48 protein-coding genes (2 of these 48 running past the window's edge) are annotated in these 57671 nt (G+C 68.7%); 19 read left to right on the plus strand and 29 right to left on the minus strand.

Annotated features, from left to right (window positions below; genetic code table 11):
• Positions 1-710, minus strand: partial view of a 4-hydroxy-tetrahydrodipicolinate reductase gene (gene dapB, locus E3O65_RS01045; RefSeq protein ID WP_134361903.1) — the 5' portion only. The gene continues 130 nt to the left of window position 1, outside the view; the window shows 710 of its 840 coding nt (coding positions 1-710); it begins with the start codon at positions 708-710; the stop codon falls past the left edge of the window.
• Between the two features lie 64 nt (positions 711-774).
• Here dapB and E3O65_RS01050 point away from each other — a divergent pair, with 64 nt between their 5' ends.
• The gene (locus E3O65_RS01050) at positions 775-1281 is read left to right on the plus strand and encodes a GNAT family N-acetyltransferase (protein ID WP_134361904.1); all 507 of its coding nucleotides are present in this window, start codon (positions 775-777) and stop codon (positions 1279-1281) included.
• 40 nt (positions 1282-1321) lie between these two features.
• On the opposite strand, the gene E3O65_RS01055 is transcribed toward E3O65_RS01050, so the two are convergent.
• From E3O65_RS01055 to E3O65_RS01065, 3 genes are all read right to left on the minus strand, one after another.
• Positions 1322-1924 (minus strand): histidine phosphatase family protein, encoded by a 603-nt coding sequence (locus E3O65_RS01055; protein WP_134361905.1) that lies wholly within the window; start codon positions 1922-1924, stop codon positions 1322-1324.
• A gap of 66 nt (positions 1925-1990) precedes the next feature.
• On the minus strand, positions 1991-3346 hold the full coding sequence (locus E3O65_RS01060; protein WP_134361906.1) for a M16 family metallopeptidase: 1356 nt from the start codon (positions 3344-3346) through the stop codon (positions 1991-1993).
• 82 nt (positions 3347-3428) lie between these two features.
• Positions 3429-4511, minus strand: a complete 1083-nt coding sequence (locus tag E3O65_RS01065) for an aldo/keto reductase (protein WP_134361907.1) — start codon at positions 4509-4511, stop codon at positions 3429-3431.
• Positions 4512-4969: 458 nt separating this feature from the next.
• Here E3O65_RS01065 and E3O65_RS01070 point away from each other — a divergent pair, with 458 nt between their 5' ends.
• A complete protein-coding gene (locus E3O65_RS01070; RefSeq protein ID WP_134361908.1) occupies positions 4970-6589 on the plus strand; it encodes a peptide chain release factor 3 in 1620 nt (539 codons plus the stop codon).
• Between the two features lie 166 nt (positions 6590-6755).
• On the opposite strand, the gene E3O65_RS01075 is transcribed toward E3O65_RS01070, so the two are convergent.
• Together E3O65_RS01075 and E3O65_RS01080 are read right to left on the minus strand one after the other, a co-directional pair.
• Positions 6756-8855: a transglycosylase domain-containing protein gene (locus E3O65_RS01075; protein WP_134361909.1), complete on the minus strand. Its 2100-nt coding sequence runs from the start codon at positions 8853-8855 to the stop codon at positions 6756-6758.
• An 82-nt stretch (positions 8856-8937) separates the two neighbouring features.
• A complete protein-coding gene (locus tag E3O65_RS01080; RefSeq protein ID WP_198411632.1) occupies positions 8938-10626 on the minus strand; it encodes a ribonuclease J in 1689 nt (562 codons plus the stop codon).
• A gap of 332 nt (positions 10627-10958) precedes the next feature.
• Between E3O65_RS01080 and E3O65_RS01085 the strand changes: the two genes are divergently transcribed.
• Positions 10959-11462, plus strand: a complete 504-nt coding sequence (locus tag E3O65_RS01085) for a glutathione peroxidase (protein ID WP_134361910.1) — start codon at positions 10959-10961, stop codon at positions 11460-11462.
• A 417-nt stretch (positions 11463-11879) separates the two neighbouring features.
• On the opposite strand, the gene E3O65_RS01090 is transcribed toward E3O65_RS01085, so the two are convergent.
• Genes E3O65_RS01090 through E3O65_RS01110 form a run of 5 tightly spaced genes read right to left on the minus strand, consistent with a single transcriptional unit; the run spans position 11880 to position 18094 of the window.
• Positions 11880-12743, minus strand: a complete 864-nt coding sequence (locus E3O65_RS01090) for an HpcH/HpaI aldolase/citrate lyase family protein (protein ID WP_134361911.1) — start codon at positions 12741-12743, stop codon at positions 11880-11882.
• On the minus strand, positions 12740-13225 hold the full coding sequence (locus tag E3O65_RS01095) for a MaoC family dehydratase (protein WP_134361912.1): 486 nt from the start codon (positions 13223-13225) through the stop codon (positions 12740-12742). Before E3O65_RS01095 ends, E3O65_RS01090 begins: the two co-directional genes overlap by 4 nt.
• Positions 13226-13236: 11 nt before the next feature.
• Complete coding sequence (locus E3O65_RS01100; protein WP_422386392.1) at positions 13237-14403, minus strand: acyl-CoA dehydrogenase family protein; 1167 nt, start codon at positions 14401-14403, stop codon at positions 13237-13239.
• Complete coding sequence (locus E3O65_RS01105) at positions 14400-16478, minus strand: acetyl/propionyl/methylcrotonyl-CoA carboxylase subunit alpha (RefSeq protein ID WP_134361914.1); 2079 nt, start codon at positions 16476-16478, stop codon at positions 14400-14402. The genes E3O65_RS01100 and E3O65_RS01105 overlap by 4 nt, the downstream gene beginning before the upstream one ends.
• 8 nt (positions 16479-16486) lie before the next feature.
• Positions 16487-18094, minus strand: a complete 1608-nt coding sequence (locus tag E3O65_RS01110) for a carboxyl transferase domain-containing protein (protein WP_134361915.1) — start codon at positions 18092-18094, stop codon at positions 16487-16489.
• A 120-nt stretch (positions 18095-18214) separates the two neighbouring features.
• Here E3O65_RS01110 and E3O65_RS01115 point away from each other — a divergent pair, with 120 nt between their 5' ends.
• Positions 18215-18874: an SACE_7040 family transcriptional regulator gene (locus tag E3O65_RS01115; protein WP_134361916.1), complete on the plus strand. Its 660-nt coding sequence runs from the start codon at positions 18215-18217 to the stop codon at positions 18872-18874.
• Between the two features lie 187 nt (positions 18875-19061).
• Here E3O65_RS01115 and E3O65_RS01120 read toward each other — a convergent pair whose 3' ends face one another.
• The 4 genes from E3O65_RS01120 to pdhA all read right to left on the minus strand — a co-directional run bounded on the left by E3O65_RS01120 (position 19062) and on the right by pdhA (position 23408).
• Complete coding sequence (locus tag E3O65_RS01120) at positions 19062-19724, minus strand: VOC family protein (RefSeq protein ID WP_134361917.1); 663 nt, start codon at positions 19722-19724, stop codon at positions 19062-19064.
• Positions 19725-19867: 143 nt separating this feature from the next.
• Positions 19868-21253, minus strand: a complete 1386-nt coding sequence (locus E3O65_RS01125; protein ID WP_134361918.1) for a dihydrolipoamide acetyltransferase family protein — start codon at positions 21251-21253, stop codon at positions 19868-19870.
• Positions 21250-22299 (minus strand): alpha-ketoacid dehydrogenase subunit beta, encoded by a 1050-nt coding sequence (locus E3O65_RS01130; protein ID WP_134361919.1) that lies wholly within the window; start codon positions 22297-22299, stop codon positions 21250-21252. The genes E3O65_RS01125 and E3O65_RS01130 overlap by 4 nt, the downstream gene beginning before the upstream one ends.
• Complete coding sequence (pdhA, locus tag E3O65_RS01135) at positions 22299-23408, minus strand: pyruvate dehydrogenase (acetyl-transferring) E1 component subunit alpha (protein WP_241985568.1); 1110 nt, start codon at positions 23406-23408, stop codon at positions 22299-22301. The genes E3O65_RS01130 and pdhA overlap by 1 nt, the downstream gene beginning before the upstream one ends.
• 131 nt (positions 23409-23539) lie before the next feature.
• Between pdhA and E3O65_RS01140 the strand changes: the two genes are divergently transcribed.
• The 8 genes from E3O65_RS01140 (at position 23540) to E3O65_RS01175 (ending at position 31930) form a co-directional block, all read left to right on the plus strand.
• Positions 23540-24007 (plus strand): Lrp/AsnC family transcriptional regulator, encoded by a 468-nt coding sequence (locus E3O65_RS01140; protein ID WP_134361920.1) that lies wholly within the window; start codon positions 23540-23542, stop codon positions 24005-24007.
• Complete coding sequence (locus E3O65_RS01145) at positions 24004-24636, plus strand: LON peptidase substrate-binding domain-containing protein (protein WP_134361921.1); 633 nt, start codon at positions 24004-24006, stop codon at positions 24634-24636. The genes E3O65_RS01140 and E3O65_RS01145 overlap by 4 nt, the downstream gene beginning before the upstream one ends.
• A 75-nt stretch (positions 24637-24711) precedes the next feature.
• Complete coding sequence (locus E3O65_RS01150) at positions 24712-25197, plus strand: NADH-quinone oxidoreductase subunit B family protein (RefSeq protein WP_134361922.1); 486 nt, start codon at positions 24712-24714, stop codon at positions 25195-25197.
• Positions 25194-27212, plus strand: a complete 2019-nt coding sequence (locus E3O65_RS01155) for a proton-conducting transporter transmembrane domain-containing protein (RefSeq protein WP_134361923.1) — start codon at positions 25194-25196, stop codon at positions 27210-27212. Before E3O65_RS01150 ends, E3O65_RS01155 begins: the two co-directional genes overlap by 4 nt.
• On the plus strand, positions 27209-28159 hold the full coding sequence (locus tag E3O65_RS01160) for a respiratory chain complex I subunit 1 family protein (RefSeq protein WP_134361924.1): 951 nt from the start codon (positions 27209-27211) through the stop codon (positions 28157-28159). The genes E3O65_RS01155 and E3O65_RS01160 overlap by 4 nt, the downstream gene beginning before the upstream one ends.
• Positions 28160-28167: 8 nt before the next feature.
• Positions 28168-28824, plus strand: coding sequence for a hypothetical protein (locus tag E3O65_RS01165; RefSeq protein ID WP_134361925.1), 657 nt, complete (start codon positions 28168-28170; stop codon positions 28822-28824).
• Entirely contained in the window at positions 28824-30404 is a 1581-nt protein-coding gene (locus tag E3O65_RS01170) for a proton-conducting transporter transmembrane domain-containing protein (RefSeq protein ID WP_198411633.1), read from the plus strand. Before E3O65_RS01165 ends, E3O65_RS01170 begins: the two co-directional genes overlap by 1 nt.
• A complete protein-coding gene (locus E3O65_RS01175) occupies positions 30401-31930 on the plus strand; it encodes a hydrogenase large subunit (protein WP_134361926.1) in 1530 nt (509 codons plus the stop codon). Before E3O65_RS01170 ends, E3O65_RS01175 begins: the two co-directional genes overlap by 4 nt.
• Positions 31931-31971: 41 nt before the next feature.
• Here the strand turns inward: E3O65_RS01175 and E3O65_RS01180 are convergent, their stop codons facing one another.
• From E3O65_RS01180 to E3O65_RS01200, 5 genes are all read right to left on the minus strand, one after another.
• The gene (locus E3O65_RS01180) at positions 31972-32307 is read right to left on the minus strand and encodes an ArsR/SmtB family transcription factor (RefSeq protein ID WP_134361927.1); all 336 of its coding nucleotides are present in this window, start codon (positions 32305-32307) and stop codon (positions 31972-31974) included.
• Between the two features lie 271 nt (positions 32308-32578).
• Entirely contained in the window at positions 32579-34852 is a 2274-nt protein-coding gene (locus E3O65_RS01185; RefSeq protein ID WP_134361928.1) for a polyribonucleotide nucleotidyltransferase, read from the minus strand.
• Between the two features lie 256 nt (positions 34853-35108).
• A complete protein-coding gene (locus tag E3O65_RS01190; RefSeq protein WP_198411634.1) occupies positions 35109-36140 on the minus strand; it encodes an iron-sulfur cluster-binding protein in 1032 nt (343 codons plus the stop codon).
• Positions 36140-37111 carry a dihydroorotate dehydrogenase gene (locus E3O65_RS01195; RefSeq protein ID WP_134361929.1) on the minus strand — a complete coding sequence of 324 codons (972 nt, stop codon included), beginning with the start codon at positions 37109-37111 and terminating at the stop codon, positions 36140-36142. Before E3O65_RS01195 ends, E3O65_RS01190 begins: the two co-directional genes overlap by 1 nt.
• 23 nt (positions 37112-37134) lie before the next feature.
• Positions 37135-38241 (minus strand): LLM class flavin-dependent oxidoreductase, encoded by a 1107-nt coding sequence (locus E3O65_RS01200; RefSeq protein ID WP_134361930.1) that lies wholly within the window; start codon positions 38239-38241, stop codon positions 37135-37137.
• A 77-nt stretch (positions 38242-38318) separates the two neighbouring features.
• Here E3O65_RS01200 and E3O65_RS01205 point away from each other — a divergent pair, with 77 nt between their 5' ends.
• Positions 38319-40037, plus strand: coding sequence for a glycoside hydrolase family 13 protein (locus E3O65_RS01205; RefSeq protein WP_134361931.1), 1719 nt, complete (start codon positions 38319-38321; stop codon positions 40035-40037).
• Here E3O65_RS01205 and E3O65_RS01210 read toward each other — a convergent pair.
• Positions 40025-40483, minus strand: a complete 459-nt coding sequence (locus E3O65_RS01210) for a VanZ family protein (protein ID WP_134361932.1) — start codon at positions 40481-40483, stop codon at positions 40025-40027. The genes E3O65_RS01205 and E3O65_RS01210 overlap by 13 nt on opposite strands.
• Entirely contained in the window at positions 40484-42019 is a 1536-nt protein-coding gene (locus E3O65_RS01215; RefSeq protein WP_134361933.1) for an amino acid permease, read from the minus strand. It lies immediately after the preceding gene.
• A 130-nt stretch (positions 42020-42149) separates the two neighbouring features.
• On the opposite strand from E3O65_RS01215, the gene E3O65_RS01220 reads away from it, so the two are divergent.
• The 3 genes from E3O65_RS01220 (at position 42150) to E3O65_RS01230 (ending at position 43545) form a co-directional block, all read left to right on the plus strand.
• A complete protein-coding gene (locus E3O65_RS01220) occupies positions 42150-42911 on the plus strand; it encodes an AzlC family ABC transporter permease (protein WP_134361934.1) in 762 nt (253 codons plus the stop codon).
• The gene (locus E3O65_RS01225; protein WP_134361935.1) at positions 42908-43219 is read left to right on the plus strand and encodes an AzlD domain-containing protein; all 312 of its coding nucleotides are present in this window, start codon (positions 42908-42910) and stop codon (positions 43217-43219) included. The genes E3O65_RS01220 and E3O65_RS01225 overlap by 4 nt, the downstream gene beginning before the upstream one ends.
• Positions 43220-43356: 137 nt before the next feature.
• A complete protein-coding gene (locus tag E3O65_RS01230; RefSeq protein ID WP_134361936.1) occupies positions 43357-43545 on the plus strand; it encodes a YegP family protein in 189 nt (62 codons plus the stop codon).
• A 149-nt stretch (positions 43546-43694) separates the two neighbouring features.
• Here E3O65_RS01230 and E3O65_RS01235 read toward each other — a convergent pair whose 3' ends face one another.
• From E3O65_RS01235 to nirD, 6 genes are all read right to left on the minus strand, one after another.
• Positions 43695-44783, minus strand: a complete 1089-nt coding sequence (locus tag E3O65_RS01235; protein ID WP_134361937.1) for an LLM class flavin-dependent oxidoreductase — start codon at positions 44781-44783, stop codon at positions 43695-43697.
• A gap of 125 nt (positions 44784-44908) precedes the next feature.
• A complete protein-coding gene (rpsO, locus tag E3O65_RS01240) occupies positions 44909-45178 on the minus strand; it encodes a 30S ribosomal protein S15 (protein ID WP_134361938.1) in 270 nt (89 codons plus the stop codon).
• Between the two features lie 336 nt (positions 45179-45514).
• A complete protein-coding gene (locus E3O65_RS01245; RefSeq protein ID WP_134361939.1) occupies positions 45515-47155 on the minus strand; it encodes an FAD-dependent oxidoreductase in 1641 nt (546 codons plus the stop codon).
• The gene (locus E3O65_RS01250; RefSeq protein WP_134361940.1) at positions 47148-49271 is read right to left on the minus strand and encodes a molybdopterin oxidoreductase family protein; all 2124 of its coding nucleotides are present in this window, start codon (positions 49269-49271) and stop codon (positions 47148-47150) included. The genes E3O65_RS01245 and E3O65_RS01250 overlap by 8 nt, the downstream gene beginning before the upstream one ends.
• A gap of 2 nt (positions 49272-49273) precedes the next feature.
• Complete coding sequence (locus E3O65_RS01255; protein WP_134361941.1) at positions 49274-50686, minus strand: MFS transporter; 1413 nt, start codon at positions 50684-50686, stop codon at positions 49274-49276.
• Between the two features lie 67 nt (positions 50687-50753).
• A complete protein-coding gene (gene nirD, locus E3O65_RS01260; RefSeq protein ID WP_134361942.1) occupies positions 50754-51128 on the minus strand; it encodes a nitrite reductase small subunit NirD in 375 nt (124 codons plus the stop codon).
• A 206-nt stretch (positions 51129-51334) separates the two neighbouring features.
• Between nirD and nirB the strand changes: the two genes are divergently transcribed.
• From nirB to E3O65_RS01275, 3 genes are all read left to right on the plus strand, one after another.
• Positions 51335-54004 (plus strand): nitrite reductase large subunit NirB, encoded by a 2670-nt coding sequence (nirB, locus tag E3O65_RS01265; RefSeq protein WP_134361943.1) that lies wholly within the window; start codon positions 51335-51337, stop codon positions 54002-54004.
• Positions 54005-54007: 3 nt separating this feature from the next.
• Positions 54008-55126, plus strand: coding sequence for a uroporphyrinogen-III C-methyltransferase (cobA, locus tag E3O65_RS01270; RefSeq protein ID WP_134361944.1), 1119 nt, complete (start codon positions 54008-54010; stop codon positions 55124-55126).
• 70 nt (positions 55127-55196) lie between these two features.
• The gene (locus tag E3O65_RS01275) at positions 55197-56330 is read left to right on the plus strand and encodes a uroporphyrinogen-III synthase (protein WP_241985784.1); all 1134 of its coding nucleotides are present in this window, start codon (positions 55197-55199) and stop codon (positions 56328-56330) included.
• Between the two features lie 3 nt (positions 56331-56333).
• On the opposite strand, the gene E3O65_RS01280 is transcribed toward E3O65_RS01275, so the two are convergent.
• A protein-coding gene (locus E3O65_RS01280; protein ID WP_134361946.1) for a BCCT family transporter crosses the window boundary here: on the minus strand, positions 56334-57671 show its 3' portion. Its footprint extends 540 nt past the window's final position; the window shows 1338 of its 1878 coding nt (coding positions 541-1878); the start codon falls outside the window, past its right edge — the gene reads right to left on this strand; its stop codon occupies positions 56334-56336.

A 57671-nucleotide genomic window follows, 5' to 3' on the forward strand; every position in this document is an offset into this window, starting at 1 on the left:
TCCAGTCCGACCGTCACGCCGACCGCCGTGCGCGCGGCGGCCAGCGCGAGCAGGATTCCCCGCTCGTAGGACGCTGCCGACAAGGTGTTGTGGCTGATGGTGAGGGTCTCCCCCGCTCCGCCGAAGATCACGTCCTGGCGCGCCAGCATGCCGTCCAGGCGCAGGCTGTGCACGGGGATGCTCGATACCTGCTGGCCGCGGGCACGCTGGTCGATGTGCGGCGCGGACACCGGCCCGATCTCGGCCCTGGCCCGCCCGATCAGCTCGGCGGTGCGCACGGCGGTACCCGACGGGGAGTCGACCTTGCCGGCCTGATGCGCCTCGATGATCTCGATGGAGTCGAAGACGAGCGCCACCTGCACTGCGAGGCCGGTCGCGATGACGGACCCGATCGAAAAGTTGGGAATGATGACGACGCCGAGGTCGTCCCGGCCCACAACGCGGGTCGCGAGGGCATCGATGCGACTCTGTGACCAGCCGGAGGTGCCCACCAGCACCCGCAGTCCGTGATCGACTGCGAAGTCGACAACGCTCTGGCTGACTCCGGGCAGGGTCAGGTCGATGACGACCTCCGCTCCGAGCATCTCTGACAGATCACTCCGCGAGTTCAAGCCGGCGACGAGTTCGTAGTCGTCGGACTCCTCGACCAGCCGCGAGACCAGACGGCCCATCGTTCCCGTAACGCCGACGATGGCCACCCTTGTTTTCATGACTCCAATCTACCAATCACGGCCGGGCCTCTGCAGCGGCGATGCATCGAGTTAGCCTTGGGCCATGTCTGACTCTCCGACTCTGGCCTTCTGCGACGTTTCGGTGACGGATGCCGGCTCCATTGTGCTACTCACGCAGTACTTCAGCGACCGGGAATCGAGCTTCCCCGCCGCCCAGGGTCAGTACCGCACCACCTTTCCGACGCCGGAACACTTTCTCCCGCCGCGCGGTGTTTTTCTCCTGGTCAGCGATCACAAGGGGCCGGCCGAGCGTGCCTTCGTGGGGTGCGGGGGCATCCGTCGGCTAGCGGATTCCACGGCCGGTGATGTTCGATTCGAGATCAAGCACCTCTGGCTCCAGCCGCAGGTGCGCGGGCGGGGCTGGGGACGCGCCCTGCTGGGCGAGCTCGAGCGACGCGCCCGGGCGTTCGGCGCGGGCGAGGTTGTGCTCGACACCAACGCGAGCCTCACCGCCGCCGGCGCGCTCTATGCGCAATCGGGCTACGAGCCGTGCGCGCCGTACAACGACAACCCGAACGCCACGAACTGGTACCGCAAGCGCCTCCCCTAGAAGCTGTGCCTGGAGCCTGGAGCGGGGGTGCACGACGCAGCTAGAACAGAAGCGGGTCAGGCAATCCGGTGCGCAGCTCGACCGGGAGGTGGCCCGTGTCATTGTGGGTGAGCAGGGTCCACGGGCGTCCCGGCTTCTGGTGCAGCACGGTCAGGCCGCAGTTGGCCTGGTTGATGCTGATCCAACGCCAGTCGGGGGCGCCGAGCACCTCGCGCACGAACCAGGCGATGACGAAGTTGTGGGTGATCAGGAGGTCGTGGCGCTCGCCGCGGCGCGGCTGCAGGAACTCGGCGACGGCGTCTCCCATCTGGGCGCTGCCGGCCTCGATGTCGGCCTCGGAGACCCCACCGAAGAACGGCGCGTACGCGGACGGCGTCTCCGGCGCCTTGCCGGACGGGATGCAGTCGAAGAGCAGCGGGCTGGGGATCGGGGTCAACGCCGGCAGGCGCTGTGCGATGATCTTCGCCGTTTCGGCGGCTCGCTGCAGCGGCGAGTGCCACGCGTCCGTGAACGGCACACCGCCGAGGCGTTCGGCGATCAGTTGCGCCTGCCGGGTGCCGCGAGCGGACAGGGGGCCGTCGGGCAGACCGTGTTCGGCATCCTGCTGCTCACCGTGGCGAACGAGGTAAATGTAGTGGTGCAACGTTTGTCTCTCTCACTCGGGCTCTGCACACCATCGTGCGGCCCGGGCTTGTCTCGGTGGAAAAGGTCAGGAGGGGACAGTGGCAGGCAGGATCGCGTCGAAAACGTCGTCGTCGAGTGCGCCGACCGCAGAGATGGACAGCGGCCCGGCGGCCAGCTCGGCGGCGAGGTTCTGCACGTCGTCGGCGGTGACCTGCGCGAGCCGGCCGAGGGCCTCGTCGAGGTCGATGAACTCGCCCAGGGTGATTTCGGAGCGGCCGAGCCGAGACATCCGAGTGTCGGAATCTTCGAGGGCCAGAGCGGATGCGCCGGACAGCTGCCCCGCGGCACGCGTCATCTCGGCGGCCGTAACCCCGTGTTCGGCGAGGCGGTGCAGCTCGCCGAGCATCAGCTCGGCCACCTGGCCGGCCTTCGCGGGTGTGCAGCCCGCATACATGCCGAACAGGCCCGCATCGGAGTAGCCGGGCGCGAACGAGTAGACCGAGTACGCCAGGCCGCGCTTCTCGCGCACCTCCTGGAACAGGCGCGAAGACATTCCGCCGCCGAAGACCGAGTTGAGCACGCTCATGGTCACACGACGGTCGTCGGTGGCCAGCAGACCGGGGAAGCCCATCAGGATGTTCGCCTGCTCGAGCGGGCGACGCACGATGCTGACCGGGGAGCCCTGCGCGAGAGTGGCCGGCACACCGGAACGACGGCTGACCGGCGGGGCGGAGACGTTGAGGTCCCAGCCCGAGAGGGCCATCGCTCGGGTGACGGCGGCGACCAGCACGTCGTGGTCGACCGCGCCGGCCACCGTGACGACGAGGTCCTGTGGGCGGTAGTTCGCTCGATAGTGCTCGTGCACGGCCGCGTGGGTGGCCGCCCGGATGGTCTCGGCGCTGCCGCCGATCGGGCGCCCCAGCGGGTGGTGGCCCATGACCGCTTCGAAGAACCGCTCATTGGCCACGTCCGACGGGTCGTCGTCAGCCATCGCAAGCTCTTCGAGGATGACGCCGCGCTCGTTCTCGAATTCGATCGGGTCGAGCAGGGAGGACGTGAGCATGTCGGTGAGAACTTCGACCGCCATCGGCAGGTCTCTGTCCTGCACCTTGGCGTAGTAGCAGGTGTATTCCTTGGCCGTCATCGCGTTGTGCTCGCCGCCGACTGAGTCGAAGGCGATCGCGATGTCGAGGGCGGTGCGCGTGGCTGTGCCCTTGAACAAGAGGTGTTCCAGAAAGTGGGTGGAGCCGAAGTGGCCGGGCTCTTCGTCGCGGGATCCGACGGCGACCCAATAGCCGATGGTCAGGCTGCGACTGCCGGGAACATGCTCCGACACAATGCGAAGGCCGCTGGGCAGCACGCTGCGGCGCACGAGGGAGTCACCCGCCGCTCGGAACGAGAGCTCGGGCAGATCCAGGGGAAATTCGACAGCACCGTTCATGAGACTCCACCTTACGTCACCGGTCGACGAGGGCCAGGTGGCCGCGGGCCGGGTCGCGACCGGTTCGCGCGCGGCCGATTCGTCAGGTCGACACGCGGTCGAGGTCGACCATGTCGCCGCGGGTCAGACGGATGCCGGCGGCCGCGACGAGGGCATCCACCTGGTCGGGGTGGCTGGCGCTGGCCACGGGAGCCACGACCGGGCCACGGGCGAGCAACCAGGCGATCGCGATCGCTGCCGGAGCGGCATCGTGCTCCTCGGCGATCCGGTCCAGGACGCTGAGCACGCGGAACCCGTTGCGATTGAGGTATTTGGCACCGCGCGAGCTGCGGGTGGTCTTCTCCAGATCGGCCTTGGACCGGTACCGGCCGGCCAGGAAGCCGTGCGCGAGCGCGAAGTACGGCAGCACCCCCATGCCCTGAGCCCGCGTGACGAGGTCCAGGGACGATTCGAAGGCGGTGCGATGCAGGAGGTTGTACTGCGTTTGCAGGGCTACGAAGCGGGGCAGGCCGTTGGCCGCGAGCACCCGGGCCTCCATCAGCCGTTCAGCGGAGAAGTTGGACGCGGCGAGATAGCGCACCAGCCCGCCGCGGATGAGCACGTCGACGGCGCCGAGGCTCTCTTCCAACGACACGGTCGGGTCATCGAAGTGGAAGTGCAGCAGGTCGATGTAATCCGTTCCCAGCCGCTCGAGCGAGGCATGCACGGCACCGATGATGCTCCGGGAGGAGAGCCCCGGGTTGTCGAGGTTCTTGCCGATCTTGGTGGCGATGACGGTGCTGTCGCGGGTTCGGCGCGAGCGCAGCCAGGACCCGATGATCACCTCGCTGCGTCCGGAGGTGTAGCTGTCCGCCGTGTCGAGGAAGTTGCCGGCGAGGTCGCGGTGGCGATCGAGGATGCGATGGCTCGTTGCACCGTCGGCGGTCCACCCGAACACGCTCGTGCCCAGGGCCAGTGGATGCACCGTGAGGTCGGTGTCCGCGATGGTGCGGCGGAGGGCGAGCGGGGCGGACAGATGCGGGAGCGCGAGCGGGGCCGGGTTGTCCGGGAGTACCGTCGGCGGGACCGTCGGGATGGACTGGGACAGCGACGAGGGGCCCCGTTCGGTTGGCGGGGTGGTCGGCGGGGTGGTGGTGCGGGTGGTCGCGCAATGGGAACCGTGCATGCCCGGATTCGGCATCCGTTGTCTCCCTCCGATTGTGCTGAGAGTATCCCCGGGGCCGGGCGTTGCACAGGACACGCCTGGACCGTTACCAAACCGTGCGCGTGGGCGCGCTGAACTCCCCGTGGCAGCCTGGCGCCAGGCCCGTTGCGAGCCTCCTGACCCGCGGGGGGAACCTCGCTGGCTCCGCCGACCGCCCGCCACCAGGACGGGCTGGTGGCCGCCGGCCGCGACGGTGAGCTCTAGAACCTCTGGCGTACTGCGGTCCCCGCCCGAGGAGATGCGGGCCGAGATCGATCGGATTCGGCAGTGGCTCTTGCTCGAGCAGGGTCTGCGACGACGGATGGGCGCGAACTGTGCTCCCAGCGTGGGAAGTTACAATTGGGGTGTAACGATTCTTGTGTAGCGGTCGCCCAGGCTTTCCCCCGCGCCTGCCCGAATCATCCGCGAAAGAAGGATCCATGACGCAGCTCGCTGGCATGTCCACGCCCGAGGTACTGACCGAAGCACGCCGGCGACGGACGTTCGCCGTGATTTCGCACCCCGACGCGGGCAAGTCGACCCTCACCGAGGCCCTGCTCCTGCACGCTCGCGCGATCACCACGGCCGGCGCGACGCACGGCAAGGCCGGCCGACGCGGCACCGTGTCCGACTGGATGGCGATGGAGCAGGCGCGCGGAATCTCTGTGACCAGCGCGGCCATTCAGTTCGAGTACCGCGACGCCGTGATCAATCTGGTGGACACCCCCGGGCACGCGGACTTCTCCGAGGACACCTTCCGCGTGCTCTCCGCCGTCGACGCCGCGGTGATGCTCGTGGACGCCAGCAAGGGTCTCGAAGTGCAGACCATGAAGCTGTTCGAGGTTTGCAAGCAGCGTGGCCTCCCCGTGATCACCGTCATCAACAAGTGGGACCGTCCGGGTGCCGAGGCACTGGACCTGATGGATGAGATCCGAGAGCGCACCGGGCTCTTGCCCACTCCCCTGACCTGGCCCGTCGGAATCGCCGGCGACTTCCGTGGCGTGATCGACCGCGCTTCCCACGAATTCATCCGCTTCCACCGCACCGCCGGCGGAGCGAAGACCGCGGAGCCCGAACGCCTCAGCGAGGCCGTCGCGGCTGCCGAAGAGGGCGCCGCCTGGATCACCGCCACCGAGGAATCCGAGCTACTCGCCGAGGAGGGCCAGGACCACGACGAGGCCCGCTTCCTCGCGAACGAGACTACCCCGGTGCTCTTCGCCGCGGCCGTGCTCAACTTCGGCGTTCAGCACATTCTGGACACCCTCGTGGACTTCGCGCCGGCCGCGGAAGCCCGAGAGGACGCATCCGGTGGTCACCGCCCCGTGAACAGCGCCTTCTCCGGCTTCGTGTTCAAGGTGCAGTCCGGGATGAACGCCTCGCATCGCGACCACGTCGCCTTCGTGCGGGTCTGTTCGGGTCAGTTCAAGCGCGGGATGATCGTGACCCACGCGGCCAGCGGCCGCCCGTTTGCCACCAAGTACGCCCAGCACCTGTTCGGGCGCGAGCGCGAGGTGGCCGACGAGGCCTGGCCCGGCGACATCGTCGGCCTGGTCAACGCCTCCGCCCTGCGCGTGGGCGACACGATCTTCGAGACCGAAGCTGTTGAGTACCCGCCGCTGCCGATGTTCGCCCCGGAGCATTTCCGGGTGGTGCGGTCGGCGGACTCCAGCAAGCACAAGCAGTTCCGCCGTGGGATCGACCAGCTCGACCACGAAGGCGTCATCCAGGTGCTCCGCTCGGAGCTGCGCGGCGACCAGGCGCCCGTGCTCGGCGCCGTCGGGCCGATGCAGTTCGAGGTCGTTGAAGAACGGATGACGCACGACTTCGGCGCGGCCATCCGCACCGAGGCTCTGCCCTACCAACTGGCCCGCCGCACCGACCGGGCGAGCGCCGAGATCCTCGGGCACGACCGTCAGGTCGAGGTGCTGATGCGTTCCGACGGCACCATGCTCGCCCTGTTCAGCACCCCGTGGCGGCTGCGGAACACCGTGCGCGACCACCCCGAGCTGATGCTGGAAGACCTGGCCACGGGCAGCAACGCGGTTCCCGCCGCTTACTAGGCGCGATTCTGTTGATTCGCCGGCCCACAGCCCGAACGAATTCGACGGAGATTATGCCGGAATCGGCCCCAAACGGGGCGAGAAACCGCTCTCACATCACATTCTCCGTCGAATTGGTCAGACGCCTCCGCGGCTGAGGGGCGGGCGGATGCCGCAGGGCGCAAGGTCAGCGGGTCATGCTGCGCGGCGGCTCCATGAACTCGTCCCCGCCGTACTTCTCGTTGGCGATGCTCATCACGTCGGGCCACATCTGGTGCCGGGCCCTGGCCGCCTGCCCGCTCTCGAACCAGGTCTCCCGCTGGTCTTCACCGACCCCGGACACGTTCACAACGCCTACGATCGTGGCGACCTTCGTGCTCGCGCCGGCCATCCAGGTGTCCTTGTTCTCGTCGGTGGTGCCGGTCTTGCCGATCATCGGTACCTGCGGGTCGGTCTCGTAGTACGACGGGCCGCCCGAGCCTCTGGTCATCACCCGCTCCATCGCGTAGCTCATGCCGGCGGCGACTTCGGGGGTGACGGACTGCGTGCAGTTCGACTGCGGAGCGGGGATCTCGGCGCCGTCTGGTCCGGTGATCCGGTCGATCACGATCGGGGTACAGGTGACCCCGTTGTTGGCGATCCCCGCGTAGGCGGCGGCCATCGTCAGTGGTGCGATCTCGTTGGTGCCGAGGACGGCAGACGCGCCCTGCTCCAGGGCGCCGCCGTCGGCCCGGTGCACGCCGAAGGCTTCGGCCGTCTTCCGGATGCCGCAGAGGTCGAGTTCCTTGGCCATCCCGATGAAGCCGGTATTGATCGAGTCGATGGTCGATTCCAGCGGCGAATAGTAGGAATCGTTATCCGAGGAGGAGTCGTTGCCCGGCGCGAACGCCTCGCCGTATTCCTGAGGCCCGTTGCAGCTGTCCACAAAGGTTCCCCAGTCGTCCCGTTCCCGGGAATTGACCGAATCGTCGAGCGAATTACCCTGGGTGAGCCATTCGGCGAGGGTGAAGACCTTGTAGGTCGACCCGGTCTGGAATCCGTTGGAGCCACCCTGGGCCATGTCGGTGTTGTAGTTGATGGCGGTGAAGTTGGCCCCGGTGTCGGCCGGGTCCTGGCTGTAGTTCTTGTTCTGGGTCATGGCCAGCACCCGGCCCGTGCCGACGCCCACGCTCGAGATGATGCCGCCGACATCCCAGTCCTCGAATGTCTGGGGAACGTTCTCGGCCATGGTCGCCTCGGCCGCCCCCTGGAGGTCCAGGTCCAGGGTCGTGTACACGTTGTAGCCGCCGAGCCGGAAGTTGGCCAGGCGCGCGTCGGCATCCGCGCCGAAGGCCGGGTCGTTGCGGAGGGTCTGTAGGACCAGGTCGCAGAAATAGGCGCTGCCGGCCGCGGTGCGGCAGCCTGTGCTCGGCTCGGTGATCGTCGGTTCGATCGGAGCGCTGACCGCGGCGTCTCGCTCGGCAGCGGTGATCTTCTCGTTCGCCAGCATCTCGTCGAGGATGTAGTCGCGGCGTTCCTTGTTGGCCGCGTAGCCGTTGGCGGCGCCGTTGGTCGCGCTCTCGGGGTCGTCCAGCTGGAACTTGACCGGGTTGTTCACGATCGCCACGAGACTCGCGGCCTGCGAAAGCGTGAGCGTGGCCGCAGTGCTGTTGTAGTAGTAGTTGGCGGCCGCCTCGATGCCGTAGACGGATCCGCCGAAGCCGGTGATGTTCAGGTATTGGCGCAGGATGTCGTCTTTGGAGGACTTCTTCTCCAGCCCCACCGCGAGGCTCATCTCTTTGAGCTTGCGCCACGGGCTCGTCTCGGTGGCCGCGTCGTAGCAGGTGCTGCGCTCGTCGGCGTCGGAGAGCGCCTCGCACTGTTGAACGAAGACGTTCTTCACGTACTGCTGGGTGATCGAAGAACCGCCGCGGACCTCGCCGGTGAACAGCGTCGTGGCCGCGCCGGTGAGGCTGCCCCAGATGTTCACGCCACCGTGCTCGTAGAAGCCCGGGTCCTCGCCGGAGGTCGCGGCATCCTTCACATACTGGCTGATCGCATCCGAGCTCACTTCGACCCGGTTCTGGTCGTAGAACGAGGCGAGCAAGGTGGGTGTGCCGTCAGCGGCCGTGGCGTAGACGTTGCTCTTCTGCGACAGGCGGCCGATCGTGAGGTCGTCGGGCAGGCTGACCACGACGACGACCACAGCCGTCGCCAGCAGGGCAACGATGATTCCGAGCGCGATCAGCACACGTGACCGACGGCGGGAGCGCCGGGCGGTCTTTCTACCGGACAATTCAGAGGTCATGGGCGCGCCGAGTCGTTTCTGGTTGCGGGGAATGCGGGAGGGCCGCCGGGCTGCAATGGCCCGGCGGCCCGGCGGCGTCCGATCAGGCGTCGACGACGACCGAGGTGATCACCGGGATGCGACGGTACTTGCGCTGCATCCAACGGGTCAGGCTCTGGGTGAAAATGTCTTCGAGCTCAGCGCCGTTGACGATCTTGACCTTGTTCGCGGCGCGCAGTGCATCGTCGATGGACTTGGTCGCGCCCTGGATCCACTCGTTGTCCTGCACGAATCCACGGGCGATGAACTCGACCGGCTCGGTGAGGAGACCGGTGCGGGTGTCGAGGATGCCCAGGATGGTGACGGCACCGTCGTTGGAAAGCTGCACGCGGTCGGCGAGGGCCTCCTCGGAGCCGCCGCCGCCCACGGTCATGCCGTGCACGAAGACGAGCTCGGCGGGAACGCGGCCGGTGATCTTCGCAACGCCGTCGACGAGGTCGATCACGACGCCGTCTTCGGCGATGAGAACCTGGTCCTCGGCGACGCCGGTGCGGATGGCGAGATCGGCGTTGGCCTTGAGGTGGCGCCATTCACCGTGATACGGCAGCACGTTTTTGGGCTTGACGATGTTGTAGCAGTAGACGAGCTCGCCGGCCGACGCGTGCCCGGAGACGTGCACTTTGGCGTTGCCCTTGTGCACGACGTTGGCACCCCAGCGGGTGAGGCCGTTGATGACCCGGTAGATCGAGTTCTCGTTCCCGGGGATCAGCGAGCTGGCCAGCAGTACGGTGTCGCCTTCGCCGATCTTGATGGTGTGCTCGCGGTTGGCCATACGGGCCAGCGCGGCCATGGGCTCACCCTGCGAGCCGGTGCAGATGAGCACGACCTTGTCATCCTTCATCCGGTCGAAGGCCTTGACGTCGACCAGGAGACCCTTGGGCACCTGGAGGAAGCCGAGCTTCTCGGCAATGCCCATATTGCGCACCATCGAGCGGCCGACGAAGGCCACCTTGCGGTTGTGGCGGGCGGCGGCGTCGATGACCTGCTGGATGCGGTGCACGTGACTCGCGAAGCTGGAGACGATGATGCGGCGCGGCGCGGTGCGGAAGACGGCGTCGATGGCCGGGCGGATATCCTCCTCGGTCACCGTGAACCCGGGAACCTCGGCGTTGGTGGAGTCGGTCAGGAAAAGGTCGACACCCTCTTCGCCAAGCCGGGCGAAGCCGGGGAGGTCGGTGAGGCGGTTGTCGAGCGGGAACTGGTCCATCTTGAAGTCGCCGGTCACGAGCACCAGGCCGGCCTCGGTGCGGATCGCCACGGCGAGTCCGTCGGGGATGGAGTGGTTCACGGCGAGGAACTCGAGGTCGAACGGGCCGGCCTTGCGGCGCTGGCCTTCCTTGACCTCGATCAGGCGCGGCGTGATGCGGTGCTCTTCAAGCTTGGCCGTGACGAACGCCAGGGTGAGCTGCGACCCGATGACGGGGATGTCCTTGCGCTCGCGGAGCAGGTACGGCACCCCGCCGATGTGGTCTTCGTGGCCATGGGTGAGCACGATGGCCTCGATGTCCTGGAGCCGGTCGCGCAGCGACGAGAAGTCAGGAAGGATGACGTTGATGCCGGGCTGGGTCTCTTCGGGGAAGAGAACACCACAGTCCACGATCAGGAGCTTGCCCTTGTGCTCGAAGACGGTCATGTTGCGACCGATCTCACCGAGGCCGCCGAGCGGGGTGACGCGGAGGCCGCGGCGGGGCAGCTGCGGCGGCGTGGACAGGTCGAGCTGGTGCTTGGTCAAAGAAACTCATTTCTCAGTGTGAAACCGCGCGCGTCGCGGGCGTGTCTCGCGTAGTGGACCGTTGTCTGGTCCTGGTGAACGGATGTCTGGTGAACAGATCGTGCAAAGTTTGGATTCGGGCTTCCTCGCCCGCAGCGAACACTGCTGTTCGATCGGGTCGGAGTCGAGGCTGAGTCCGAAGGCAGTGGCGTCAGGCCCGTGGAGTCTTCGACACGGCGGTCGAGAGGGCACGAATGATGCTCATGACTGCTCATTCTACCGCAGGCCGGTGGACCGCTCCGCCGCATCCCCCTGCCAGCCTTCTCGAAGCCGGTCACGCTACTGTCGAGCCCATGTCAGCCTCAGTGCTCCACTCGACCCCGCTCACCCTTATCGACGGCACGGAAACGACCTTCGATCAGTTCGCCGGCAAGGCGGTCCTGGTCGTGAACGTCGCCTCCAAATGCGGGTTCACCCCGCAGTACGCCGGCCTCGAAGCCCTCTATGCGAGGTACAAGAGCGAGGGCCTCGTCGTGCTCGGCCTCCCGTGCAACCAGTTCATGGGACAGGAGCCGGGCGCCGAGGCGGACATCGAGTCGTTCTGCCAGATGAACTACGGCGTCACCTTCCCGCTGACCGAAAAGGTCGACGTGCGCGGCAAGCGCCAGCACCCGCTCTACGCGCAGCTGACCAAGTTCAAGAGCGGCCTGCTGCCTGGCCTGGTGAAGTGGAACTTCGAGAAGTTTCTGGTGAACCCGCAAGGCGAGATCGTCGACCGGTTCGCGTCGACCGTCGAACCGGAGTCAGACGAGATCGTGCGCGCGATCGAGGAGACCCTCGCAGCCAACGCCGCCTAGCAGTCCACCTCGTCAACTGGAGACCGGCTCGCCGTGTCGCCCAACGGCCTCCGGTGGCTCCCGCGGCCGGGCGGCTCCTGCGGCTCTTGCGCGGATCAAGCTCCTGTGAGCGGCCTGGGGGCCGTTCCCCGGTCGAGCCCGCTCGCGTGTGGCCAACTCAGGACATCCGTCGCCGGGTTGCCTGCATGCCACGGACCAGTGCGGAACTGGTGCGGATGCCCGGCGTCGCGCCGGCGGATCTCCTGAGTTCGCCACAACATCAGCCGGATATGCCGCAGCGTTTGCCGGAGGCCCCGGACGCGCAGCTCCCCTGGTTGGACCGCGCGCACGCCCGGCAACCGATCTGATCATCCGGGAACCACATGGCCGGGCAACCCATCGGAAGCCTGACACCCCGGCGAGTCGGGACTCAGCCAGCTAGTTGTCCACCACGTCGGCCGCAGCGGAGCCGGACGGAGCCCCTGATTCCGGCCGAATCGCCTCCGCCCGGCGCAGCACCGCCTCGGCGTGGCGGAGCAGGGGCGCGTCGATCATGCGCCCCTGATAGGCGAACACACCCTCCTCCCCCGCTGCCGCCTCGAGGATCTGCCACGCGGCCGCGACCTCGGCAGGCGTGGGCCGGAAGGCGGCTCGGATGACGGGAACCTGGCTGGGGTGGATGCAGGCCGTGGCACGGAATCCGCTCGCGACGGCATCCGCCACCTCGGCGTTCAGTCCCTCGAGGTCGGGAATCGCCAGAAAGACACCGTCCACGGCCGCCTTGCCGTGGGCGCCGGCCGCCAGCAGCACCGTCGAGCGGGCGTGGCGGGCGACTGCCCGGTAGCTGCCGTCGGGGAACCGGCTCGAACTGCCGCCGAGCGAGGCCACCAGGTCATCGGCACCCCACATCAGCGCCGTCACATTGGGTTCCGCAGCGATCTGCGGGGCCGCGAGCACCCCCGCGGCGGTCTCGCAGAGCGCGATCACCTCGAACCGGCCCAGGGCCGCGAGGTGCGCGGCGTTCGAGGCCTTCGGCAGCATCACGTGGCGGTACAGGGTGTCGTCCAACGCGGCGAGGTCGAGCTCGAAGTCGGGCGTACCGACCGGGTTGACCCGCACGATGGTGCGTTCAGGGTCGAGCGGATGGCTGACCAGCATTCCTCGGGCCCTCGCCCGGTTGCCGGGCAGCAGCGCGTCCTCCAGGTCGAGGATCACGGCATCCGCCCGCTCCGCCGCCTTGTGGTAGCGGTCGGATCGGTCGGCCGGGCAGAACAGCAGCGCGGGTCCGAGGTCGAAGGTCATCGCACGGCCTCCCGGCACCAGACCAGCACCGTTCGCTCGGCCGTGGCCACCACGACGCCATGCTGGTTCTGGCCCGTGTGCCGCAGCGTGACCAGGCCCTGCCCCGGCCGGGACCCCGACAGCCGGCGAGCGGTGACGACCGTGTCGGAGTAGAGCGTGTCACCGTGGAAGAGCGGATGCGGGAACGTCACCTCCCCGAAGCCGAGGTTCGCCACGATGGTGCCCTGGGTCAGCTGCGCCACCGAGCTGCCCACGAGGGTTGACAGGGTGAACATCGAATTGACCAGGCGCTGACCGAACGGCTGTGTCGCCGCCCATGCCGCGTCGAGGTGCAGGGCCTGCGAATTCATGGTCAGCGTGCTGAAGAGCACGTTATCGGTCTCGGTCACGGTGCGGCCGGGGCTGTGCCGGTAACGGGCCTCGAGGTCGAACTCCTCGTAGTACAGTCCGCGCTGCTCGATGGTGCGTCGTTCGTCGTTCATACTCCTCCTGCCTAACCGGTGAACCCGAGCGCTCGGGAGATGACCATCAGCTGCACCTCGGTGGTGCCCTCCCCGAGCTCGAGCACCTTCGAGTCGCGGTAGTGCCTGGCCACTGGGTTCTCATTCAAGAAGCCGTAACCACCGAAGATCTGAGTCGCGTCGCGGGCATTGTCCATGGCGGCTTCACTCCCCACCATTTTGGCAATGGAGGCCTCCATTTTGAAGGGGTGGCCGTGCACCATTTTCTGGGCCGCGTCGTAGTAGGCGAGACGGGCCGTGTACACGCGCGCCTGCATCCGTGCGATCTTGAACGCGATGTGCTGGTTGGAGCCGATCGAGCGGCCGAACACATTACGGCTGTTGGCGTAGCGGATGGCTTCCTCGAGGCAGCCCTGCGCCGCGCCCGTGCAGAGGGCGGCGAAGGCGATGCGCCCTTCGTCGAGGGTCTGCACGAAGTTCGCGAAGCCGCGACCGCGGTCGCCGAGCAGGTTGGCCTCCGGCACGCGCACATTCTCGAAGAGCAGCGGATGCGTGTCAGAGGTGTGCCAGCCCACCTTGTCGTAGGCCGGCAGTGCCGTGAATCCCGGGGTAGGGGTGGGCACGAGGATGGCCGTGAGCTCCTTCTTCACCGACCCGTCGGGTCGGCGGGACTCTCCCGTGACCGCGGTGACCGTGACCAGCCGGGTGATCTCGGAGCCGGAGTTGGTGATGAACTGCTTGGTGCCGTTGATCACCCACTCACCGCCGGAGAGCTCGGCCGTGGTCTTCGTGCCCGCCGCGTCGGAGCCGGCATCCGCCTCGGTCAGCCCGAATGCGGCGAGCGCCCGCCCGCTGGCCAGCAGCGGCACCCACTCCTTCTTTTGCGCCTCGGTGCCGCGCCGGTAGACGGGCATGATGCCGAGGCCAACGCCGGCCTCGAGGGTGACGGCGATGGACTGGTCGACGCGGGCGAGCTGTTCCACGGCCAGGCAGAGCGCGAAATAGTCCTGGCCCTGGCCGCCGTATTCCGTGGGGAAGGGCAGTCCGAACAGGCCCAGCTCCCCCATCTGCGCGATGATCTCGTAGGGCAGGCTGCGCTTGGTGTCGTACTCGTAAGCGGCCGGCGCCACGACCGTGTCGGCGAAGTCGCGCACGGTGTCACTGAGGTGGCGCTGGTAGTCGGTCAGTTCCTGGTTCACGTTGGGTCTCCCTTGACTGGCGTGGCTGGTGGGCATGGCGTGGTGGCTTCGGTAGCTTCGGTGGCGACGGTGGCGACGATCTGGTCGAGGCGCACGAGGTCGCCCGGACGCACGCTGACGGTGAGTCGGCCGGCCGTTTCGGCCAGCAGGTGGTGCTCCATCTTCATGGCTTCCACGGTGAGGATGCGCTGGCCGGCGACAATCAGGTCGCCCGTGGCGAGGTGCACGGCCACTACGGTGCCGGGCATCGGCGAGCGCACCTCGGGCCGTGCGCCCGCGCCCTCGCCCTCGGTGCGGCCGGAGCCGGCAAGACGGTCGGCCAGCTGCCCGGCCCGGGAACGGCGCACCAGATCGAGCGTGAAACCGTTCTGGCCGAGCCAGAGGCGCGGACCGTCGACCACGAGCTGCAGCACCTCGAGACGGCCGCCCAGTTCGCAGGCGAAGGTGTGGGCACGATTGGTGACGGGCGCGAGTCGGGCGGGAACGGGCATCCGGTCGTCGATGGCGACGCTCAGGCCGGTCGGCCCGGTCAGCACGGTGACGTCGACCGTTTCGGTGGCACTGACCCGCAGGCTGTAGCGCGTGGGGCGGTCCAGGCCGAGTCGCCAGCCGCTCGAACTCGCCCAGAGGCCTAGCTCGGCGGCCCGGGCGTGGAGGAACAGGGCAGCGGCGGCAGGCAAATAGTCAGGCAGCGGCTGCCCGGGCGTGCCGCGCAGGCCGAGGCCCGGCAGGCTGCGCTCGATCAGGCCGGTGTCGAGACGGCCGGCGACGACGTCGGGGTTCCGCAGTAGCAGCCGGAGGAACTCCACGTTGGTGTGCACACCGAGCACCACGGTGTCGGTGAGGGCCTGGTCGAGGCGGGCGAGGGCCTCGGCGCGGTCGGCACCCCACGCGATCACCTTGGCGAGCATCGGGTCGTAGACCCCCGAGATCGGCAGCCCCGGCCGCAGTGAACTGTCCACTCGGATGCCAGCGCCCACCGGTTCGGACAGGCTCAGCACGGTGCCCTGGCCGGGCAGAAAACCGCGGGCCGGATTTTCGGCGTAGACGCGCGCCTCGATCGCGTGCCCGGTGAGCACCACCTCGGACTGGGTCAACGGCAGCGGCTCCCCCGCTGCGATCCGCAGCTGCCACTCGACCAGGTCGAGGCCGGTGACCAGCTCGGTCACCGGGTGTTCCACCTGCAGCCGGGTGTTCATCTCCATGAAGAAGAACTCGTCCGGAGCCGCGTCGGAGACCAGGAACTCCACCGTGCCGGCGCCCGTGTAGCCGACGCTCCGGGCTGCCTGGCAGGCTGCCTCGCCAATGCGCGCGCGGGTGGCCGGGTCGAGCAGCGGCGAGGGAGCCTCTTCGATCACCTTCTGATGGCGGCGCTGCAGGGAGCATTCGCGCTCGCCGAGGTGGATGACGGTGCCCCCGGCGTCGGCGAGCACCTGCACCTCGATGTGCCGGGGCCGTTCGATGAAACGCTCGAGAAGCAGGGTGTCGTCACCGAAAGCACCCTGCGCCACGCGCCGGGCCGTGACGAGCGCATCGGGGAGTTCGCCCGGGGCGTCGACCCGCAGCATCCCCTTGCCGCCGCCGCCCGCGGACGGCTTGATCAGCAACGGGTAGCCCACCGTCGCCGCCGCGGCCACGAGCTGCTCGTCGCTCTGGCCGGGCACGGAGAAACCGGGGATGACGGGTACACCGCTTTCGGCGACATGGTTCTTGCCGCGGATCTTGTCGCCCATCACGGCGAGGGCGGTGAGGCCCGGCCCGACGAAGACCAGGCCGGCGGCGGCGCAGGCGCGCGCGAAGGCTTCGTTCTCGCTCAGAAACCCGTATCCGGGGTGCACGGCGTCGGCGCCCGTGGTGGCCGCGGCGGCCACGATCGCGTCGATGTTCAGGTAGCTCTCCCGGGGTGTGGCCGGGCCGAGACGCACTGCGGCATCCGCGAGACTCACATGCAGAGCGTCCCGGTCGGCGTCGCTGTACACCGCCACCGAACGGATGCCCATCGCGCGCAGGGTGCGGATGATGCGGCAGGCGATCTCGCCGCGGTTGGCGACCAGCACGGTCTCGAAGGGTTTCATGGTCTCCCTCACATCCGGAAGAGGCCGAAGGCGGTCTCGGGCAGGGGCGGCAGGGCGACGACGTCGAGGGCCAGGCCCAGCACGGTTCGGGTGTCGGCCGGGTCGATCACCCCGTCGTCCCAGAGCCGGCCGGTCGAATAGTAAGGGCTGCCCTGCCGCTCGTATTGGGCGGTGACGGTGGCGGTGACCTCGTCAACGGCATCCGTCGACCAGGGCAGGCCGGCCTTCTCCTGTTGCTCACGTTTGACGGTGGCGAGCACGGCTGCGGCCTGCGGTCCACCCATCACGGAGATGCGGCTGTTCGGCCACATCCAGAGGAAGCGGGGCGAGTAGGCGCGGCCGCACATGGAGTAGTTGCCGGCGCCGAAGGAACCGCCGATCACGACCGTGAGCTTGGGCACGCGCGCGGTGGCGACGGCGGTGACCATTTTGGCGCCGTGCTTGGCGATGCCGCCGGCCTCGGAGTCGCGGCCGACCATGAAACCGGAGATGTTCTGCAGGAAGATCAACGGGATGCCGCGCTGGTCGCACAGCTCGATGAAGTGCGCGCCCTTGAGGGCGGATTCGGAGAACAAAACGCCGTTGTTGGCGATGATGCCCACGGGGTGGCCGTGCAGGTGCGCGAAGCCCGTGACCAAAGTTGTGCCGTACTCCTTCTTGAACTCGTGCAGCTCGCTCGCGTCAACCAGCCGCGCGATCACCTCCCGCACGTCGTAGCGGCCCTGCGGGTCGATGGGTACCGCGCCATAGAGCTCGGCCGGGTCGACGACCGGGTCGACGGCCGGCAGTCGTGGCCAGGCCGGCGGCGGAGGCGCTGGCAGGTAGCGCACGATGTCGCGCACGATTTGGAGGGCGTGCTCGTCGTCCTCGGCGAGATGGTCGGTCACCCCGGAGGTACGGGCGTGCAGCTCGCCGCCGCCGAGCTCCTCGGCCGTGACGATTTCGCCGATCGCGGCCTTCACGAGCGGCGGACCGCCGAGGAAGATGGTGCCCTGGCCACGCACGATCACGGTCTCGTCGCTCATCGCCGGAACGTAGGCACCGCCGGCGGTGCAGGAGCCGAGCACTGCGGCGATCTGGGGGATCTTGGCTGCCGACATCCTGGCCTGGTTGTAGAAGATGCGGCCGAAGTGGTCCTTGTCGGGAAAGACCTCGTCCTGCAGCGGCAGGAAGGCTCCGCCTGAGTCGACCAGGTAGACGCATGGAAGGCAATTCTCGAAGGCGATCTCCTGGGCCCGAAGATGCTTCTTGACCGTCATCGGGTAATAGGTGCCGCCCTTGACGGTGGCGTCGTTGGAGATCACGAGCACGTGCCGGCCGTGGATCAGGCCGATCCCGGCGATCAGGCCGGCGCCGGGGCTGTCGTCGCCGTAGAGCCCGGTTGCGGCCAGGGGCGCGATCTCGAGGAAGGGGCTGCCGGCATCTAGCAGCCGGTCGATGCGTTCGCGCGGCAGCAGCTTGCCCCGGGCGAGGTGGCGTGTGCGGGAGGCCTCGGGGCCGCCGAGCGCGGCGACGGCGAGGCGGCTGTGAAGGTCGGCGACGAGCTCGCGGTGCGCGGCGGCGTTCGCGGCGAAGGCCGCATTGGTCGAGTCGATCAGACTCGCGAGTGTCTCCATCGACAACGTCCCGCTTTCCCGCTTGAGTGCTCAGCCGGTACAGTTAGTGTCTACTAACCGAAGTTCAGGTTAGCGGTTCATAACTGAGTTGTCCAGAGCTTCGGGTGGGAGGGGATGTCAATGGGTGCAGTGCCTTCCCCACCGGGTGCGCCTGCCGCGCCGACGGCTCGGAGCCAGGCCAAGGCCGACCGGCGGCAGGCGTTGCTGGAGGCCGCCGCGACGCTGTTCGCCCGGTCAGGCTACAACGGGGTCTCGATCGAGGACCTCGGGGCGGCCGTCGGCGTGAGTGGGCCGGCGGTCTACCGGCACTTCAGTGGCAAGCCGGCCGTTCTGGCCGCGCTGTTGGTGGAGGTCAGTGCGACGCTCGTGGCGGGCGGGCAGGCCGTGGTCGAGGGGGCTCCGGATGCTGCGGGCGCCCTCCGCGCGTTGGTCCGCTTCCACACGGACTTCGCCCTGTCGCATCCAAACGTCATCCGCGTGCAGGACCGGGACCTGGACAGCCTCGCCCCCACAGACCGGCACCGGGTGCGCGCCCTGCAACGCACCTACGTGGAGCTGTGGGTGCGCGTGCTCGGGCAGGTGCACCCCGCGGTGGATGCGCAGCTGCTGCGCATCCGCTCCCAGGCCACATTCGGACTACTGAACTCGACCCCGCACACGCTGCCGGTGTCGCCGAACGGCGCGGTGCGCCCGCTGCTCGAGGAGATGGCGCTCGCGGCGCTCGGGGTCGCGGGGCGCGCGGGCGAGGCTCATGGGACCGGGGGCATCGCGCCGGTGTGAACCCGGCATCCGTCGACGTCGAGAGTTGCTGTCGAGATCGGCACGAACACCCGACGACTTCGACCGGAAGTGTCGAACTCGGCGGGGACAGAGTGCTCAGCGGGGACAGAGTGCTCAGCGGGAAGCCGAGGGTTCAGACGGGACGGGACCATTACGGGACGACTCACGAGACGACTCCGGAGTCGAGTCAGTACGCGGTCGTGCAGACGCAGAGTTCGTTGCCCTCGGCGTCGGCCAGCACCCACCAGTCGGGGGCGTGCTCGTCGGTGAGGAGTTCCCCGCCGGCGGAGATGATGTCCTGCACCCGGGATTCCGCGTCGCCAGCGGGCACATACACATCGAGGTGGATGCGGTTGCGCTCGGTACGGGCGATGTCCATGGTCTGGAACCACAGCCGCGGACCCTCCCCGAGCGGATGGACGAGTTCGACCTCACCCTCGCTGTCGACCTCCACATAGCCGAGGCCCACCCGCCAGAACGGGCGGATCGCCGCGGCATTGGTGCAGTCGATGGCAACGTCGTAGCGGGTCGGCCGCTCAGGAGCGCGGTCGGCGCCCTGCGTATCCGCCAGGTCCTGTATGCGCAGGGCAAGCCGCAGGTCCCGGTCGGTCACGCCGCCGGCGTCATGGGACGAGAGGCGGAAGCCGACCCGGCCGTAGCCGAGACGCACATCGGGGTGGTGATTCATCGCATCCGCCGCCTCGGTCACCCGGTCGAGCAGGCGCACGGCCGAGGCGAAGTCAGTGGTCCTGAAGGCGCCGTGCAGGGCGCCGTCGAGGTGCACGAAGGCTCCGCCGGAGAGCACGGTCTCGGTGTCGATCGCAGTGAGGAGGGTGCCCGGTTGTTTCATACCCTCACTCTGCTGCGTGGCCCGAACGCCGTCAAGGCGCGGGCCGTCCAACGAATTCGACGGAGATTTTGATCATCAAACGGGCAAACGGATGCTCCGGTCCCGGAATCCAAAAAATCTCCGTCGAATTCGTTGAAGCCGGATCACAGCAAGGCGAGGGCGTGCGCCGGGTTGGCGAGGAGGCCGGCGACGTCGGTGAGGAAGCGGGCGGCCTGCTCGCCGTCGACCAGACGGTGGTCGAAGGCGACGCTGAGGGTGACCAGCTGCCGCAGCGCGATCCCACCGTGGTATTCCCAGGGTCGCGGCGAAATGGCGCCCACGGCCAGGATGACCGCCTCGCCGGGAGGCAGGATCGGCGTGCCGGCGTCAATGCCGAAGGAGCCGATGTTGGTGATCGAGATCGTCCCGCCGCGCAGTGCCGCGGGGCTGGTCGCACCCGCCCGGGCGGCGCTGGTGAGCTCGGCGAGCGCCGCGGCGAGGTCGACCAGGCTGAGCCGATCGGCATCCGCGATGTTGGGCACGATGAGTCCCCGCGAGGTGGCGGCGGCGATGCCGAGGTTCACGTAGTGGAACTGCACGATCTCGCCGGCCGCCTCGTCCCAGTGGGTGTTCACCTCGGGCGTGCGGGCGACCGCGAGACAAAGCGCCTTCGCGACGACGGCGAGGATGCCGATGCGCGCGTCTGCGAGGACCCGGTCACGTTTGAGCGCGGCGATCAGCTCGATCGTCGGCGTCACATCCACGGTCAAGAACTCCGTGGCGTGCGGCGCGGTGAACGCGCTCTGCACCATCGCCGCCGCGGTGTGCTTGCGCACGCTCCGGATCGGGCTGCGGGTCTCCCGCGCACCGACCGCGGATGCCGTCGGCAGCGCCGTCGGTTCGCCCTGCCCACGTTGGGCGCCCGATCGGGTCGGGGCTCGGTGGGCTTCGAGGGCGGAGGGAGCGGCGTGGGCATCCACGTCTCCCCTGGTGATGAGGCCGGTCGGTCCGGTCCCGGTCACCTCGGCCAAATCGATTCCCAGGGTGCGGGCCAGCGCGCGCACCGGCGGCGTGGATCGCGGCCGCTCGGTCGTGACCTGCGGCTCCTCTCCCACAACCGGACCCCCCGCATCCGTCACCCGGGTGCGAGCCCGTCGCTGCGGCCGCCCGCCACGCTCGACGGCGGCGCCGTATCCCACCAGCACGGCCTCACGTTCGGGTTCGCGAGAGCGCGCAATCTGCCCGTCCGGCATCGCTGAAGGGGCGGATTGTGCGCTCTCTTGGCCAGAGGCAGGCTCGCGGGGCTCGGCGCCTGCGACCTCGAAGGACACGATCGGGTCGCCCACGTGCACGATGGTGCCGGGCCCGTGGTGGAGTTCGGCGACCACGCCGGCGAAGGGCGACGGCAGTTCCACGACGGCCTTGGCCGTCTCGACCTCGGCGATGAGCTGGTTGAGCGTCACCGTGTCGCCCGGCGCGACTCGCCAGGCCACGATCTCCGATTCGGTCAGTCCCTCGCCCAGGTCGGGCAGCCTGAAAACCTTGATCATCGTCGTCTCCCCAGTACGCGGTCGACGCCGTCGAGCATGCGATCGAGGTCAGGCAGGTGGTGGCTCTCCAGCTTCGCCGGCGGGTACGGGATGTCGAAGCCGGTGACTCGCACCGGCGCGGCTTCGAGGTAGTCGAAGCACCGCTCGGTGATCTCGGCGATGATTTCCCCGCCCAGCCCACCCGAGCGGGCGGCCTCGTGCGTCACCACGAGCCGGCCGGTCTTGCGAACGGATGCCTCGACAACGGCATAGTCGACGGGCGAGAGCGAGCGCAGGTCGATGACCTCGATCGACACGCCCTCGTCGGCGGCGGCGAGGGCGGCATCCGACGCCGTGGTCACCAGGGCACCGTAGGCGAGGAGAGTGACGTCGGTACCGGCGGCCACGACCCGGGCGCTCTCGAGGGGTGCGTCGAGCTGCGGGGACACCGGACCGGCGACGTGGTATCGACGCTTGGGCTCGAAGTAGAGCACCGGGTCGTCGGAGGCAATCGCCTGTCGGATCAAGCCGTAGGCGTCTTGCGGATTGGAGACCGCGACCACCCTCAGGCCCGAGGTGTGCGTGAAATACGCCTCGGGCGATTCGGAGTGGTGCTCGGCGGCGCCGATGCCGCCGCCGAACGGGACCCGGATGGTGATGGGCATGCGAACGGCCCCCTGGGTGCGGTAGTGGAACCGGGCCACCTGGCTGACGATCTGGTCAAAACCGGGGAAGATGAAGCCGTCGAACTGGATCTCGCAGACCGGGCGGTAGCCCCGGTAAGCGAGCCCCACCGCGGTGCCGATGATGGCGGACTCGGCCAACGGGGTATCGATCACCCGATTCGGCCCGAATTCGGCGAGCAGATCGCTGGTCACTCGGAACACGCCGCCCAGGGCGCCGATGTCCTCGCCGAGCAGCACCACCTTCGGGTCGTCGAGCATGGCGCGCCGCAGCCCGGCGTTGATCGCCTTGGCCAGGGTGAGTGTCGTCGTCTCGGTGAGCGGCACCGGCGGGGCTCCATTCACGGCGGGCGCCGGGGAACTCCTCAAGGATTCGATGGTCATCAGGGCTTCCCTCCGGTTGGCTCGAAGCTCGCCAAATAGGCCGCGTATTCCGCCCGCTGGCGGTCGACCCCGGCGTGTGGGGTGGCGTAGACGTTGGCCAGCACGGTCAGCGGCTCCGGGTCGGGCAGTCCGATGCATCCCGCGCGCAGTTCGGCCGCCGTGGCGTCGGCCAGGGCCTGGGACTCAGCCACCAGCTCGGGAGTGAACCGACCGAGGGAGTCGAGCAGCCGGCGCAATCGCAGGATGGGGTCTCTCTTCGCCCACTCCTCGAGTTCCGCCGCGGGCCGGTAGCGGGTGGGGTCATCCGCCGTGGTGTGCGGGCCCATGCGGTAGGTGACGGCCTCGATGAAGGTGGGCCCTCCCCCTGTGCGGGCCCTGTGCAGGGCCAGCCGGGTTGCCGCCAGCACGGCCAAGACATCGTTGCCGTCAATCCGGAGGCTGGGGATGCCGAACCCGGGTGCGCGACCGGCGATGCCCGCCGGGGCCTGCAGGCCCACCGGCTCTGAGATGGCCCAGTGGTTGTTTTGGCAGAAGAAGACCACAGGGGCCTGGAAACTGGCCGCGAACACCAGCGCCTCGCTGACGTCGCCCTCGCTGGTCGCCCCGTCGCCGAAGTAGGCCACGGCCACTGAGTCGGCCCCGTCGAACCGGGCGCCCATCGCCCAGCCCGTGGCGTGCAAGGTCTGCGCGCCGATGATGATGCTCGGCGTCGCCATGCCGTGGTCGAAGGGATCCCAGCCGGACTGTGCGGTGCCGCGCCAGACCCGGAGGATGTCGGTGGGCGACACGCCCCGGCACCAGGCGACCGCGTTCTCACGGTAGCTGGAGAAGACGAAGTCGTCGGCGCGGAGAGCGCGCGCGGAGCCGATCTGCGCGGCCTCCTGGCCGAGCAACGGCGGCCAGAGACCCAATTCGCCCTGGCGCTGCAGAGCCGTGGCCTCGGCGTCGATGCGGCGCACCACCACCATGTCCCGGTAGAGGGCGGCGAGGTCGTCACCTGTGACGTCGACGACCCAGGGATCAAGTTCGGCGCTTGGCATGCGCACCCCGTCGGGGCTCAGCAGCTGTAAGAAGATGGCCGGGGTCTCCCCCGTGAGGACAGTGTGCACAATGCGCTCCCAGCGTCGTTGCCGAAGTTGTTGAGAGCGTACGATTCCGCGACACTCGGCACAACCATGATGCATAATTTTGAGCATTTTGCCCTATTCAGAGGGCACTCGGCCTGCTAACGTCGGGCACTATGCACAGTCCGGACAAAGTCGACCTGCAGTTGCTTGGCGCCCTCTGTGCCGACCCGCGCAGCACGTTCGTCGCGCTCGCCCAGCAGCTGCACCTCTCGCGCAACACGGTGCAGGCGCGCATGTCGAGGCTCGAGGAATCCAATGCGTTCCTCGCCTTCGACCGCCGCGTCAACCCGGTCGCTCTGGGCTATCCGCTGACGGCCTTCATCGAGGTGCACGTGCAGCAGAAACGGTTGGCTCAGATCGTGGCCGAGCTGGCCCGCATTCCCGAGATCGTCCAGGCGCACGGCATGAGCGGGGCGACCGACATCCTGGTGCGCGTGGTGTGCACGGATGCGGACGACCTGTTCCGCATCGACGGCACCATCCTCGCCTGCGAGGGTGTCGAGCGCACCGAGACGTCGCTGGCCATGGGCGAGTTGATCCCCTACCGGATCACGCCTTTGCTGGAGCGCAGCCACCCATGACCGCACTGCCGGCGACGACCCTCCCCATGTTCCCGCTCGGGTCGGTCCTGTTTCCCTATATGCCGCTGCAACTACGCGTGTTCGAGGACCGCTACCTGGTCATGCTCTCCCGTATCCTCAAGGAGGAACCTGCCGAGTTCGGCGTGGTGCTGATCGAACGCGGCCAGGAGGTCGGCGGTGGCGAGCGGCGATTCCGCTACGGCACCGTGGCCCAGATCACCGAGCTCGAGGCCTCCGAAGGCTACGTGGGCGTGACCGCCCAGGGCGAACGGCGGATCGAGATCGTGGACTGGCTGCCCGAGGACCCGCATCCCCAGGCCACCGTGCGCAAAATCGACGCTCTCGATTGGGACGACGACCTGCTGCCGCTGCGGGAACGGGCCGAGCAGGCCGTGCGCCGGGCCCTCGCCCTGGCGAGCGAATTCGCCGATCAGCTCTGGCCGTCGACGGTGGAGCTGTCCCGCGACCCGATTGCGGCCGCCTGGCAGATCGCCGGAATCGCCCCGCTGGGCGCGCTGGACCAGATCGCCCTGTTGCGGTCGACCTCGATGGAGCAGCTGCTCACCGGCGTGATCGATTACACCCAGGACGCCATGGACTCCCTGAGCGCGCCCTGGCCCGACGAATAAGCCGAATCTATTTGATAAATTTATCATATAGGTATATAAAGAAGTAATGATGTATCGTCCCTTCTGGAGCCTGAGTTGAGCGTCACACGACTCACGAAGCTCATCCGCACCAGTGGGCGCATCGCCGAAACGGCCCCGCCGGCCCCGGCTCTGCACACCGGCGCCGAGGTCTTCGGCGGCAGCGTGCAGGTGCGCTTCATCAACGGCGGTAGCTGCAACGACTGCGCGATGGAGGTGCAGAGCGCATTCGGCCCGGTCTACGACGTGGAGCGCTACGGCATCCGCCTGGTCGCGTCCCCACGTCACGCCGACGTGCTCGTGATCACCGGCGCGGTCACCCGCAACCTGATCGAACCTCTGCTCCGCACGGTCGACGCCACACCGACCCCCCGCTTCGTGATCGCCGTCGGCGACTGTGCGATCACCGGAGGTGTCTTCGCCGAGGGCTACGGGGTGGCCGGGCCCGTCTCCGATTTCGTGCACGTCGACCTGGCCGTGCCGGGCAATCCGCCCGAACCGGCGGTCATCGTCGAAGCGCTGCGACGGATGACCGGACGATGACCGCCCTCGAAGCTGGACTGCTCGGTCAAACCCTGCTCCTCGTGCTCGCCGTGGCGGCGGCCCTGCTCACCCCCACCCGCCGGCGATCCCGGATCAGCGGAACCATATGCACGCTGCTCGCCGCGGCGGGAATCATCACCGGCGCGATCGCCCTCTCCGGCGGAACCGGGTCGCTGAGCATCCCCACCGCCCTGCCGCTGGACCCGCTCGTGCTGTCCCCCGACAGGCTCGGCGGCCTTGTCATGATGGTTGTCTCCTCGGTCGGTGTGCTCGCCTCCCTCTTCGGGATCGGCTCGGCCCGCGTGGCCTCGGCGTCCCGCACCGCGTGGCTGTCGATGGCCGTGTTCCTGTTCGGCATGCAGCTGGTGCCGGCCGCGACCGACGTCGTGTCCTTCCTGCTGTTCTGGGAGATCATGACACTCGGCTCCACGGCGCTGCTGCTGGCCCACCACGCCACCCGCGGCACGGTCGCCTCCGCCCTGGTCTGGTACTCGGCGATGTCGCAGCTGAGCTTCTTCTTCGTGCTGGCCGGCTTCGCCATGCTCGCCGGCCTGGCCGGCGGCACCGGGTTCGACCGGCTCGCCACGGTCGACCCGTACTCCTGGCAGGCGAGCGCGGCGTTCCTGTTGCTGCTGCTCGGCTTCGGCGGCAAGGCGGAGCTCGTACCCCTGCACGTCTGGGTTCCGCGGGTGCTGCCCGAGGCACCCGGCCACGTCGCCGCCGCGATGAGCGGCGCTATGGTCAACATTGGCGTCTACGGCGCCCTTCTGGTCTTCGTGCGGATTCTGCCGAGCGGTCCGGCCTGGTGGGGCGTGCTGATCATGGCGCTCGGCGGGGTCTCCGCGCTCTACGGGATCCTGCAGGCCTCGGTGGCGAGCAACCTCAAGGTGCTGCTGGCCTACTCCACGACCGAGAACATGGGGCTGGTGTTTCTGGGGCTCGGGGCATCCGTTCTGCTTCGCGCCGACAACGCCACGGCCGCGGCAGACGCGGCCCTCGTCGCCGCCCTGCTGCTCATGCTCAGCCACGCCGCGTTCAAGTCCACCCTGTTCCTCGGCGCGGGTGCCGTGGCCCGCGCGGCCGGCGAGATGAACCTCGACCGACTCGGCGGCCTCGGCAGCCGCATGCCCTGGACCGCCGCCGCGTTCGGCGCGGCGGCCATGGGCGCCGCGGCCCTGCCTGTCACCAGCGGGTTCGTCGCCGAGTGGATGCTGCTGCAGGCCCTGATCCACGGATCCCGGGTCGACGGAGAGGTCGTCTCCGTCGCGGCCTCCGTCGCAATGCCGCTCGCTGTGGCCGTGATCGCCCTGACCGCCGGGCTCGCCCTGCTCACCTTCGTCAAGGCCTACGGGATCGCCTTCCTGGCCCGCCCGCGCTCCCAGGAGGCCAAACAGGCCCGTGAGGTGCCCGTCATCATGCGCATCCCGCTCGTGCTCGGCGCCCTGCTCGTGATCGTGCTCGGTCTGCTGCCCGGGCCACTCGCCGTGGCCATCGGCTCAGCCGTGGGCCCCGAACTCACCCCCGACGTGCGCACCATCGGCCTCGCGGGCGTCGACGCACGCGGCATCGACGCCGTGCTGGACCCCACCACCTTCGTGATGCTGGCCGGGCTCCTGCTGGTGCCAGTACTGATCGTCCTGTTCGTCTCCGCCCGGCGCCACCCCACCCGCATCTCGCCGCTTCCCTGGGCCGGCGGCGGCTCCCGGCTGCGGCCGCGGATGCAGTACACCGCCACGTCCTACGCCGAGCCCTTGGTGCGCGTGTTCGACGACGTGCTCCGGCCATCCCGCGACGTGGAGGTCACCCATGTCGGCGAATCCCGCTATCTGGTGGAACGTGTGCACGTGGAACAGAGCGTGTCCGACGTGGTTGAAACCCGGCTCTACCGCCCGGTGCTGAACCTCATGCAACAATTCGGCATTCTGGCCCGTCGTGCGCAAAACGGGAGTATCCATCGCTACCTGTCCTATTCCTTCGTCGCCCTCCTGGTCGTGCTGATCGTGGTGTCCCTGTGACCGGCGTCGCAGCGATCGCGATCGCCCTCGTGCAGCTGGTGCTGTTCGTGTTCCTGGCCCCCCTGCTGATCGGGGTGATCCGCCAAGTGCGGGCCCGCCTCGAAGGCCGGGCCGGTTCCGGCATCTGGCAGCCCTGGCGCGATGTGCGCAAGCTCCTGGTGAAGAACCCGGTGCGCGCCGTCGACAGCAGCTGGATGCTCGCGGCAGGCCCGGTCACCCTCCTGGTCTCCAGCCTGCTGCTCTGCGCCCTGCTGCCGCTGGTAGGCACGCTGCCGCTGCCCCTCATTCCCAGTGACCTGTTCGTGATCGTCTCCGTCATGCTGATCGGCGTGGTGGCCCTGGCCCTGGTCGGACTCGACGCCGGCACCGCGTTCGGCGGGATGGGGTCTAGTCGGCACATGACCGTCGCGGCCCTCGTCGAGCCGACCCTGCTGCTCGCGGTCTACGCGCTCTCCATCCCGGCCGGCACCTCCACGCTCTCGCTGATCGTGGAGACCCGGCTGGAGAATCCGGCCGTGATCATCTCCCCGGTCAGCCTGCTGGCCATGGTCGCACTGGCCATCGCGATCATGGCCGAGACCAGCCGCCTGCCCGTGGACAACCCCTCGACCCACCTCGAACTGACGATGCTGCACGAGGCCATGGTGCTGGAGGCCTCCGGCCGTGACCTGGCCTGGCTCGAACTCGGCTCCTGGCTCAAGCTGGCGGCCCTGCTCGGCCTGCTCAGCAACCTGATCGTGCCATGGGGCGTGATGACCGACTGGTCGGCGCTCGGCGTCGTGATCGGCATGGGAACCGTCACCGTGAAGATCCTGCTACTGGGCGTCGTGCTCAGCGTGGGTGAGGTCTTCCTGGCCAAGGCGCGGCTGTTCCGCGTGCCCGAGCTGTTGGCGGGGTCGTTCGCCCTGGCCCTGCTGGCCGTCACCGCTTCCTACCTGGTCGCTTAGGAGCATCCGTGTTCACCACCATCTACCCGCAGCTGATCGGCCTCTGCACCGGCACGCTGCTACTCACCAGCGCCCTGATGGTCTGGCGGCACTCGCTGCTGGCGTCGATCCGGCTGCTCAGCGTGCAGGGCTTCGCGCTGGCCGCGCTGGTCGCCGTGATCGGCCTGGAGGAGGGCGAGATCGAGGTGATCCTTGTCTCCGTGCTCGTGCTCCTGGTCAAGGGCGTGGCCCTGCCCTGGGTGCTCGCCCGAGAGACGCACGCCACCACGAGAACGGATGAGGCGCCGCGCCTCAACCCGACGGCGGCCCTGCTCACCGTGGCGCTGCTGACCATCCTCAGCTACGTCGTGGCCAGCCGCTTGCTCGCCGGCGAGACCAGCATCTCCGCCCATGCGGCCCCGATCGGCCTCGCCATGGTGTTGATCGGATTCCTCCTCCTGGTAACCCGCCGGCAGGCCGGATCACAGCTGATCGGCTTCCTGGTGCTCGACAACGGCATCGCCACGGTCGCGTTCCTGACCTCGGGCGGCGTGCCGCTCTTCCTCGAACTCGGCATCTCCCTCGACGTACTGCTGGTCGTCGTCATCCTCTACGTCTTCGCCGGCCGTATGCGCAACAAGTTCGGCAACACCGAGATCGATCAGCTCAGAAAGTTACACGACTGATGTCATTCGCCCTCTGGACACCCCTGGCCCTCCCGGCCCTCCTCGCCGTGCTCAGCCTCGTCGCGCCCTCCCCCGCGGTGCGCCGGCTCAGCCCTGTCGCCGCCAGCGTCGTCGTGCTCGTCTCGGGCCTGCTGCTGGTGAGCGTCGTGCTCGCCGACCAGGTGCCCACGCTCGGCGACGGTCTGCTCCGCGCCGACGCGCTGAGCGCCTACATGCTCACGGTCGTCGGCGCCGTCGGCCTCGTCTCCACCTGGGGTGGGTTCGGCCATGCCACCGCCGTGCCCGGCCGGTTCACCGGCTCCTACGACGCCCTGATCTCGATCTTCCTGGCCGCCATGAGCCTCGCGGTGCTCGCCGACAACATCGGCCTGATGTGGGCCGCAGTCGAAGCCACCACCATCGCCACGGCCTTCCTGGTGGGCCACCACCGCACGCCCCGCTCGCTGGAGGCCGCCTGGAAATATGTCATCCTCGGCTCCGTCGGCGTGGCGATCGCTCTGCTCGGCATCGTGCTCATCTACGCCGCCTCCCGCGGCACGGGCGAGGCCACCCTGTCCTGGCTGGTGCTCAGCCGGGCCGGCCTACCGCTCGACCCCGCGCTGATGCGTGCCGGTGGCGCCCTCGCGGTGCTCGGCTTCGCCACCAAGGCCGGACTCGCCCCCATGCACAGCTGGCTGCCCGACGCGCACAGCCAGGCCCCCGCCCCCGTCTCCGGGCTCATGTCGGGGGTGTTGCTCGCGGTCGCCCTCTATGCCATTCTGCGCATCCAGACCATCACCGATGCCGTGATCGGCCCGGACTTCCTGCGCATCATGCTCAGCGTGGGTGGACTCCTCTCGCTCTTCGTTGCGGCGGCGCTGCTGATCCGCCAGCGGGACTTCAAACGGATGCTGGCCTACTCCAGCATCGAGCACATGGGCATGATGGCCGTGGGCGCGGCCATCGGCGCGGCAGCCCTGCCGGCCGTGCTGCTGTACGTGCTCGGCCACGGGCTGACCAAGGCCACGCTGTTCGTGATCTCCGGGCGCATCCTCGAGGTCGAGGGCACGCCGAAAATCGACGACGTGCGCGCACTGCTCGTGCGCCGACCGGGATTGGCCGTGCCGTGGCTGATCGCGATGGCCGCACTGATCGGGTTCCCCCCATTCAGCATTTTCTTCTCCGAGGTCAGCATCATCGTGGCCGGCTATTCGACCGGCATGGGTCTGGTCGCCGGCATCGCGCTGGTGCTGCTGCTCGTCATCTTCGCCAGCCTGACCCGGTTGACGGTGGCCATGACGATCGGTGCTCCTGCGGGGACGGTTGCGGCGGCGGCTTCCGCGGCTGCTGCCGCGGCGGTGCCGGCAGTGTCGGCGGCAGCCCTGACCGGAGTCTTCCCTCGCGTCGACGCCGACGCATCCGTCACCCTGGCCGACACCGAGTCGATCCCGGAAGAGCCCATCGTGCCCGACCGGTCGGGCCATGGGCCGATGCTGCCGCTGATCCTCGCGCTCGGCACCACCGCGGTGGTGGCGTTCATCGCCGAACCGGTCGGCACGCTCCTGACGCGTGCAGCCGAGGTACTGGGAGGAATCCAATGACGAATCCGAGCCCGCTGTCGGCTGCCTCCCCCGAGGTGCGCACCCTCAGCCGCGACGAACTGCGGGACGAAGTCGCCACATTGCTCACCGAGGGCAACCGCCTCGCGCTCGTGGCCTGCCACGACGACGGTCACCGGCTGCGCGTGGTCTACTCCTTCGTTGCCGTCTACCCGCGGCGCCAGATCGACCTCGTCGTGCCGGTGCCCTACGACGACGCGTGGATTCCAAGCCTGGCCGACCTCTCGTTCCCGGCCGGCAACTTCGAGCGCGGCACCCGGGACCTGTTCGGCGTGCGCCCGGCGAACCACCCTCAGCCCTATCGGCTCGTGCGGCACGGGCACTGGCCCCGCGGCTGGTACCCGATGCGGAAGGATGCACGGGTCACCCCCGAATTCGAACCCGATGTGGAGTCCTTCCCCTTCGTGGAGGTCGAGGGCCCCGGAGTCTATGAGATCGCCGTCGGGCCCATCCACGCCGGCATCATCGACCCTGGCCACTTCCGCTTCTCCGTGGTCGGTGAGACCATCGTGCGGATGGAAGCCCGTCAGTGGTACATGCACCGCGGAGTCGAGCGGCTCTTCGAAGGCCGCAGCCCCAGTGAAGGCATCGCGCTGGCCGAGCAGATCGCCGGCGACACCGTGATCGGCCACACCCTGACCTACCTGATGGCGATCGAGGCGGCCTCCGGCATCGAGGTCTCCGAACCCGACCGGATGCTGCGTGCCCTACTGCTGGAACTCGAGCGCCTCTACAACCACGTCTCCGACCTCGGCTCGCTCGCCAACGACGTGGGGTTCAGCGTTGTCAACTCGCACGCCCAGCGGCTGCGCGAGACACTGTTGCGCCTCAATAAGGCCGTCACCGGACACCGCTTCCTGCGCGGGGCACTGTCAGTGGGCGGGGTCAGCGTGCTCACCCTGCCCGATCCCGACGTCCTCCGCGCCGTGGCTGCGGACGTGCAGGAGATCATCGCCATCACCCTCGGCCACGCCATCGTGCGGGACCGGTTCACCGGCACCGCCCCGCTGCCCACCAGCCAAGCTGAGGCCATGGGCACGCTGGGCTATGTGGCGCGGGCATCCGGGATCGACGCCGACGCCCGCCGCGACCACCCGTTCGTCGACCTCGGAAAGCACTTTCACGTGGTCACCGATACGGGAGGCGACGTGCTCAGCCGATACCGGGTACGGGCCGGCGAGTTCGAGGTGTCCATCGCGGTTGCGATCGACCTGATCCGTCGTCTGGGTGCACACCGCGGCGGCGCGGCCGCGGCGGCGGGTTCTCCCTGGCCGGCGCCGTCGTCGACGGATGCCTACAGCGGCCTCGCCCTCGTCGAGGGCTGGCGCGGAACGATCTGCCACCGGGTCGAACTTCACCAAGACGGCACCGTCAGCCGGCTCAAGGTCGTCGACCCGTCCTACTTCAACTGGCCGGCACTGCCGGTGGCTCTGGCCGAGACGATCGTGCCCGACTTCCCCCTCGTGAACAAGAGCTTTAACCAGTCCTACGCCGGCAACGACCTGTAGCGACGCGTTCGCGAAAGCCCGGTGTCGGGCTCAGGCTCGGGCTACTGCGAGTCTTGCTCGATGGTGCGGAGCAGGGCGTGGGAGTCTTCGAGGCTAGACACCAACATCCGTTTGGAGATGGCCAGAAGTTCGGCGACGCCCGGGTCGCGCAGGGCGTAGAAGATGGTGTTGCCGTCGCGCCGGGTGACGACCACGCCGGCACGGCGCAAGACCCCCAGTTGCTGGGACAGATTCGACAGTTCGGCCCCGAGCACCTCGGCCAGGCTGCCGACGGAGCGCTCCCCGCCGGCCAACTGCTCCAGAACCTGCACCCGCAATGGGTGCCCAAGAGCCTTGAAGAGGTCAGACTTCAATTGAGCCATGGGTAGTCCGGTCATCGTCACAGTCTGATCATATCGCTAACCTGTAATACTTTCAAATAGGTTCTGGTCTTCTGCCGCAGGGACAGCATCGCCCGTCAGATCGGGTACTCGCGAGAGCGCACAATGTGCCCCCTCGCTCCACGTGAAGGACACATTCTGCGCTTTCGCGGCATCGGGGGCGAGCGTTCGAACACTGCGGGATGCAAAAAGCCCGCCCTGCCGGAGCAAGACGGGCTTTCCGTCTAGCCGACTAACCTGGCGAGAGGTTGTCGGTAGATCGAGCGGACTACGCCTCGGTCGAAACCGGAGCGTCCTCGGTGCCGGCCTCAGCCGACTCGTCGAGGACCGGGGCGAGCGAAAGCTTGCCACGGTCGTCAATCTTGGTGATCTCCACGAGGACCTTCTGGCCCACGCCGAGCACGTCTTCGACGTTTTCGACCCGCTTGCCACCGGCGAGCTTGCGGACCTCGCTGATGTGCAGCAGTCCGTCCTTGCCCGGGAGCAGGGACACGAACGCGCCGAACGCGGCGATCTTGACGACGGTTCCGAGGAACTGCTCGCCGATCTCCGGGTTGGTCGGGTTGGCGATGGCGTTGACCTGGGCGCGAGCGGCCTCGGCCGACGGTCCGTCAACGGCGCCGATGTACACCGTGCCGTCCTCCTCAATGGAGATGTCGGCGCCGGTCTGGTCTTGGATGGCGTTGATCGTCTTGCCCTTCGGGCCGATCAGCTCGCCGATCTTGTCGACGGGGATCTGCACGCTGATCACGCGGGGCGCGGTCGGTGCCATCTCGTCGGGACGGTCGATGGCGGCGTTCAGCACGGCCAGGATGGTCGCGCGAGCGTCCTTGGCCTGAGTGAGCGCGCCGGCGAGAACGGACGCCGGGATGCCGTCGAGCTTCGTGTCGAGCTGGATCGCCGTGACGAACTCGCTCGTGCCGGCCACCTTGAAGTCCATGTCGCCGAGCGCATCTTCGGCACCGAGGATGTCGGTGAGAGCCGCGTAGCGGGTCTTGCCGTCGACGGTGTCGGAGATGAGGCCCATGGCGATGCCGGCAACGGGTGCGCGCAGCGGCACACCGGCGTTGAGCAGCGACAGGGTCGAGGCGCAGACGGAACCCATCGAGGTGGAACCGTTGGAGCTGAGCGCCTCGGAGACCTGACGGATGGCGTAGGGGAATTCCTCGCGCGTCGGCAGCACGGGGACCAGGGCACGCTCAGCGAGCGCACCGTGGCCGATCTCGCGGCGCTTCGGCGTTCCGACTCGGCCGGTTTCACCGGTCGAGTAGGGCGGGAAGTTGTAGTTGTGCATGTAGCGCTTCTTGGTGACCGGGCTCAGGGAGTCGATCGTCTGCTCGAGCTTGAGCATGTTCAGCGTGGTGACGCCCAGGATCTGGGTCTCGCCGCGCTGGAAGATCGCCGAACCGTGCACGCGCGGGATGATGGCTACCTCGGCGTCGAGCGGGCGGATGTCCGCGAGTCCACGGCCGTCGATGCGGATGCCCTCGTTGAGTACGCGTGAGCGCACGACGAGCTTGGTCACCGACTTGTACGCTGCGGAAACCTGGTTGTTGGCGCCGGCGTCGAGCTGGCCGGCCTCGACCTGGGCTGCGACGGCGGCCTTGACGGATGCCTTGAGTGCGTCATCCGCATTCTGGCGCTCGATCTTGTCGGCGATCTGGTAGACGCCCTTGAGCTGTTCGAACGCGAGAGCGGCGACGGCGTCGTAGGTGGCCGGCTGGTACGACGGGAACACCGGGTAGGCGCCGGTCGGCTTGGCGGCCGAGGCGGCAACCTTCTGCTGCGCTTCGATGAGCTGCTTGATGAAGGGCTTCGAGGCTTCGATGCCCTCGGCGATGACCTCTTCGTTCGGCTTGATGGCGCCGCCCTTGATGAGCTCCCAGGCGTTGTCGGTGGCTTCGGCCTCGATCATCATGATCGCGACATCCTGCGCGCCGTTGGCGTCGGTCACAACGCGGCCGGCGACGACCATGCTGAACACGGCGTCGACGATCTGCGAGTGCTTCGGGAAGGCAACCCACTGGCCGGAGCCGTTCTCGTCGGGGATGAGGGCGACGCGAACGCCACCGATCGGGCCCGAGAAGGGGAGGCCGGCGAGCTGGGTCGACATCGACGCCGCGTTGATCGCGAGCACGTCGTAGTATTCGTCGGGCGCGATGGCCAGAACGGTGACGACAACCTGAATCTCGTTGCGGAGTCCGTCGACGAACGACGGGCGCAGCGGCCGGTCGATCAGACGGCAGGTGAGGATCGCCTCGGTCGACGGGCGACCTTCGCGACGGAAGAAGCTGCCCGGGATGCGACCGGCGGCGTACATGCGCTCTTCGACGTCGATGGTGAGGGGGAAGAAGTCGAAGTTCTCCTTCGGCTGCTTGCTGGCGCTCGTGGCGGAGAGAAGCATGGTCTCTTCGTCGATGTAGGCGGCGGCAGAGCCCTGCGCCTGCTGGGCGAGACGCCCGGTCTCGAAACGGATGGTGCGAGTGCCGTACTTGCCGTTATCGATGACGGTTTCGGCGAACGTGATTTCTGGACCCTCCATATGGGGGTTCTCTCCTTTGGTTTTCTGCTTCTCGCCATTCTGGCGACGAAGACTCGGTTGCCCGTATGGCGCGCGAGCTGGACGCGGAGAAGACGGTGCGAGTGCTGGCCACCAGTAGAAATTCACCAACCACGGCTGTTGCGGGCCAGTTGGGAAACCACCACCGAGGACCAGCGTGCTGCCGGTCTCTCCGTATTGTGCAGGGTTGTGCTCGGTCATTCCTAAGATTGACCTTTTCGATCCTAACAGAACACGTTCAGCCTGCCACGTTGTCGCCCCCGGCCGGGGCTGCAATCGGAAGCACCGCGTCGAACACCGGGCCGTCGACGCAGACCAGCGGCCCCTCGACGGCAGGATCCGTGGCGACGGGCGCGGCGCATCCGTGACAGTAACCGAGCCCGCAGGCCATGTGAGCTTCGAGCGAGACCTGCACCGGCACACCCCATTCGTCGCCGAGCTCGGCGGCCAGGCGGGCGAGAACACCGGCGCCGCAGACCAGGATCACGTCGGGCGGGGTGGCCGCGAACAGCCCGCGCAGGAGTTCGCCGAGCGCCGGCAGGGCGCTCGAGCCGTCGTCGTCGGTGACCGGGATGACCGTGGCACCCAGTTCGGCGCAGTCGGAAAGGCCGATCAGGTTGGCCCACGACCGTCCGCTGAGCACGACGGTGGCGACGACGCCCTGGGCGGCTGCGTCTTCGACCGAGCCCATGATGGCGCAGACGCCGACTCCTCGGCCGATCATCAGCGCCGTGCGGGCCGGCTGTGGCTCGGTGCCGGATGCCTCGGCGGCATCCGGCTCGGCGGGACAGGGGAACTCGAAGCCGCGGCCGAGTGGCCCCGTGACCAGGAGGCTCTCGCCCACGGCCACGTCGACGAGCGCGGTGGTGCCGCGGCCGGCCACGCCGTAGATGACCTCAACGGTGCCTTGCTCCGGGTGCCGGCGGTGGATGGCCATCGGACGCGGGAGCAGGATACGCTCCCCGCCCCGCGACGGCACGGTGATCATCAGGAACTGTCCGGCGAGGGCGGTCGTCGCAATGGTGTCGGTGGCCAGCACGAGGCGGCGGTACCGCTCCCCCACGACATCGTGGACGAGAACGACGGCGTCGTCCCACACCGGGTCGGGCCGAGGCATCCGTGCGGGCGGGCGCACCGCGATCAGGCCGTCGAGCGCGGCCTCGTCCGCGGCGGCGAACGCCTGTTGGCGGCGCAGGGCATCGAGGGCGGCGCGGGCGACGGTCACGGGGGTACCGGTGACCGCCGATGTGTCGGTGGGGGTGGTGGGCATCAGTCTCTCCAGAGTTCGATCAGCTCGGCGAGAACGGCGACCTCGGCGGCCAGGCAGCGTTCCTGCAGGGCGCGGGCGATTTCGACCATGGCGAACGGGCGTCCGAAGCTGGCCGTGCCCACCTGCACGGCGCGGGCGCCGACCGAGAAGTAGTCGAGGGCGTCGTCGGCCGTTTCGATGCCACCGCAGGCGATCACCGGGATCTGCACCGCGCGGGAGGCCAGCCAGACCAACCGCAGCACGATCGGGCGGATGTTCGGGCCGGACAATCCGCCGATCACGTTGCCGAGCAGGGGGCTGCGGGTGTCGGGGGCGAGAGGCAGGGCGGGGATGGAGTTGGCCACGCAGACGGCGTCGGCACCGGCGTCCTCTGCCGCGCGGGCGCAGTCCGTGATCGACGAGACGAGAACGGGCAGCTTGACGATCACGGGCTTGTCCGTCTCCTGGCGCACCGCGCGCACGACCTTGCCGATGGCGTCGGGGTCGGAGCCGATGTCGGTGCCGTCGCGGTCGAGGTTGGGGCAGGACACGTTGAGCTCGTAGGCGTCCCCCGCACCTCGCAGATCACGCACGACGGGAGCGTACTCGCTCGCGCGGTGGCCGCCGACGCTGACGATCACAGGCACGCCGAGCGCCAGGTAGAGCGGATGTTGGCCGGTCAGGTAGCCCGCGGCCCCGAGGCTCGGAATGCCGACGCTGTTGACCATCCCGGCTCGGATTTCGGTCAGGCGGTGTGCCGGGTTGCCGCCGCGCGGGGTGCCGAACACGGTCTTGGTGACCACGGCTCCGAGCTCGGTGACCGGGATCAGCCGGCCGAGCGATGGGCCGAAGCAGCCCGAGGCCGGCATGACCGGGTTGGCTAGGGTGAGTCCGCCGATTCGCACCGAGAGGTCGACCGCCGCGACGGCGGGTCGGGCGTCGAAGAAGACGCGGCGCGCATCCGTTGTGGAGCGAGGTGGCGCGATGGTCATGGTGTCTGCTTCCGCGGGATAGGTCAGGGTCGGGCGACGGATGCCGAGAGCCGGCCAGTCACGGCGTCGGCCCTGAGAGTGGCGTGCGTCGGGGCGTCGGGCACGTGCGCGGGCCGGTTCGCAGCCAGCTCCCGCCGGAGCACGGGCACGACCTCGCCGCCGAGGATGTCGAGCTGCTCAAGCACTGTTTTCAGCGGCAGTCCGGCGTGGTCCATCAGGAACAGCTGGCGCTGGTAGTCGCCGAAGTAGTCGCGCATGCCCGCGTAGCGATCGATGACCTGCTGCGGGCTGCCGACGGTCAGCGGTGTCTGCTCGGTGAATTCCTCGAGGCTCGGGCCGTGGCCGTAGACAGGGGCGTTGTCGAAGTAGGGCCGGAATTCGTCGACGGCGTCCTGCGAGTTCGTGCGCATGAAGACCTGGCCGCCGAGGCCCACAATGGCTTGGTCGGCGCGGCCGTGGCCGTAGTGCTCGAACCGGGCCCGGTACAGACTGATCAGCTTGAGGTAGTGGTCCCGGGGCCAGAAGATGTTGTTGGCGAAGAAACCGTCACCGTAGTACGCGGCCTGCTCGGCGATTTCCGGGCTGCGGATGCTGCCGTGCCAGATGAAGGGCGGCACACCGTCGAGGGGTCGCGGCGTCGACTGGAACCCCTGCAGCGGGGTGCGGAACTGGCCCTCCCAGTCCACGACGTCCTCGCGCCACAGCCGGCGCAGCAACGCGTAGTTCTCCAGCGCCAGCGGGATGCCCTGGCGGAGATCCTGGCCGAACCACGGGTAGACCGGGCCGGTGTTGCCGCGGCCGAGCATCAGGTCGACCCGGCCGCCGGAGAGGTGCTGGAGCATGGCATAGTCTTCGGCGATCTTCACCGGGTCGTTGGTCGTGATCAGCGTCGTCGCCGTGGACAGGATGATGCGCTCGGTCTTCGCGGCGATGTAGCCGAGCAGCGTGGTGGGCGAGGAGGGCACGAACGGCGGGTTGTGGTGCTCGCCGGCGGCGAAGACGTCGAGTCCGACCTCTTCCGCCTTCTGGGCGATGGCGACCATGGCCGTGATGCGATCGTGCTCGGTCGGAGCATGGCCGGTCGTGGGGTTGACCGTCAGGTCACCGACGGTGAAGATTCCGAATTGCATGTGCAGCCTCTCGCTCGCGCATCGCGCATGGCCGATTCTATTCGGTGGCGGAAGTGCCGGGTGGGAGGATCGAAGGCATGACAACCAGCGCACGAACGGCCGGGACGGCCACCTCCGAGTCCACCCCCGCGACCGGCGTCCCCTGGTGGACCAGCGCCGTCGTCTACCAGGTGTACCCGCGCAGCTTCGCGGACTCCGACGGCGACGGGATCGGCGACCTCGGCGGCATCCGTTCGAAGCTCGACTACCTTGCGGAGCTGGGAGTCGACGCGGTCTGGCTCTCCCCCGTCTACCCGTCACCGCAGCACGACAACGGCTATGACATCAGCGACTACCAGGACATCGAACCGGTCTTCGGCAGCCTGGCGGAGTTCGACCTGCTGCTCGCCGAGGCCCATGAACGCGGCATCAAGATCGTGATGGACCTGGTGGTGAACCACACCAGCGACGAGCACGCCTGGTTCCAGGAGTCGAAGTCGTCGCTGACGAACCCGAAGCGCGACTGGTACTGGTGGCGGAAGCCCGAGGCGAACGGCAGCCTGCCCAACGGCTGGGGCAGCGCCTTCAGCGGCCCGGCCTGGACCCTGGATCCGACCACCGACGAGTACTACCTGCACCTGTTCGCGAGGCAGCAGCCTGACCTCAACTGGGAGAACGCCGAGGTGCGGCAGGCCATCTACTCGATGATGAACTGGTGGCTGGACCGCGGCGTCGACGGCTTCCGGATGGACGTGATCAACTACATCGCCAAGCAGGCCGAGCTGATCGACGGGCCGGCCCCGGCCACTGGCGGCGGCTCGCCGATGGGGCCGCAAATCCACGACTTCCTGCAGGAGATGCACCGGGAGGTCTTCGACGGGCGCACGGGCCAGCACCTCACCGTCGGCGAGATGCCGGGCGTGAGCACGGATGACGCTCTGCTGTTCACTGACCCCGCTCGGCGCGAAGTGGACATGATATTCCAGTTCGAGCATGTCGGCCTCGACCAGGGCGAGCATAAGTTCGATGTGCTTCCCCGCAACCTGCCGGCGCTGAAGCAGAGCCTGTCCCGTTGGCAGGAGAGGCTGGCCGCGACCGGCTGGAACAGCCTCTACCTGAACAACCACGACCAGCCCCGGCTCGTGTCGCGCTTCGGCAACGACACCTCCTTGCGCTACGAGTCCGCGACGCTGTGGGCGCTGGTGCTGCACTTGCACCGCGGCACGCCCTACATCTACCAGGGCGAGGAGATCGGAATGACGAATGTGCACTTCGACTCCATCGACGACTACCGCGACCTCGAGTCCCTCAACCACTACCGCGAGGCCGTGGAAGAGTTCGACCTGGATCCGGGCACCGTGCTCGCCGGCGTGCAGACCATGGGCCGTGACAACGCGCGCACCCCCATGCAGTGGGACGCCTCGGCACAGGCCGGCTTCACCACCGGCACGCCGTGGCTGGCCGTGAACCCGAACAGCGACCGGGTCAACGTTGCCGCCGACCGTGCGAGCGAACGGAGCGTGTTCCGCTTCTACCAACAGCTGATCGCGCTCCGTCATGAGAGCGCGGTGGTTGCCCTCGGCGACTTCACCCTGCTCGAACCCGACCACGAAGTGCTCTACGCCTTCACCCGCAGGCGGGGTGATGAGACGCTGCTCGTGGTGGCGAACGCATCCGATGACCCCCTCACCGACCCGCTGCCGGTGGACGTCTCGGCTGCCCACCTGATTCTGGCCAACTACCCGGCCGCAACGGATGCCGCCGCACCCCCCACGCACACCCTGCGCCCCTGGGAGGCTCGCCTCTACCGACTGTAGGTCGCTGCGGCCCGTCTCGGGCGGGCCTCGTCACGGCGCACGACCTGGTACATCGTCTGAACGAGGGCGATCAGCACCCCGAGCGCGGCACCGCTGCCGTTCGCGACCAGATCGCGCACATCCGGAAACCGGGTCGGCAGGAACTGCTGGGTGAACTCGATGGAGCCGGTGAGCAGGAGGCCCAGCGCGATGGCCAGCCACCAGAGCCGGCGGCCGAACAGAAGCAGGAGGAACACCCCGACCGGGATGAACATGGCGATGTTGGCGGCGAATTCGACCCGACCGTACGTGATCCAGTCGGTGGAGTCGTGCCGGGCGAAGAACCCGAGCGCCCGCAGCAGCAGCCCATTGTTGCTGCTGTCGAGCGGCTGCGGCCCGAGCGTCACCCAACCGACGAACGCCAGGTAGGCGGTCGTGACCGTAAGCAGGAGCGGATGGCGGCGCAGCTACTTGCCTCGCGCGGAATTCTCCTCGGCGATGATCTCCTCGCGGAGCGTTTCGTCGAAGACTCGCTTGGCCTCGATGCCGACCACCGAATGGCGACGTCCGTAGAGGAAGTACACCGCGATCCCGATCGCGAGCCACACCGCGAAGCGCACCCAGGTGAGCGTCGTGAGGTTGAGCATCAGCCAGAAGCACAGCACCGCCGAGAGGATCGGCAGGTACGGCGAGAACGGCACCTTGAACGCCCGGGGCAGGTCGGGCCGCTTCTTGCGCAACACGACCACGGCGATGCTGACCAGCACGAACGCCGACAGCGTGCCGATGTTGATCATTTCCTCGAGCACGCCCACGTCGGTGAACCCGGCGATCAGGGCCACGGCGGCGCCGGAGATGATCTGCACCCGGGCGGGGGTGCCGCGCTTGGACGACGTGACGCTCAGTCCGCGGGGCAGCAGGCCGTCACGGCTCATGGCGAAGAGCACGCGGGACAGGCCGAGCAGCAACACCATGATCACGGTGGTCAGCCCCACCAGGATGCCGACCGAGATCACCTGGGCGGCCCAGCCGGCGCCGACCGAGATGAACGCCGTCGCGAGCGAGGCGTTGGGATCGTCGGCGAGAACCGTGTACGGCACCATTCCCGTGAGCACAAGACTGACACCGAGGTAGAGGACCGTGACGATGGCCAAGCCGGCGAAGATGCCGCGCGGCAGGGTCTTCTGCGGGTTCTTGACCTCTTCGGCGCTGGTCGCGACCACGTCGAAGCCGATGAACGCGAAGAAGACCAGTGATGCGCCGGCGAGTAGTCCGAACAGGCCGTACTGGGCCGGCTGGGCTCCGGTCATGAACGAGAAGAGCGACTGCATCCAGACGTCGCCGTCGCCACCCGTGGAGGGCACGGCCTCCGGGATGAACGGCGTGTAGTTCTTGGGGTTGATGAAGAAGGCACCGACGACGATCACGAACAGCACGATCGCGACCTTGAGGATGGTGAAGATGCTGGCGACGCGCGCGGAGAGCTTGGTGCCGAGCACCAGCAGGGTGGTGAAGATGGCGACGATGACAAACGCACCCCAGCTGACCTGCAGACCGAACACGGAGATCGTGGCCGGGACATCCCAGTTCCAGAGTTCGAAGACCTCGCTGAGGTAGATGCCCCAGTACTTGGCGATCACGGCCGCGGCGGTCAGCATCTCGAGGATGAGGTCCCAGCCGATGATCCAGGCGAGCAGCTCACCGAGGGTCGCGTAGGTGAAGGTGTACGCGGACCCGGCCACGGGAACCGCAGAGGCGAACTCCGCGTAACACATGATGGCGAGCGCGCAGGTGATCGCGGCGAGCAGGAAGGCCAGGGTGACGGATGGCCCGGCATAGCTTCCGGCCGCCTTTGCACCGACCGAGAAGATGCCGGCACCCACGGCGACCGCCACCCCCATGATCATGAGGTCCCAGGTGCCCAGCGTGCGCTTGAGACTGTGGCCCTTCTCAAGGGAGTCGGCCATGGAGGCTTCGATGCTTTTGGTGCGCCAGACGCTCATAACTGGGTGCTTCCGTTCAGTTGGGTACCGGTCAATATTAGGCCCACCCCGGGTATCCCCGCCCGGCCAGACGATTCGCACCGGCTGCCCACTGGCCCGCAACCGGCGCCCGCCCCCCTAGCATTGACCGGTGCCCACCGATCTCCGCCACTCCCCCGGGGCCCGGGTCGGCCTGTCGATCGCGGTGGCCACGGGGCTCTACGGCATCTCGTTCGGCGCCCTGTCGGTTGCCTCCGGCCTCGACGTCTGGCAGACCTCAGTACTGAGCCTGCTCCTGTTCTCCGGGGGCTCCCAGTTCGCGTTCATCGGGGTGATCGCCGGCGGTGGCAGCGGACCCGCGGCAGCGGGCGCGGCGGCACTGCTCGGCATCCGTAACGCCGTGTACGGCATGCAGCTGAACGCGCTCCTGCACCCGCGGGGCTGGCGCCGGGTCGCCGCAGCCCAGGTCACCATCGACGAGTCGCTGGCCACCAGCACCGGGCAAACCGACCCGGTCGAGCAGAGGAGGGGTTTCTGGGTGGCCGGCGTGGGCATCTTCGTGCTCTGGAATGCATTCACCCTGGTCGGCGCGTTCGCAGGCGACGCCCTCGGTGACCCGAAACGGTGGGGACTCGACGGGGCTGCGGTCGCGGCGTTCCTCGGCCTGCTCTGGCCTCGACTGCGGTCCAGGGAGGCCGGGACGATCGCCGTGGTGTGCGCCTTGGCGACCGTGCTGGCCGTGCCGTTCGTTCCGCCGGGTGTGCCCATCCTGGTGGCGGCCGTCGTCGCGGGCGGCATCGGCTGGTTCGGCTTTCGGCACGGACCGGACGGAAAGGGTCTTGAGCCCGACGTCGACCCCTACCCCGATCTCGGCGACCGGTCCGGCGCGACGAACGCCGGGACTCTCCGATGAGCGTGTGGTTCTGGATCGTAGTGGCCTGTGCGGCGGGGTTCCTCACGAAGCTGCTCGGATACCTTGTGCCGCGCAAGTTGCTCACCAATGCGCGGATCGCCCGTGTGGCCGGCACGCTCACGATCGGATTGCTCGCCTCCCTGACCGCCGCGAACGCCCTCGCCACCGGCCAGGCGCTGACCGTCGACGCCCGGCTCGGTGCACTCGTGGCCGCGGCGACCGCACTCTGGCTGAAGGCGCCGTTCCTGGTCGTGGTCATTGCGGGCGCAGCCGCGGCGGCCGGGCTGCGCCTGCTCGGCGCCGCATAGCGCCACTCTCGAGCCCCAGGTGCCCGTCAGCTGTCCGCGCGGGCGACGGTCACCGGGCGCGCCACCGGGAGCGGTAGTGTTTTTGCAACGGCCGTGTTGCCGACCACGTTTTTCAATGTTGAGGAAATGAGTGTGTGATGAGCGGAAAATACGAGCTCTACGCAGAACGATCCGGCGGATTCCAGTTTCGGCTGAAGGCCAACAACGGCGAAGTGATCGCGACCTCCGAGAGCTATCGCTCCAAGGCGGAGGCCCTCAAAGGCATCGAGGCGCTGAAGACCCACGTCAAGTCACATGTGGTCGATATGACGGAACCGGACGCCTGAGCCAACAAAGTCCCGCGGACGGCGTCGAACCAATTCGACGGAGATTCTATCCAAAAAGAAGCGTTCTCGAGGTTTTGCGGCCGTCTAGGGCAAGGTCTCCGTCGAATTCGTTCAGGACGAAGTCACCACAACGCGTGCCGGCGACCGACCTAGCCCGCCGTGGCCAGTTCGTCGGCCGGTACCTTGCCGCCCAGCAGCGCCGCGGCGAGCAGTTCGAGCGTGTGCTCGCGGGCCGGTGAGGCCAACGGGTCCGCGTCCGCGTACGCGGAGGCGATCGGCTGCAGCATGACCTCGTCGACCCCGAACTGCGTCGCGAGGGCACGGATGCGCGCGGCCGCGGCGACGGGCTCGTCGATGATCCAGGTGGCGGCCATCCTGTCGATCATGCCGAGCAGCGCCGGCGTCATGGGCGCTGCCGCGGCCTCTTCCACAGTGGCGAGCGGACCGAGTGGAAGGCCCGAGCGCAAACGCGCCATCTGCTGCATCTGCGGCAGCGCGAGGGCGAGTGCCTCAGCCTTCGTGTCGGCGACCGCCACATTCAGGGTGAGGATCGTGCGAGGTGCGCCGAGGGTCTCACTGGGCATGAACCCGCGGCGGTAGAGCTCGAGGGCCTGGGTGGTGCCGTCCCCGGCAAAGTGGTTGGCGAAGACGTAGGGCATGCCCTGCCGGGCGGCGAGCCGAGCCGAATACTCGCTGGAGCCGAGCAGCCAGATTTCGGGCATGCCGGTGGCTGCGGGCGTCGCGTGCAGTGCGTACTCTTGGCCGGAGGTCAGGCTGAGCGAGGCCCCGTCGGGGTGAAGCAGCGCCGCGATGTCGGCGATGTTGCGCGGGAACGCGTCGACCTCGCTCACGGCTCCGCTCGCGCGCAGCAGCGCGGTGATCATCGGGTCACTGCCGGGTGCCCGGCCCAGCCCCAGATCTATGCGACCGGGGAATGCCGCTTCGAGGATGCCGAACTGCTCGGCGATCACGAGCGGCGAGTGGTTGGGCAGCATGACTCCCCCGGAGCCGACTCGGATGCGTTCGGTCCGGGCCGCGAGGATGCCGATCAGCACGGGCGGGTTCGTCGACGCCACCGCCTGCATATTGTGGTGCTCCGCGACCCAATACCGGGTGTAACCGAGGCGGTCAGCACTCTGGGCTAGACGCACGGCCGCCGCGATCGCCTGAGCGGAGCTCTGGGGTGTGCGGACGGGGATCAGATCGAGCACGGACAGGCTCAGCGCAGAAGTAGACATCGTTCGGGGAAACCGGGGCAGGCCCGGGGATATTCCCGCGCCTGCCCCGAACACACAAAACGGGCCGCCACCTGAAAGGTGACGACCCGTTTCGCAAGAAGATCGCGGTGTCTTCGAAAAGTGCCCTAGCGGCGCAGTCCGAGGCTGCTGATCAGCGTGCGGTACCGGTTGATGTCGACATCCGACAGGTAACCGAGCAGACGACGGCGCTGACCGACCATGAGCAGCAGGCCACGACGCGAGTGGTGGTCGTGCTTGTGCTCTTTCAGGTGCTCCGTGAGGTCCAGGATGCGCTGCGTGAGCATCGCGATCTGAACTTCGGGGGACCCGGTGTCGCCTGGGTGGGTAGCGTACTTTTCGATGATCGCCTTCTTTGCATTAGCTTCGAGTGCCATAGATGGGATCCCCTTTCTCTCACTGCGCGGTGCCCGGGGCCGAATGCCTGGGCTCTCTTGATCCGCGGCCGTCAAACGGCAACCGTCCGAGTTTAGCAGGTCGGAGCGGTCTGAAGCTGCGTGCGGCGAACTCGGCCGGGGCGGCGAGCAACTGGTCGATCTCGTGGTCGATAAGCAGCAGGGTGAGAGTGGCCCCGCCAGGTCCGGCGAGGTGCTGCACCCACCGTCCTACCTGCAGCCCACCGCCAGGCCCGCTCCACGAGCTGCTCGTGCGCCCGCCCACCCTCCTCCAGCTCGGGTCCGGCGTCGCCGGTCGTTGGGGACAGTGTCGCTCGGCTAGGGGGCGAACCGCTCCAGCACCTCTGCGATCCGTCCCGTGCAACCGCCGCAGCCGGTGCCGGCCCTGGTTGCCGTGCCGATGCACGCGACGGTGGTCTGGCCGCCCCCGATCGACTCGGTGATGGTGCCGACGGTGACGCCGTTGCACCAGCACACCGTCGCATCCGAGGCGAACGCGTTGGCGCCCGCGGATGGCTCGAAGTCCGGCCCGTCGAAGCGCAACAGCAGGGAACGGTCCATGGGCAGTTCGCTGCCGCGCTGGTAGAGCAGAGTCAACTCAGCGGCCGTTCGAGGCATGCCGACACTGACGAAGCCGTTCAGGATGCCGTCACGCGTGACCATCTTCACGTAGCGGCCGTGCTCGGGGTCAGCCCATTGCGAGACGCTGACCCGACCGGACCCGCACCCGGCGGCGTGGTCGGCCTTGTCGGTGTCCCACAGGTCTGGTCGCGTGTCGCCGGCCGCGACGACGTCGACGCCCTCGGCCTTGAGCATCACCACGGAGTCCGGCTCCGGAGGCAGCGGCGGGCCGGCGGTGACGCCCGCCAGTTCGGCCCGGAACTGCGCGGCCAGCCAGTCCGCCTGCCGCCAGCCGGGCCCGATCAGCCCGGACGGGCCCCCGGCCGGCGGGGCGGCGGAGGCGCCGGGCCCGGGGCGCGGTGCGACGTGGGCACAGTCCCCGATCGCGTAGATTCCGAGGTCGGTCCAGCTCCGCAGTGACGCGTCGACCAGGACCCCGGTGGAGACGCTGAGCCCGGCGAGGGAGGCGAGCTCGGTGCGGGCGCCGACGCCGCAGGAGAGCACCAGGAGGTCGCCGTGGATCTGCTTGCCGTCGGCGCAGATCAGCGCATCGAAGCGCGGCACCCCGTCGTCGTGGAAGAGGATGCTCTCGGCGCGGGCATGCTTGACCATGCTCACCCCGGCCTGACGAATCCGGCGGGCGAGCACGGTGCCGCCCCCGCGGTCGAGGTTGCGGTTCATCGGAATCTCGCCGTGGTACACAACGCAGGTTTCGCTGCCGGCCTGCGCCGCCGCGAGCGCGAACTCCAGACCGAGCACGCCGGCACCGAGCACGACGATTCGCGCGCCGGACCGCACGGCGGCCAGGATCGTCTGCGCGTCGTCGAGGTCGCGGAGCGCGGTGACCCCGCGGGGCAGGGGCGCGTCGGCGGAATCGAGTCCCGCGGCCTCCGCGGGAGGTGACAGCAGGTTGTGCCGCACCCGGGTGACGCCGTCGAGGGTGGGCACGTTGGCGCGGGCGCCGGTGGCGAGCACGAGCCGGTCCCAGGGCAGCGCTTCGCCCGTTCCGAGGGTGACCGTGCGGAGGCTGCGATTGATCGCCGTGACGCTGGTGCCGGTGAGGATGCGCACCCCGGCGGCGCGAGCGGCCAGCGGGTCGGTGACCTCGAGGGCGTCGCGGTCGGTGCGCCCCACGGCGTAGTCGGCGATCAGCACCCGGTTGTAGGCGTCGACCGATTCGGCGCCAACCACCGTCAGGGTGGCCAGGCCGGCGTGCACGGCGGGCAGGAGTTGGTCGGCGAACCGGGCTCCAACCGGGCCGTAGCCCACGAGCACGAACCGTTCGGGGCCGGCTCCCCCGGGGTGGCCCGATCGGTCGGCGTCGAACTGATCAGGCATACACCCTCATTTCCTCGGGCTCGGCGTGCTCGGCGACCGCACGAACCCGCACGGTCGTGGTCTTGAATTCGGGCATGCCCGAGATCGGGTCGGTGGCGCCGCCGGTGAGCCGGTTGGCACTTTGATCGCCGGGGAAGTGAAACGGGAGGAACACCGTGTCGTGACGGATGTCCAGGGTCACCTCGGCCCGGCAGCGCACGATTCCGCGGGCACTCGTCACGTTCACCCAACCGCCGTGCACCACGCCCAGCTGTTCGGCTGTGGCGGGGTGCAGCTGCAGCCGGGCCTCCGGCTGCGCGTTCGCCAGTTCGGGCACCCGTCGGGTCTGCGCGCCGGACTGGTAGTGCTCGAGCAGGCGGCCGGTGATCAGGGTGAGGATTCCGCCCGTGGCGGCCGGGGCATCCGTCGCCCGGTTCTGCACGGCGTGGATACGGGCGCGGCCGTCGGCGTGCGCGAACCGGTCGAGGAACAGGCGCGGTGTGCCGGTGGACCCGGCCGGATAGGGCCAATAGGTCGGTTCATCGGACTCGTCGCCGGCACCGAGCCGGTCATAGCTGAGCCCCGAATAGTCGGCGAGGCCGCCCGCGGAGGCCCGGCACAATTCGTCGAACACCTCGGCTGGGTCAGTGCTGAACGTCGACGGGGAATGCAGTCGGCGGGCGAGCTCGTGCAGGATCCAGAGTTCACTGCGCACACCGGGCGGGGCGGTGACCGCCCGGCGGCGACGGATGACTCGGCCCTCGAGCGAGGTCATCGTGCCGTCCTCCTCCGCCCACTGCGTGACCGGCAGCACCACGTCGGCGAGCGCGGCCGTCTCGGAGAAGAAGAAGTCACTGACCACGAGGAAGTCGAGCGCCTCGAGGCCGGTGCGCACCTGCTTTGCGTCGGGCGCCGACACGACCACGTTCGCGCCGTGCACGAGCAGGCAGCGGATGCCACCCGACACCCCCATTGACGCGAGCAGTTGCACGGCGGGCAGGCCCACCCCGGGCAGGGACTCCGGGGACACACCCCAGACCCCGGCAACGTGCGCGCGCGCGGCCGGGTCGGTGATCTTGCGGTAGCCGGGGAGCTGGTCGCATTTCTGGCCGTGCTCCCGCCCGCCCTGGCCGTTGCCCTGGCCGGTGAGGGTGCCGTAGCCGGAGTGCGTCGTGCCGACAAGACCCAGGATAAGACTCAGGTTGATCGCGGCGGTTGTGGTGTCGGTGCCGTCGACGTGCTGTTCCACACCCCGCCCGGTGAGAATGTAGGTTCCGTGCCCGGCGGCGAGGCGGCGGGCCGCCTGCCGCAGCTGCCAGGCAGGAACGCCCGTGGCTGCCTGCACCCGCTCGGGGTACCAGGCGCCCACACTGCGGCGCAGCTCGTCGAAGCCCACCGTGCGATCGGCCACGTAGGCGACGTCGACGAGTTTCTCGGTGATCACGATGTGGGTCAACCCGAGCAGCAGGGCCAGGTCGCTGCCGGGGGTGGGCTGCACGTGCAGGCCGGCACCGTCATCCGTCAGCCGAGCCGTGGCCGAGCGGCGCGGGTCGACGACGATCAGGCCGCCCGCGGCGCGGGCGCCGTCGAGGTGTCCGATGAAGGGCGGCATGGTCTGGGCCACGTTGGAGCCGAGGATCAGGATGGTGCCGGCGGCGTCGAGGTCCTCAACCCGGAACGGAAGACCACGGTCGAGGCCGAACGCCCGGTTGCCGGCGGCGGCCGCGGAGGACATGCAGAACCGTCCGTTGTAGTCGATGCGGGAGGTGCCGAGCGCGACGCGGGCAAACTTGCCCAGCTGGTACGCCTTCTCGTTGGTGAGCCCGCCGCCCCCGAATACCCCGACCGAGTCGGCGCCGTGCTCGGCCCTGCTCCCGGAGAGGCGCTCGGCGATCAGGTCGAGCGCCTCCGCCCAGGAGGCCGGCGCGAAACTGCCGTCGGGACGCCGCATCATGGGTTCGAGGATGCGGTCGGGTGAGGTCAGCAGCTCCGCGGCGGTCCAGCCCTTCTTGCACAGGCCGCCCCGGTTGGTGGGGAAGGCTCGCCCGGTGACGGTCACGCCGGCGCCATGCGCCGTCAGGGTCATCGCGCATTGCAGCGCGCAGTAGGGGCAGTGGGTGCTGGTTGCGGAATCCATGACTAGATGCGGTGCCCGGCGACCGACGAGCCGCGGCGCAGGTAGCAGAACGCGGTCACGCCCATCATCACGACGTAGGCGCCGACGAAGGCGAAGATCGCGTTCGTGTAGTCGCCGGTCGTGGCCTTCGACAGCCCCAGAACCTGCGGGATGATGAAGCCGCCGTAGGCGCCGATCGCGGAGATCAGGCCGAGGGCCGCCGCGGTCTTTCGCCGCGTGTCCACGTCACCCGAGTCGCGGTGCGCATCCGTGACGCCGCTGCGGGCGGCGAAGACGGTGGGGATCATTCGGTAGGTCGAGCCGTTGCCCACCCCGGTGGCAACGAAGATCAGCAGGAAACTGGCCAGGAAGACCCAGAAGTTGCCGAGCGGGAGCACCGCGATCACGGTCAGGGCGCCGGCGGCCATCACGGCGAACGCAACGACGGTGACTCGGGCTCCGCCGAACCGGTCGGCGAGGCGGCCGCCGAGCGGGCGGGCCAGCGAGCCGACCAGTGCGCCGAGGAATGCGAGCGACAGTGAGGCGGTGACCACCTGGAACGACGAGTACGCCGGGAACTGGTCTGCGATGAGCTTGGGGAACACGCTCGCGAAGCCGATGAACGAGCCGAAGGTGCCGATGTAGAGCAGGGCAAGGATCCACAGGTGCGGCTCGCGGATGGCGGCGAGCGAGGCGGCGAAGTCCGCCTTGGCGCTGGCGAGGTTGTCCATGTACTTCCACGCGCCGCACATGGCCACGAGGATAAAGGGGATCCAGAACCAACCGGCGAGCGAGAGGTTGAGGGTGCCGACGGCGCCGAGCGTGATCACGATGGGGACAACCAGCTGGGAGACGGATGCGCCGAGGTTGCCGCCGGCCGCGTTCAGGCCGAGCGCCCAACCCTTCTGGCTCTGCGGGTAGAAATAGGTGATGTTCGACATCGAGCTGGCGAAGTTGCCGCCGCCGAAGCCGGCGAGGGCGGCGACGAGCAGCATGACCGGGAAGGGGGTGTCGGGGTTTCCGACGGCGACGCCCAGAGCGACGGCGGGGAGCAGCAGCAGGCCGGCCGAGATCACAGTCCAGTTGCGACCGCCCAGCTTGGGCACGAGGAAGGTGTACGGGAAGCGCAGGGTGGCGCCGACGAGCGCCGGCATCGAGATCAGCCAGAAGATCTCCCCGGTGTCGAAAGTGAAGCCAGCGGCGGGCAACTGCACGACCACGATGCTCCAGAGCTGCCAGATGACGAAGCCGAGGAACTCGGCGAAGATCGACCATTTCAGGTTGCGGGAGGCGATGAGCTTGCCACCACCCTCCCACTGCTCATCGTTCTCGGGGTTCCAATCGTCGATCCAGCGGCCGGGGCGGTGGCCGAGCCGTGCTCCCGGCGCGGCCAGAGGCTGAATGGTGTCGAGCACGGATGCTTCGGTGGGTGTCATCAGGTTCTCCTCGGGAGTGGTGGGAGCAGGGAAGTGAGAAGCGGAACGGGTGAGCCGGGGCGGTGAATCAGGCCGCGGCATCCAGCAGCACCTTCACGACGCCGTCGTCGACGCGCACCGGGAAGGTGCGCAGGGCGTAGGCGGCGGAGGTGAAGCACTCCCCCGTTGCCAGGTCGTAGACCTGCTTGTGCAGGGGCGAGGCGAGCGTGTACCGGTTGCCCTTCGAGCCCACGATGCCGCGAGACATGACGAACGAACCGGTGGCCGGGTCCTGGTTGGCAACCACGAAAACGGTGCCCCCCGGCAGGAGCACGATCGCCAGCTGCTCGGAGCCGACCAGGGCAGCCTCACCCCAGAGCGGTTCGAGTTCGGTGACGGCGCAGACGCTGGACCAGCGTTCGGTGCGGGTACTGCGGGGTTCGAGCCTGAGGGCGATCGTCATGGGACACCGGACCTTTCTAGTTGTGCTGATCACGCTAGGGAGTCGTGATTTCCGGGCAGGACACCCGGGGAGTCAATTGTGTAAAGAACACCTCACAGCGCCGCCGAAACCCGGTGAGGTCGCGGTCACACGTTGTTACGTGGGCGCAACCGGGGGGAAACCCGCCGCTTTTAGGCTGGCGACACACCTACTCGGAAGGCGCAGCCATGGAGAACCTCAACAGCATCCCCACCGGGTCGGATGCACCCCGTCGCGTCGTCGTGATCGGAGGCGGTCCGGCCGCCCACCGTTTCACGGAGGCCATGCAGGCCCGCACCCTGCAGGTGCCCGCCGGGCACGGGGCAAACCACGCCGTCACGGTTCTCGGCGAAGAAGACCATCTGCCCTACGACCGGGTGGCGCTTTCCCGGCGGCTGGTTGAATCGGAGGACCTCACGCTGGGTGACCCCGCGCTGTGGGCTGCACCCGGCATCCGTTACCGCGGCGGGAGCCGGGTCGTGGCGATCGACCCGGCGATGCACACCGTCACGCTGCACAACGGCGAAACGCTCGAGTGGGACGACCTGGTGTTCGCCACCGGTTCCTCGGCGACCGTGCCGGACATCCCCGGCGCCGACGCCGGCCACGTCTACCGCACCATCGAAGACGTCGATTTCCTGGTGGGCGAGGTCGGGCGTCTCGGCGAACGGCTCGGTCGCCCCGCGAACATCGTCGTGGTGGGCGGCGGCCTGCTGGGGCTTGAAGCGGCCGGCGGTCTGGCGCGGCTCGGCGGCCGGTCGACCATCGTGCACTCCGGGAAGTGGCTCATGTCGACGCAGCTGGACGAGGGCGCCGGGCAGGCGCTCGGCCGTCTGATCCAGGCCCAAGGGGTGAGCCTCGCCCTCGGCAACCGGCCCACGAAGATCCTGACCTCGCCCACGGGCCGGGTGCTCGGGGTCAGTCTCACCGACGGCACGCAGCTGCATGCCGACCTGGTCGTCTTTTCCATCGGCATCACCCCGCGCGACGAACTGGCCGCCGCGGCCGGGCTCGGGCTCGGCGCCCGCGGCGGCATCGCCATCGGACCTGACTGCTCCACCTCGATCCCCGGCATCTGGGCGATCGGCGAGGTGGCCAGCGTCGACGGCACGTGTGTGGGCCTGGTCGCGCCCGCCAATGCGATGGCGGAGGTGGTGGCCGACCGGCTGTACGGCGGCGCGGCGCTCTTCCCGGGCGTCGACGACGCCACGAAACTCAAGCTATCGGGTGTGGAGGTGGCGAGTTTCGGCGACGCGCTGGCCACCAGCGAGCATGCCCTCGAGGTGGTCTACGCCGACCCGGCCCGAGGTCTCTACCAGAAGATCGTCGTCACCGACGATGCGAAAACTCTGCTGGGAGGCGTCTTCGTCGGGGACACCGCACCCTTCACAGCCCTGCGCCCCCTGCTCGGGCGCGAACTCCCGACCGAACCGGGCGCCTACCTCTCGGCCGCGGGCGCTGAACCACCTGAGAACAGCGACCTGCCCGACGACGTGCAGCTCTGCTCCTGCAACAACGTGTCGGTCGGCACGGTGCGCGCCGCCGTGCGCGGCGACCACGGTGCCCTCGGCCACGACGGTGCCTGCACGGAGCTCAGCCCGCTCAAGGCCTGCACCCGCGCCGGCACCCAATGCGGCTCCTGCGTGCCGCTCGTGAAGAAGATCCTCGAGACCGAGCTGACCCGCGCGGGAATCGAGGTGTCCCGGGCGCTCTGCGAGCACATCGCGCTCTGCCGCAGCGAGCTCTTCGAGTCGGTGCGGATCCTGCAGCTGACCTCGTTCGAGCAGATCATGGACCGGTTCGGCAGCGGCCTTGGCTGTGACATCTGCAAGCCGGTGATCGCGTCGATCTTGGCCACCCAGACCGCCGGTTACATCCTCGACTCCGGCCGCGGCACCCTTCAGGACACCAACGACCGGGCGCTGGCCAACATGCAGAAGGACGGCACCTACTCGGTGGTGCCGCGCATCCCGGGCGGGGAGATCACGCCGGCGAAGCTCGCGGTGATCGCCGAGGTGGCCGCGGGCTTCAACCTGTACACGAAGATCACCGGCGGACAGCGCATCGACCTGTTCGGGGCGCGCCTCGAACAGCTGCCGGAAATCTGGAAGATCCTGGTCGACGCCGGATTCGAATCCGGCCAGGCCTACGGCAAGTCGCTGCGCACGGTGAAGTCGTGTGTGGGCTCCACCTGGTGCCGGTTCGGGGTGCAGGATGCCGTGGCGATGGCCATCACCCTCGAACTGCGGTATCGGGGCCTGCGCGCGCCGCACAAATTCAAACTCGGCGTGTCCGGTTGCGCCCGGGAGTGCGCCGAGGCGCGCGGCAAGGACGTGGGCATCATCGCCACCGAGCAGGGCTGGAACCTGTACGTCGGCGGCAACGGCGGCTACCAACCGGCACACGCGCAACTACTGGCGCAGGACCTCGACGACGAGACCCTGATCCGCTACATCGACCGGTACCTGATGTACTACATCCGCACCGGAGACCGGCTGCAGCGCACGGCCCGGTGGCAGGAGGACCTGGCGGGTGGCCTCGACCATGTGCGCGACGTGGTCGTGCACGACTCGCTCGGCATCGCCGCCGAGCTGGAACTGGCCATGCACGCCCACGTGGGCAACTACGAGGACGAGTGGGCGGCGACCCTCAAAGACCCGGAGCGCCTGCGCCGCTTCCGGTCCTTCGTGAACGCGCCCGCCACCCCGGACCCGGCCGTGGTGCAGGTGATCGAACGCGGCCAGCCGCGCCCGGCCTGGCCCGCCGAGCGCGCGGCCGGCGGCGCGCCCACCACCCCGGTGCTGGTGTCGGGGCCGACCATCCCACTGCGTCCGGCTGACGCCCCGATCGGAGAGTGACCCATGGACCTCAGTCTCGACCTGGCCGGGAGGCGGGTGCTCGTCTTCGGCACCGCTCGCCCCGCGCGCCGGGTGCTCGCCCGCTACCTGGCCTCCGGCGCCACGGTCTACCTGGCGTCCCCGCCGGTCGACGGCCACTCCCCCGGGCGACCGAGCCCCCAGGTGCGCCCGGTCGAGTATCCGCACTTCCCGCACGGGTGGCGGGACCTGGTCTCCGCCGTCGACCTGGTGGTGTTGGTGGATGTGTCCCCCGGAACCGAACGGATCGTGGTCGCCGCCTGCGCGACTGTCCGAGTGTGGCTCGTCCGGGAACCCGCGGCATCCGTCGCCGCGCTCGGCCACGTCACGCTGGTCGGCGGCGGGCCCGGTGACGGCGGACTGCTCACGGTGGCCGCGATCCAGGCGCTCCGCGACGCCGACGTGGTCTTCTTCGACCGGCTCGGTCCCAACGACCGGCTCGACGAGTGGTGCCCGGGGGCCGAGCAGGTCAATGTGGGCAAGACTCCCGGCTACCATGCCGTGTCCCAGGCGGAGATCGAACGGATGCTGGTGGCGTCCGCCCGCTCCGGCCAGACGGTCGTGCGCCTCAAGGGCGGCGACCCGTTCGTGTTCGGCCGTGGCGGCGAAGAGGTGATCGCCTGCCGGAAGGCCGGCGTGACGGTGACCGTGATCTCCGGGGTGACGAGCGCGATCTCGGTGCCGGCCGCGGCAGGGATTCCGGTGACGCACCGCGAGGTCAGCCGCCTGTTCACGGTGCTGTCCGCCCACACCCCGCTCGACGAGGAAGAGCTCCGGCACCTCGTCGGGCTCGGCGGCACCATCGTCGTGTTGATGGGGATCGGCACACTCCCCCACCTCGCCGCCGGACTCGCCCGCCACGGCATGGCAGGGTCCATGCCCGTGGCCGTGATCGAGCGCGGCTTCTCCATCCAGCAGCGCACCACCGTCGCCCGCCTGGACACAGTCACCGCGGTCGCCGGCCAGCTGGGCGTACGTTCGCCCGCCGTGGTGGTCATCGGTGAGGTCGTACGCTTGTCCCAGAATGAGGCCACCATCGCCGACGGCCTGGAGGGCCTGGAGCTGCTGCACCACGCCGCAGACCTCGCTCGGCAGCAGACCTGAAGGAACCAGATCTGACCCGCACCTGACCGAGCATTTCACCTCGCACCATCCGAACGCCGCCGGAGACATCGTGAACGACCGTGAGAACGACGTGAACCTGCCCGGGTTCCACCCCGACCAGCTCGAGGGCTTCCGAGTCGCAGTCACCAGCGACCGGCGTTCGGAAGACCTCATCGCCGCCTTCTTGCGGCGCGGCGCCGAGGTGACCCACGCGCCTGCGATCCGCATCGCCGCCGCGGCAGACGACGCGCGGCTCACCTTCGACACTCGGGCGATCATCGACGCCCGGCCCGACATTCTGTTGGCCACGACGTCCTACGGAATCCGGCGCTGGTTCGAGGCAGCGGATGCGGCGGGGCTCGGCCACGACCTCACGGTCACCCTCGAGCACTCCCGCATCCTCGTGCGCGGGCCCAAGGCCAGGGGTGCGGTGCGCGCCGCCGGGCTCGACGACGACGGAATGAGCGACGAGGAAACCACCCGCTCGCTTGTGGACTACGTGTTGCGTGCGGGAGCCGGCGGAAAGACCGTGGCCGTGCAGCTGCACGGTTTCACGGACCAGCCCCAACTCGAACGGCTGGCCCTGGCGGGGGCCGCCGTGCTCACGGTTGCCCCGTACCGCTGGCTGCTCCCGGAGGATTCCGGCCGGATACTCCGGCTGGTCGAGTCGATCTGTGCCGGCGGCGTCGACGCCGTCACGTTCACCAGCGCCCCGGCCGTGGAAGCCCTGTTCAGTGCGGCTGACGAGATCGGGCGCCTGGAACAGTTGCTGGACGCCTTCAGCGAGACGGTTGTCGCGGCGGCGGTCGGCCCGGTGACGGCCGCACCGCTGGTGGCCGCCGGCATTCGCCCGCTCACCCCCGAGCGGTACCGGATGGGCGCGCTGATCCGGCTGGTCTGCGACCATCTCGAGCAGCACCGCGTGGTGCGGCTGGACACCAGGCACGGCCCGGTGGAACTGCGCGGCCGGATCTTGACCATGCCCGCCGGCCAGGCTGGCCTGGCCCCCACCTCACTGACTCTGATGCGCCTGCTGCTCAAGGCCGCGGGCACGGTGATCTCCCGTGCACAGCTGGCTCAGAGTCTGCCGGAGATGGCTGACGACCACGCCGTGGACGTGGCGATCAGCCGGCTGCGCCAGGCCCTGCCCACCCCAGGTCTGGTCGCCACCGTCATCAAACGCGGTTACCGCATCGACGTCTGAGGCCTACCGCGCCGTCGGGTCGGTCGTCGGCTCGGCAGCGGCCGGCTCGTCCGCCACGACCGGCGTCGACTCCGGCAGTTCCGCCTGCGCGGCGTCGTCCGACTCCGCGCGGGCGTGCTCCACCGGATGCTTGCGACGCCAGAGCTTCCACCGGCGTTGTTCCCCCTCGGAGAGGGCCGCGGTGATCCGCTCGTCCATCTGGTCGCCGAAGTGATCGTCGAAGTTCTCTTCCAGGTGGTCGGTGACGTTCTTCCTTATCCGCCGGGACAGCTCTTCCCGGCGCTGGCGGCGTTCGAGGCGCACCAGCACCTGATGCTCCTCCTGGAACGCCTTGTAGGTGGCCACGCACATGCCGATCATCACCACGCTGACCGGGATGGCGGTCAGGATGGCTCCGGTCTGCAGGGCCGCGAGCCCGCCGGCCAGCAGGAGTGCGATTGCGACGAGACCGCCGAGACCGGCCCAGAGGATGCGGCTCCACTTGGGCGGGTTGGTGTCGCCGCCGGAGGCGAGCATGTCGATGACGAGCGAACCGGAGTCGGCCGAGGTGATGAAGAAGATGGCCACTACGATCACGGCGATCACCGACAGTATGCCGCCGAACGGAAGGCCGGAGAGAAAGTCGAAGAGCACGTTCTCGGGGATGATGCCGACCTCCGGGTCGAACAGTCCGCCGCCATCGCCGCCGAAGGCCTGCTTGATGGCACTGCCGCCCATGACCGCGAACCAGGCGAAGGTCACCAGGGTCGGCACCAGCAGCACGCCCGCCACGAACTCGCGCACCGTGCGGCCGCGGGATATCCGGGCGATGAAGACGCCGACGAACGGCGCCCACGAGATCCACCAGCCCCAGTAGAAGACGGTCCACGCGCCCTGCCAATCGAGGCCGGCCTGGCCGGTGAAGGAGCCGGCGTCGAACGTGAGCGCGACGACGCCCTGCAGGTAGCCGCCGATCGATTCGACGAAGACGCGCAGGAGGTAGAGCGTGGGGCCGAGGATCAGCACGGCCACGAGCAGCAGTCCGGCCATGCCGAGGTTGATGTTCGACAGCCACTTGATGCCCTTGCCCACGCCGCTGACGACGGAGGCCGTTGCGATCAGGGTGATCACGACGATGAGCACCACGAGCAGCGTGTTGTCGACTTCTTTCACGACGCCCATGTGGCGGAGGCCGGCGGCGATCTGCTTGACGCCCAGCCCGAGGGAGGTGGCCACGCCGAAAAGGGTGCCGACGATCGCGATCACGTCGATGGCGTCGCCGAGGCGACCGCGCACCCGGTCACCCAGGAGCGGTTCCAGGGCCCAGCGGATCGAGACGGGGCGTCCCTTGCGGTGGATGGC

This window comes from Cryobacterium breve, from assembly GCF_004402375.1.
GTDB classification, from domain to species: Bacteria; Actinomycetota; Actinomycetes; order Actinomycetales; family Microbacteriaceae; genus Cryobacterium; species Cryobacterium breve.

Bases quoted from the DNA above. Each gene is read 5' to 3' on its own strand.
- E3O65_RS01050 (WP_134361904.1), top strand. From the start codon at position 775: ATGTCTGACTCTCCGACTCTGGCCTTCTGCGACGTTTCGGTGACGGAT.
- E3O65_RS01060 (WP_134361906.1), bottom strand. From the start codon at position 3,346: ATGAACGGTGCTGTCGAATTTCCCCTGGATCTGCCCGAGCTCTCGTTC.
- E3O65_RS01065 (WP_134361907.1), bottom strand. From the start codon at position 4,511: ATGCACGGTTCCCATTGCGCGACCACCCGCACCACCACCCCGCCGACC.
- E3O65_RS01070 (WP_134361908.1), top strand. From the start codon at position 4,970: ATGACGCAGCTCGCTGGCATGTCCACGCCCGAGGTACTGACCGAAGCA.
- E3O65_RS01075 (WP_134361909.1), bottom strand. From the start codon at position 8,855: ATGACCTCTGAATTGTCCGGTAGAAAGACCGCCCGGCGCTCCCGCCGT.
- E3O65_RS01085 (WP_134361910.1), top strand. From the start codon at position 10,959: ATGTCAGCCTCAGTGCTCCACTCGACCCCGCTCACCCTTATCGACGGC.
- E3O65_RS01090 (WP_134361911.1), bottom strand. From the start codon at position 12,743: ATGACCTTCGACCTCGGACCCGCGCTGCTGTTCTGCCCGGCCGACCGA.
- E3O65_RS01095 (WP_134361912.1), bottom strand. From the start codon at position 13,225: ATGAACGACGAACGACGCACCATCGAGCAGCGCGGACTGTACTACGAG.
- E3O65_RS01105 (WP_134361914.1), bottom strand. From the start codon at position 16,478: ATGAAACCCTTCGAGACCGTGCTGGTCGCCAACCGCGGCGAGATCGCC.
- E3O65_RS01110 (WP_134361915.1), bottom strand. From the start codon at position 18,094: ATGGAGACACTCGCGAGTCTGATCGACTCGACCAATGCGGCCTTCGCC.
- E3O65_RS01115 (WP_134361916.1), top strand. From the start codon at position 18,215: ATGGGTGCAGTGCCTTCCCCACCGGGTGCGCCTGCCGCGCCGACGGCT.
- E3O65_RS01120 (WP_134361917.1), bottom strand. From the start codon at position 19,724: ATGAAACAACCGGGCACCCTCCTCACTGCGATCGACACCGAGACCGTG.
- E3O65_RS01125 (WP_134361918.1), bottom strand. From the start codon at position 21,253: ATGATCAAGGTTTTCAGGCTGCCCGACCTGGGCGAGGGACTGACCGAA.
- E3O65_RS01130 (WP_134361919.1), bottom strand. From the start codon at position 22,299: ATGACCATCGAATCCTTGAGGAGTTCCCCGGCGCCCGCCGTGAATGGA.
- E3O65_RS01140 (WP_134361920.1), top strand. From the start codon at position 23,540: ATGCACAGTCCGGACAAAGTCGACCTGCAGTTGCTTGGCGCCCTCTGT.
- E3O65_RS01145 (WP_134361921.1), top strand. From the start codon at position 24,004: ATGACCGCACTGCCGGCGACGACCCTCCCCATGTTCCCGCTCGGGTCG.
- E3O65_RS01155 (WP_134361923.1), top strand. From the start codon at position 25,194: ATGACCGCCCTCGAAGCTGGACTGCTCGGTCAAACCCTGCTCCTCGTG.
- E3O65_RS01170 (WP_198411633.1), top strand. From the start codon at position 28,824: ATGTCATTCGCCCTCTGGACACCCCTGGCCCTCCCGGCCCTCCTCGCC.
- E3O65_RS01175 (WP_134361926.1), top strand. From the start codon at position 30,401: ATGACGAATCCGAGCCCGCTGTCGGCTGCCTCCCCCGAGGTGCGCACC.
- E3O65_RS01180 (WP_134361927.1), bottom strand. From the start codon at position 32,307: ATGACCGGACTACCCATGGCTCAATTGAAGTCTGACCTCTTCAAGGCT.
- E3O65_RS01185 (WP_134361928.1), bottom strand. From the start codon at position 34,852: ATGGAGGGTCCAGAAATCACGTTCGCCGAAACCGTCATCGATAACGGC.
- E3O65_RS01190 (WP_198411634.1), bottom strand. From the start codon at position 36,140: ATGCCCACCACCCCCACCGACACATCGGCGGTCACCGGTACCCCCGTG.
- E3O65_RS01195 (WP_134361929.1), bottom strand. From the start codon at position 37,111: ATGACCATCGCGCCACCTCGCTCCACAACGGATGCGCGCCGCGTCTTC.
- E3O65_RS01200 (WP_134361930.1), bottom strand. From the start codon at position 38,241: ATGCAATTCGGAATCTTCACCGTCGGTGACCTGACGGTCAACCCCACG.
- E3O65_RS01205 (WP_134361931.1), top strand. From the start codon at position 38,319: ATGACAACCAGCGCACGAACGGCCGGGACGGCCACCTCCGAGTCCACC.
- E3O65_RS01215 (WP_134361933.1), bottom strand. From the start codon at position 42,019: ATGAGCGTCTGGCGCACCAAAAGCATCGAAGCCTCCATGGCCGACTCC.
- E3O65_RS01225 (WP_134361935.1), top strand. From the start codon at position 42,908: ATGAGCGTGTGGTTCTGGATCGTAGTGGCCTGTGCGGCGGGGTTCCTC.
- E3O65_RS01230 (WP_134361936.1), top strand. From the start codon at position 43,357: ATGAGCGGAAAATACGAGCTCTACGCAGAACGATCCGGCGGATTCCAG.
- E3O65_RS01235 (WP_134361937.1), bottom strand. From the start codon at position 44,783: ATGTCTACTTCTGCGCTGAGCCTGTCCGTGCTCGATCTGATCCCCGTC.
- rpsO (WP_134361938.1), bottom strand. From the start codon at position 45,178: ATGGCACTCGAAGCTAATGCAAAGAAGGCGATCATCGAAAAGTACGCT.
- E3O65_RS01245 (WP_134361939.1), bottom strand. From the start codon at position 47,155: ATGCCTGATCAGTTCGACGCCGACCGATCGGGCCACCCCGGGGGAGCC.
- E3O65_RS01250 (WP_134361940.1), bottom strand. From the start codon at position 49,271: ATGGATTCCGCAACCAGCACCCACTGCCCCTACTGCGCGCTGCAATGC.
- E3O65_RS01255 (WP_134361941.1), bottom strand. From the start codon at position 50,686: ATGACACCCACCGAAGCATCCGTGCTCGACACCATTCAGCCTCTGGCC.
- nirD (WP_134361942.1), bottom strand. From the start codon at position 51,128: ATGACGATCGCCCTCAGGCTCGAACCCCGCAGTACCCGCACCGAACGC.
- nirB (WP_134361943.1), top strand. From the start codon at position 51,335: ATGGAGAACCTCAACAGCATCCCCACCGGGTCGGATGCACCCCGTCGC.
- cobA (WP_134361944.1), top strand. From the start codon at position 54,008: ATGGACCTCAGTCTCGACCTGGCCGGGAGGCGGGTGCTCGTCTTCGGC.